This window comes from Flavobacterium sp. PLA-1-15 (assembly GCF_049060005.1).
In the GTDB taxonomy this organism is placed as follows: Bacteria; Bacteroidota; Bacteroidia; order Flavobacteriales; family Flavobacteriaceae; genus Flavobacterium.
The window spans coordinates 1-57,023 of record NZ_JBMGQS010000023.1 but is presented as its reverse complement, the minus strand read 5'-3'; the positions used below and the strand labels follow the sequence as shown (position 1 = coordinate 57,023).

The 57,023-nt window shown below is 38.2% G+C and carries 61 protein-coding genes; 24 read left to right on the top strand and 37 right to left on the bottom strand.

Annotation, left to right across the window (positions count from 1 at the left end; all coding sequences use genetic code 11):
- Positions 1-360 (bottom strand): group III truncated hemoglobin (locus ACI6PS_RS12860; RefSeq protein ID WP_421012978.1); only part of this gene is annotated, 360 nt, incomplete at its 3' end.
- A gap of 73 nt (positions 361-433) precedes the next feature.
- Positions 434-3,283: an aminomethyl-transferring glycine dehydrogenase gene (gene gcvP / locus ACI6PS_RS12855; protein WP_421012979.1), complete on the bottom strand. Its 2,850-nt coding sequence runs from the start codon at positions 3,281-3,283 to the stop codon at positions 434-436.
- Positions 3,284-3,418: 135 nt separating this feature from the next.
- Between gcvP and ACI6PS_RS12850 the strand changes: the two genes are divergently transcribed.
- The gene (locus tag ACI6PS_RS12850) at positions 3,419-4,231 is read left to right on the top strand and encodes a hypothetical protein (RefSeq protein WP_421012977.1); all 813 of its coding nucleotides are present in this window, start codon (positions 3,419-3,421) and stop codon (positions 4,229-4,231) included.
- On the opposite strand, the gene ACI6PS_RS12845 is transcribed toward ACI6PS_RS12850, so the two are convergent.
- From ACI6PS_RS12845 to ACI6PS_RS12820, 6 genes are all read right to left on the bottom strand, one after another.
- The gene (locus ACI6PS_RS12845) at positions 4,211-4,666 is read right to left on the bottom strand and encodes an SRPBCC family protein (protein ID WP_421012976.1); all 456 of its coding nucleotides are present in this window, start codon (positions 4,664-4,666) and stop codon (positions 4,211-4,213) included. The genes ACI6PS_RS12850 and ACI6PS_RS12845 overlap by 21 nt on opposite strands.
- Before the next feature lie 69 nt (positions 4,667-4,735).
- On the bottom strand, positions 4,736-5,128 hold the full coding sequence (locus ACI6PS_RS12840; RefSeq protein ID WP_421012975.1) for a hypothetical protein: 393 nt from the start codon (positions 5,126-5,128) through the stop codon (positions 4,736-4,738).
- Positions 5,129-5,146: 18 nt separating this feature from the next.
- On the bottom strand, positions 5,147-5,494 hold the full coding sequence (locus tag ACI6PS_RS12835; protein WP_421012974.1) for a hypothetical protein: 348 nt from the start codon (positions 5,492-5,494) through the stop codon (positions 5,147-5,149).
- Positions 5,491-5,838, bottom strand: a complete 348-nt coding sequence (locus tag ACI6PS_RS12830; protein WP_421012973.1) for a hypothetical protein — start codon at positions 5,836-5,838, stop codon at positions 5,491-5,493. Before ACI6PS_RS12830 ends, ACI6PS_RS12835 begins: the two co-directional genes overlap by 4 nt.
- Before the next feature lie 136 nt (positions 5,839-5,974).
- Entirely contained in the window at positions 5,975-6,478 is a 504-nt protein-coding gene (locus tag ACI6PS_RS12825) for a GbsR/MarR family transcriptional regulator (RefSeq protein ID WP_421012972.1), read from the bottom strand.
- Between the two features lie 153 nt (positions 6,479-6,631).
- A complete protein-coding gene (locus tag ACI6PS_RS12820) occupies positions 6,632-8,665 on the bottom strand; it encodes a M3 family metallopeptidase (protein WP_421012971.1) in 2,034 nt (677 codons plus the stop codon).
- 160 nt (positions 8,666-8,825) lie between these two features.
- Here ACI6PS_RS12820 and ACI6PS_RS12815 point away from each other — a divergent pair, with 160 nt between their 5' ends.
- Positions 8,826-9,488, top strand: coding sequence for a hypothetical protein (locus ACI6PS_RS12815; RefSeq protein WP_421012970.1), 663 nt, complete (start codon positions 8,826-8,828; stop codon positions 9,486-9,488).
- Positions 9,489-9,581: 93 nt separating this feature from the next.
- On the opposite strand, the gene purE is transcribed toward ACI6PS_RS12815, so the two are convergent.
- A complete protein-coding gene (purE, locus tag ACI6PS_RS12810; protein ID WP_421012969.1) occupies positions 9,582-10,064 on the bottom strand; it encodes a 5-(carboxyamino)imidazole ribonucleotide mutase in 483 nt (160 codons plus the stop codon).
- A gap of 64 nt (positions 10,065-10,128) precedes the next feature.
- Complete coding sequence (locus tag ACI6PS_RS12805; protein WP_421012968.1) at positions 10,129-11,292, bottom strand: 5-(carboxyamino)imidazole ribonucleotide synthase; 1,164 nt, start codon at positions 11,290-11,292, stop codon at positions 10,129-10,131.
- A 158-nt stretch (positions 11,293-11,450) separates the two neighbouring features.
- On the opposite strand from ACI6PS_RS12805, the gene ACI6PS_RS12800 reads away from it, so the two are divergent.
- The 3 genes from ACI6PS_RS12800 to hemN all read left to right on the top strand — a co-directional run bounded on the left by ACI6PS_RS12800 (position 11,451) and on the right by hemN (position 15,535).
- Entirely contained in the window at positions 11,451-12,128 is a 678-nt protein-coding gene (locus tag ACI6PS_RS12800; protein WP_421012967.1) for a hypothetical protein, read from the top strand.
- Positions 12,129-12,209: 81 nt separating this feature from the next.
- The gene (locus ACI6PS_RS12795) at positions 12,210-14,030 is read left to right on the top strand and encodes a hypothetical protein (protein ID WP_421012966.1); all 1,821 of its coding nucleotides are present in this window, start codon (positions 12,210-12,212) and stop codon (positions 14,028-14,030) included.
- A 140-nt stretch (positions 14,031-14,170) separates the two neighbouring features.
- Positions 14,171-15,535, top strand: a complete 1,365-nt coding sequence (gene hemN, locus ACI6PS_RS12790) for an oxygen-independent coproporphyrinogen III oxidase (protein WP_421012965.1) — start codon at positions 14,171-14,173, stop codon at positions 15,533-15,535.
- 590 nt (positions 15,536-16,125) lie between these two features.
- Here hemN and ACI6PS_RS12785 read toward each other — a convergent pair.
- The 13 genes from ACI6PS_RS12785 to ACI6PS_RS12725 all read right to left on the bottom strand — a co-directional run bounded on the left by ACI6PS_RS12785 (position 16,126) and on the right by ACI6PS_RS12725 (position 25,450).
- Entirely contained in the window at positions 16,126-16,479 is a 354-nt protein-coding gene (locus ACI6PS_RS12785) for a hypothetical protein (protein WP_421012964.1), read from the bottom strand.
- A 3-nt stretch (positions 16,480-16,482) separates the two neighbouring features.
- On the bottom strand, positions 16,483-16,776 hold the full coding sequence (locus tag ACI6PS_RS12780) for a hypothetical protein (protein ID WP_421012963.1): 294 nt from the start codon (positions 16,774-16,776) through the stop codon (positions 16,483-16,485).
- Between the two features lie 313 nt (positions 16,777-17,089).
- Positions 17,090-17,791: a sulfite exporter TauE/SafE family protein gene (locus ACI6PS_RS12775; RefSeq protein ID WP_421012962.1), complete on the bottom strand. Its 702-nt coding sequence runs from the start codon at positions 17,789-17,791 to the stop codon at positions 17,090-17,092.
- Between the two features lie 80 nt (positions 17,792-17,871).
- The gene (locus ACI6PS_RS12770; RefSeq protein ID WP_421012961.1) at positions 17,872-18,321 is read right to left on the bottom strand and encodes a FixH family protein; all 450 of its coding nucleotides are present in this window, start codon (positions 18,319-18,321) and stop codon (positions 17,872-17,874) included.
- A 61-nt stretch (positions 18,322-18,382) separates the two neighbouring features.
- Positions 18,383-19,804: a cytochrome c oxidase accessory protein CcoG gene (gene ccoG / locus ACI6PS_RS12765; RefSeq protein WP_421012960.1), complete on the bottom strand. Its 1,422-nt coding sequence runs from the start codon at positions 19,802-19,804 to the stop codon at positions 18,383-18,385.
- Positions 19,805-20,056: 252 nt separating this feature from the next.
- A complete protein-coding gene (locus tag ACI6PS_RS12760) occupies positions 20,057-20,947 on the bottom strand; it encodes a cbb3-type cytochrome c oxidase N-terminal domain-containing protein (protein ID WP_421012959.1) in 891 nt (296 codons plus the stop codon).
- 8 nt (positions 20,948-20,955) lie between these two features.
- Entirely contained in the window at positions 20,956-21,126 is a 171-nt protein-coding gene (locus ACI6PS_RS12755; RefSeq protein WP_026704373.1) for a CcoQ/FixQ family Cbb3-type cytochrome c oxidase assembly chaperone, read from the bottom strand.
- A 6-nt stretch (positions 21,127-21,132) separates the two neighbouring features.
- Complete coding sequence (gene ccoN, locus ACI6PS_RS12750; protein WP_421012958.1) at positions 21,133-23,322, bottom strand: cytochrome-c oxidase, cbb3-type subunit I; 2,190 nt, start codon at positions 23,320-23,322, stop codon at positions 21,133-21,135.
- A gap of 2 nt (positions 23,323-23,324) precedes the next feature.
- The gene (ccoS, locus tag ACI6PS_RS12745; RefSeq protein WP_421012957.1) at positions 23,325-23,513 is read right to left on the bottom strand and encodes a cbb3-type cytochrome oxidase assembly protein CcoS; all 189 of its coding nucleotides are present in this window, start codon (positions 23,511-23,513) and stop codon (positions 23,325-23,327) included.
- 172 nt (positions 23,514-23,685) lie between these two features.
- Positions 23,686-24,048, bottom strand: a complete 363-nt coding sequence (locus ACI6PS_RS12740) for a hypothetical protein (RefSeq protein ID WP_421012956.1) — start codon at positions 24,046-24,048, stop codon at positions 23,686-23,688.
- A 167-nt stretch (positions 24,049-24,215) separates the two neighbouring features.
- The gene (locus tag ACI6PS_RS12735) at positions 24,216-24,791 is read right to left on the bottom strand and encodes a hypothetical protein (RefSeq protein ID WP_421012955.1); all 576 of its coding nucleotides are present in this window, start codon (positions 24,789-24,791) and stop codon (positions 24,216-24,218) included.
- Positions 24,792-24,829: 38 nt separating this feature from the next.
- Positions 24,830-25,231 (bottom strand): VOC family protein, encoded by a 402-nt coding sequence (locus ACI6PS_RS12730; RefSeq protein WP_421012954.1) that lies wholly within the window; start codon positions 25,229-25,231, stop codon positions 24,830-24,832.
- Positions 25,232-25,252: 21 nt separating this feature from the next.
- A complete protein-coding gene (locus ACI6PS_RS12725; protein WP_421012953.1) occupies positions 25,253-25,450 on the bottom strand; it encodes a YqaE/Pmp3 family membrane protein in 198 nt (65 codons plus the stop codon).
- Positions 25,451-25,983: 533 nt separating this feature from the next.
- Between ACI6PS_RS12725 and ACI6PS_RS12720 the strand changes: the two genes are divergently transcribed.
- The gene (locus ACI6PS_RS12720) at positions 25,984-26,433 is read left to right on the top strand and encodes a response regulator (protein WP_421012952.1); all 450 of its coding nucleotides are present in this window, start codon (positions 25,984-25,986) and stop codon (positions 26,431-26,433) included.
- A 66-nt stretch (positions 26,434-26,499) separates the two neighbouring features.
- On the opposite strand, the gene ACI6PS_RS12715 is transcribed toward ACI6PS_RS12720, so the two are convergent.
- Positions 26,500-27,066, bottom strand: a complete 567-nt coding sequence (locus tag ACI6PS_RS12715; protein WP_421012951.1) for a hypothetical protein — start codon at positions 27,064-27,066, stop codon at positions 26,500-26,502.
- A gap of 173 nt (positions 27,067-27,239) precedes the next feature.
- On the opposite strand from ACI6PS_RS12715, the gene ACI6PS_RS12710 reads away from it, so the two are divergent.
- Complete coding sequence (locus ACI6PS_RS12710; protein ID WP_421012950.1) at positions 27,240-28,061, top strand: zinc-dependent peptidase; 822 nt, start codon at positions 27,240-27,242, stop codon at positions 28,059-28,061.
- A gap of 360 nt (positions 28,062-28,421) precedes the next feature.
- Positions 28,422-29,321: a DUF72 domain-containing protein gene (locus tag ACI6PS_RS12705; RefSeq protein WP_421012949.1), complete on the top strand. Its 900-nt coding sequence runs from the start codon at positions 28,422-28,424 to the stop codon at positions 29,319-29,321.
- On the opposite strand, the gene rpe is transcribed toward ACI6PS_RS12705, so the two are convergent.
- The 3 genes from rpe to ACI6PS_RS12690 all read right to left on the bottom strand — a co-directional run bounded on the left by rpe (position 29,318) and on the right by ACI6PS_RS12690 (position 32,527).
- A complete protein-coding gene (gene rpe / locus ACI6PS_RS12700; RefSeq protein ID WP_421012948.1) occupies positions 29,318-29,980 on the bottom strand; it encodes a ribulose-phosphate 3-epimerase in 663 nt (220 codons plus the stop codon). The two genes, ACI6PS_RS12705 and rpe, sit on opposite strands and share 4 nt — an antisense overlap.
- A 517-nt stretch (positions 29,981-30,497) precedes the next feature.
- The gene (locus ACI6PS_RS12695) at positions 30,498-31,361 is read right to left on the bottom strand and encodes a sigma-70 family RNA polymerase sigma factor (RefSeq protein WP_007804760.1); all 864 of its coding nucleotides are present in this window, start codon (positions 31,359-31,361) and stop codon (positions 30,498-30,500) included.
- Between the two features lie 203 nt (positions 31,362-31,564).
- Entirely contained in the window at positions 31,565-32,527 is a 963-nt protein-coding gene (locus tag ACI6PS_RS12690) for a helix-turn-helix domain-containing protein (RefSeq protein ID WP_421012947.1), read from the bottom strand.
- Positions 32,528-32,631: 104 nt separating this feature from the next.
- Here ACI6PS_RS12690 and ACI6PS_RS12685 point away from each other — a divergent pair, with 104 nt between their 5' ends.
- From ACI6PS_RS12685 to ACI6PS_RS12640, 10 genes are all read left to right on the top strand, one after another.
- Positions 32,632-33,159, top strand: a complete 528-nt coding sequence (locus ACI6PS_RS12685) for a hypothetical protein (protein WP_421012946.1) — start codon at positions 32,632-32,634, stop codon at positions 33,157-33,159.
- Between the two features lie 23 nt (positions 33,160-33,182).
- The gene (locus ACI6PS_RS12680) at positions 33,183-33,785 is read left to right on the top strand and encodes a hypothetical protein (protein ID WP_421012945.1); all 603 of its coding nucleotides are present in this window, start codon (positions 33,183-33,185) and stop codon (positions 33,783-33,785) included.
- 225 nt (positions 33,786-34,010) lie between these two features.
- Complete coding sequence (locus tag ACI6PS_RS12675; protein WP_421012944.1) at positions 34,011-34,511, top strand: hypothetical protein; 501 nt, start codon at positions 34,011-34,013, stop codon at positions 34,509-34,511.
- Between the two features lie 376 nt (positions 34,512-34,887).
- Positions 34,888-35,247, top strand: coding sequence for a transcriptional regulator (locus tag ACI6PS_RS12670; protein WP_421012943.1), 360 nt, complete (start codon positions 34,888-34,890; stop codon positions 35,245-35,247).
- A gap of 125 nt (positions 35,248-35,372) precedes the next feature.
- Positions 35,373-36,389 carry a type I restriction enzyme HsdR N-terminal domain-containing protein gene (locus ACI6PS_RS12665; RefSeq protein WP_421012942.1) on the top strand — a complete coding sequence of 339 codons (1,017 nt, stop codon included), beginning with the start codon at positions 35,373-35,375 and terminating at the stop codon, positions 36,387-36,389.
- A 139-nt stretch (positions 36,390-36,528) separates the two neighbouring features.
- Positions 36,529-37,044 carry a hypothetical protein gene (locus tag ACI6PS_RS12660; protein WP_421012941.1) on the top strand — a complete coding sequence of 172 codons (516 nt, stop codon included), beginning with the start codon at positions 36,529-36,531 and terminating at the stop codon, positions 37,042-37,044.
- 303 nt (positions 37,045-37,347) lie between these two features.
- Positions 37,348-38,019, top strand: a complete 672-nt coding sequence (locus tag ACI6PS_RS12655) for a hypothetical protein (protein WP_421012940.1) — start codon at positions 37,348-37,350, stop codon at positions 38,017-38,019.
- Positions 38,020-38,318: 299 nt separating this feature from the next.
- Positions 38,319-38,723: a hypothetical protein gene (locus ACI6PS_RS12650; RefSeq protein WP_421012939.1), complete on the top strand. Its 405-nt coding sequence runs from the start codon at positions 38,319-38,321 to the stop codon at positions 38,721-38,723.
- Positions 38,724-38,751: 28 nt separating this feature from the next.
- Positions 38,752-39,189: a VOC family protein gene (locus ACI6PS_RS12645; protein WP_421012938.1), complete on the top strand. Its 438-nt coding sequence runs from the start codon at positions 38,752-38,754 to the stop codon at positions 39,187-39,189.
- Positions 39,190-39,418: 229 nt separating this feature from the next.
- The gene (locus tag ACI6PS_RS12640; RefSeq protein WP_421012937.1) at positions 39,419-40,891 is read left to right on the top strand and encodes a T9SS type A sorting domain-containing protein; all 1,473 of its coding nucleotides are present in this window, start codon (positions 39,419-39,421) and stop codon (positions 40,889-40,891) included.
- A gap of 247 nt (positions 40,892-41,138) precedes the next feature.
- Here the strand turns inward: ACI6PS_RS12640 and ACI6PS_RS12635 are convergent, their stop codons facing one another.
- The 3 genes from ACI6PS_RS12635 to ACI6PS_RS12625 form a co-directional block, all read right to left on the bottom strand.
- Entirely contained in the window at positions 41,139-43,334 is a 2,196-nt protein-coding gene (locus ACI6PS_RS12635) for a polyribonucleotide nucleotidyltransferase (RefSeq protein WP_421012936.1), read from the bottom strand.
- Between the two features lie 153 nt (positions 43,335-43,487).
- On the bottom strand, positions 43,488-43,757 hold the full coding sequence (gene rpsO, locus ACI6PS_RS12630; protein ID WP_421012935.1) for a 30S ribosomal protein S15: 270 nt from the start codon (positions 43,755-43,757) through the stop codon (positions 43,488-43,490).
- A 146-nt stretch (positions 43,758-43,903) separates the two neighbouring features.
- Positions 43,904-44,359: a GAF domain-containing protein gene (locus ACI6PS_RS12625; RefSeq protein ID WP_421012934.1), complete on the bottom strand. Its 456-nt coding sequence runs from the start codon at positions 44,357-44,359 to the stop codon at positions 43,904-43,906.
- Positions 44,360-44,431: 72 nt separating this feature from the next.
- Between ACI6PS_RS12625 and xrtF the strand changes: the two genes are divergently transcribed.
- From xrtF to ACI6PS_RS12595, 6 genes are all read left to right on the top strand, one after another.
- Positions 44,432-44,983: an exosortase family protein XrtF gene (gene xrtF / locus ACI6PS_RS12620; RefSeq protein ID WP_421012933.1), complete on the top strand. Its 552-nt coding sequence runs from the start codon at positions 44,432-44,434 to the stop codon at positions 44,981-44,983.
- Entirely contained in the window at positions 44,964-45,413 is a 450-nt protein-coding gene (locus ACI6PS_RS12615) for an exosortase F system-associated membrane protein (RefSeq protein ID WP_421012932.1), read from the top strand. Before xrtF ends, ACI6PS_RS12615 begins: the two co-directional genes overlap by 20 nt.
- A gap of 37 nt (positions 45,414-45,450) precedes the next feature.
- Complete coding sequence (locus tag ACI6PS_RS12610) at positions 45,451-45,873, top strand: HYC_CC_PP family protein (RefSeq protein ID WP_421012931.1); 423 nt, start codon at positions 45,451-45,453, stop codon at positions 45,871-45,873.
- Positions 45,874-45,939: 66 nt separating this feature from the next.
- The gene (locus ACI6PS_RS12605; RefSeq protein ID WP_421012930.1) at positions 45,940-47,955 is read left to right on the top strand and encodes a TonB-dependent receptor plug domain-containing protein; all 2,016 of its coding nucleotides are present in this window, start codon (positions 45,940-45,942) and stop codon (positions 47,953-47,955) included.
- 24 nt (positions 47,956-47,979) lie between these two features.
- The gene (locus tag ACI6PS_RS12600; protein ID WP_421012929.1) at positions 47,980-48,321 is read left to right on the top strand and encodes a heavy-metal-associated domain-containing protein; all 342 of its coding nucleotides are present in this window, start codon (positions 47,980-47,982) and stop codon (positions 48,319-48,321) included.
- A 156-nt stretch (positions 48,322-48,477) separates the two neighbouring features.
- On the top strand, positions 48,478-49,170 hold the full coding sequence (locus tag ACI6PS_RS12595) for a DedA family protein (RefSeq protein ID WP_421012928.1): 693 nt from the start codon (positions 48,478-48,480) through the stop codon (positions 49,168-49,170).
- Between the two features lie 56 nt (positions 49,171-49,226).
- Here the strand turns inward: ACI6PS_RS12595 and ACI6PS_RS12590 are convergent, their stop codons facing one another.
- From ACI6PS_RS12590 to ACI6PS_RS12560, 7 genes are all read right to left on the bottom strand, one after another.
- Entirely contained in the window at positions 49,227-51,593 is a 2,367-nt protein-coding gene (locus ACI6PS_RS12590) for a hypothetical protein (protein ID WP_421012927.1), read from the bottom strand.
- Positions 51,594-51,678: 85 nt separating this feature from the next.
- Positions 51,679-53,310 carry a chaperonin GroEL gene (groL, locus tag ACI6PS_RS12585; protein ID WP_421012926.1) on the bottom strand — a complete coding sequence of 544 codons (1,632 nt, stop codon included), beginning with the start codon at positions 53,308-53,310 and terminating at the stop codon, positions 51,679-51,681.
- A 47-nt stretch (positions 53,311-53,357) separates the two neighbouring features.
- Positions 53,358-53,633: a co-chaperone GroES gene (locus ACI6PS_RS12580; RefSeq protein WP_421012925.1), complete on the bottom strand. Its 276-nt coding sequence runs from the start codon at positions 53,631-53,633 to the stop codon at positions 53,358-53,360.
- A gap of 141 nt (positions 53,634-53,774) precedes the next feature.
- Positions 53,775-54,146 carry a preprotein translocase subunit SecG gene (gene secG, locus ACI6PS_RS12575; protein ID WP_421012924.1) on the bottom strand — a complete coding sequence of 124 codons (372 nt, stop codon included), beginning with the start codon at positions 54,144-54,146 and terminating at the stop codon, positions 53,775-53,777.
- Positions 54,147-54,156: 10 nt separating this feature from the next.
- Positions 54,157-55,059, bottom strand: coding sequence for a tetratricopeptide repeat protein (locus ACI6PS_RS12570; protein ID WP_421012923.1), 903 nt, complete (start codon positions 55,057-55,059; stop codon positions 54,157-54,159).
- A gap of 14 nt (positions 55,060-55,073) precedes the next feature.
- Complete coding sequence (locus ACI6PS_RS12565; protein WP_421012922.1) at positions 55,074-55,580, bottom strand: LptE family protein; 507 nt, start codon at positions 55,578-55,580, stop codon at positions 55,074-55,076.
- 26 nt (positions 55,581-55,606) lie between these two features.
- Positions 55,607-56,869, bottom strand: a complete 1,263-nt coding sequence (locus ACI6PS_RS12560) for a sigma-54 interaction domain-containing protein (RefSeq protein WP_421012921.1) — start codon at positions 56,867-56,869, stop codon at positions 55,607-55,609.
- Between the last annotated feature and the right edge of the window lie 154 nt (positions 56,870-57,023).

Here is a 57,023-nt window from a genome sequence, read left to right as displayed (position 1 = left end):
TGTTTTTATTTCCATAACCGTAGCAATGCTCAAGGCTTGCGTGATAATTTTTTCGGCATTTGGGCCCTCAAACAGTTCATTTACAGTAGTGTTGAAATGGTTGAGCCAGATTTTATATAGCTCAGACGATAGATATTCCTTTTTGCTGATATCCAAATGAATTTGTGTAAGATTATTGAAATATCCACCCGTGTTGAACAAAGATTGCGACCAAAAAGTAACCAAAATAGGCAAATGTTCTTCCAGTTTTATCTTTACGACATCCGTAAAAACATAGCTAATTGATGCATCGGCGAGGAGTTTTTTATAGAATTCATCTACCAGAAGATAGAGATCGTCTTTATTTTCAATGTCTTTCATAAAATTTTTTTTAAGAAAAAACCCTTTCGGAGAAAATGCTCTGAAAGGGTTTTATTTATCTAAACATAAAATCTTAGTTTTCCATATAGGCTTCGATTGGAGCACAAGAACAGATTAAGTTTCTGTCCCCATAAGCATCGTCCACTCTTCTAACGGATGGCCAGAATTTGTTGTCTGAAATGTATTCCAAAGGAAATGCCGCAGCTTCTCTGGTATAAGGGAAATCCCAAGTATCAGCAGTCAACATTGCCAAAGTATGAGGAGCATTTTTCAAAACGTTATTTTTATCGCTTGAAGTAGCTGCTTCAATTTCTTTTCTGATAGAAATCATCGCGTCACAGAAACGATCCAACTCTTCCAAGTTTTCACTTTCCGTAGGCTCAATCATCAACGTTCCAGCAACCGGGAAAGATACCGTTGGCGCGTGGAAACCATAGTCCATCAAACGTTTTGCAATATCGGTTACTTCGATTCCTTTTTCCTTAAACGGACGGCATTCGATGATCATTTCGTGAGCGGCACGACCCATTTCTCCTGAATATAAAGTATCGTAGTGACCTGTTAATCTTGCTTTGATATAATTTGCATTTAAGATTGCATATCTTGTAGCATCGGTCAAACCTTCAGCTCCAAGCATTGTGATGTATCCGTAAGAAATCAAGCAAACCAAAGCAGAACCCCAAGGTGCAGCAGAAATAGCAGAAATAGCATTTTCACCACCAGTTGGAATGACTGGGTTTGTTGGCAAGAATGGAACCAAGTGTTCTGCAACACAGATTGGCCCAACACCAGGTCCGCCACCTCCGTGAGGAATTGCGAATGTTTTGTGTAAGTTCAAGTGGCAAACGTCCGCTCCAATTGTAGCAGGATTTGTCAATCCAACTTGAGCATTCATATTGGCACCATCCATATAAACTTGTCCACCGTTTTCGTGGATCAGTTTTGTAATTTCAATAATCGAAGCTTCGTAAACACCGTGGGTAGAAGGATAGGTTACCATCAAGCAAGACAAATTATCTTTGTGCTCGATTGCTTTTGCTCTTAAATCTTCCACATCAATATTACCGTTTTCCATTGTTTTGGTTACGATAATTTGCATTCCTGCCAAAGCTGCCGAAGCTGGGTTTGTTCCGTGAGCCGAAGCTGGAATCAAACATACATTTCTGTGGAAATCGCCACGAGAATGGTGGTAAGCACGTATCACCATCAAACCAGCATATTCTCCTTGAGCACCAGAATTAGGCTGTAAAGTTGTTCCTGCAAAACCAGTTACAACGTTCAATTGTTGTTCTAATTTTTTAAGCATCAATTGGTAACCTTGAGCTTGTTCTACTGGAGCAAATGGGTGAATGCTGTTCCAGTTTGGCATACTCAATGGCAACATTTCCGCAGCAGCATTCAATTTCATTGTACAAGAACCTAATGAAATCATAGAATGATTCAAGGCCAAATCTTTTCTTTCCAACATTTTGATGTAACGCATCAAAGCTGTTTCAGAATGGTGTTTGTTGAAAACATCGTGTGTCAAGAATGTGCTGGTTCTCGCTACTGCATCTGGATAATTGGTTTGATTGGTCAATTCAGAAACTTTTATAACTTCTTTTCCTACTGCTTCTGCGAAAATAGAAAGGATGGTATTGATGTCTGAAATGGAAGTCGTTTCGTTGAATGAAATCGAAATCGTATCGTTGTCAATGTAATAGAAGTTTACTTCGTTTTGTTCGGCAATCGCTTTTACTTTTTTAGCATCCGCTTTTACAACGATGGTATCGAAGAAAGCCGTGTTAGTTTGGTAAACGCCTAACTTATTTAAAGCCTCTGCAGTAGTTACAGCCGAAGCGTGAACTTTATCTGCAATATATTCCAATCCTTTTGGACCGTGATAAACCGCATACATTCCAGCCATAACTGCCAAAAGTACTTGAGCCGTACAAATATTTGAAGTCGCTTTTTCACGTTTAATATGCTGTTCGCGTGTTTGCAAAGCCATACGAAGTGCACGATTTCCATTGGTATCAACCGTTACTCCTATGATTCTTCCCGGCATACTTCTCTTGTATTCTTCTTTTGTAGCAAAAAAAGCGGCGTGAGGACCACCATAACCCATCGGAATTCCGAAACGTTGTGTAGTTCCAACTACCACATCAGCTCCCAATTCTCCAGGAGAAGTCAATCGAACCAAACTTAAAATATCAGCAGCAACCGCTACTTTGATGTCATTTGATTTTGCTTTTGAAATAAATCCGGCATAGTCGTAAACCTGACCGAATTTTCCAGGATATTGTAGAATCGCTCCGAAGAAATCATTTCCGAAATCAAACTCTTCGTGGTTTCCAATCACCAATTCAACCCCGATTGGAGTAGAACGTGTTTCTAAAACCGATAATGTCTGTGGTAAAATTTCTTCTGAAACGAAAAATTTATTTACGTTGTTTTTCTTTTGATCTCTCGTTCTAACATCAAAAAGTAATGCCATTGCTTCAGCGGCAGCGGTACCTTCATCCAAAAGAGAGGCATTTGCAATTTCCATTCCAGAAAGTTCAATAACCGTGGTTTGGTAATTCAACAATGCTTCGAGACGACCTTGTGCAATTTCAGCCTGATACGGAGTATAAGCCGTGTACCATCCCGGGTTTTCAAAAACATTTCGTTGAATTGCAGCAGGTACAATTGCAGGATGATATCCCAAACCGATATACGACTTGAATACCTTATTTTTATTTCCTAATTGTTGGATGTGGTTTAAAAACTCATATTCTGTCAAGGCAGGTTCAAGGTTCAAAGGCGCTTTCAAACGGATGTCATCTGGAAGCGTTTCATATATTAATTGCTCTATCGATTCAGCACCAATCGTATGCAACATGTGTTGTAAATCATTTTCTCTTGGACCGATATGTCTTAAAGCAAAAGCATCTGTTTTCATATAAAAATCGTAGGTTGTTTTTTGAGGCACAAATTTACTCATAAATAATAAATTTAAATATGTTTTTAAACTCGTTTTTTGTGATTTTTTAAAGTTTTAGTAGTGATTTTTGTTGGATTCGTTATTTTTGTAAGTATGAAGAGTATCAGGCAAGTATTCGATTTTTATCTTAATGGAAGCATACATGTTGCTTTGGCGGTACTATCATTGGTTTTGATGACCAACCACATGTTCCAGAATCCATTAGATTTGCCAATGGCAGGTTTTGCTTTTTTTGGAACCATTTTCGGATACAACTTTATCAAATACGAAGCTTTTTTCAGAAACAACAAACCATTGTGGGATGAATTGAAAGCCATTGCCGTTTTGAGTTTGCTTTCACTTTTAGCTTCAGCTTATTTCTTTTTTTGTTTGGAAAGCATAACCCAAATTACCGCTATTATTTTCTTCGGATTGACATTTTTATACACGGTTCCTGTCTTTTCACAGAAGAAAAATATCAGAAATTGGAGTGGTGTCAAGATTTATATTGTAGCGATTTGCTGGTCGGGAGTGACCACTTTATTGCCGTTGATGAATGCTGGAACAGCTGTTTTTTCGGACGTAATTCTAAAATGTTGCCAACGTTTTCTGTTGGTCATCATTCTGATATTAATCTTTGAAATAATCGATTTGAGAACGGATGACCCAGCTTTGGAAACCGTTCCGCAGAAAATCGGAGTAAGAAAGACCAAGACTCTAGGGATTCTATTATTGTTTCCCCTTTACTTCTTGGAATTTTTGAAGACGACCGTTGATGCAAATCAGCTTTTGATAAATGCAATTTTAGTAATCGTAACGGCTATGTTTATGATTTTTGCAAATGAAAAACGTTCCAAATATTACACTTCTTTTTGGGTGGAAACTATTCCGGTTTTCTGGCTGTTCTTACTGTGGATTTTCGGCTAGATTCTTTATAATTTCATTCCTTTTTTTGATAAACGAAGTCATGTATTTTTCAAGAATTATCGTATCGAAAAGCTTTCCGAAAATTCCAAAAGGCGCTTCATAGAAAATGTCATCGCTCATAATTGTTTTGCCATCTTCAAATTTAAAAGAATGTTCGTGGCGGAACGATTTGAAGCTTCCTTCGAGCATTTCATCCACAAAATAAATTGGAAAATCCATCTTTGGAATGATGCTTTTATGGTTTTGATAAAAACCAAAATGTTTGCCTCGCCATGTTACGGTTTCATTCAACTCAATCAATCCCGAAGTTCTGCCAGCAATTGCCTTTTCATTGGTTTGTTGTGTCGTGAGCAAATGAATATCGATGTTTCTAGAGAGATTAAAAACGGTTTCGATTGGAGCGCTTATGGTTGTGGTGATTTGGATTTTTGTCATAATTTTATCAAATATAAAATAGAATCCTACAAGGTTTAAAAACCTTGCAGGATTGAAATCAGTTTTAAGTTATGCTTTAAAAACGATTTTCTCAGTTGTTGTCATTTGTGCTTCTCGCGCTTTCCTTTTTCCTCTAAAGAAAAAATACAAGTTAAAGAATAACATCACGCCAAGATAGATAGAAAATCCCCCAATTTTATAACTCAACGCTTCAATTAAAACCTGATAATTATTTTCGTATAAATTCATTTCTAAAATCATCAAGGCAAAACCAATGTTCAAAAGGTAAAAACCCGTCTCGAAAAGTTTGTTTGTCGCTTCGGCAATTTCTTCTCGACCTCTAAAAATATCCAGCATAAATATCTTTCCGTTTTTAAAAAGTGTTTTAGAAACAAAGTAAGTCAGGAATAATGCAATTGGTAAATAAATACAATAACCGATTAAAATTTTTGAAGTTTCCATAATGTAGAATTTAAAGATTTATTTGATTAATTTTTGAATGTAATTCGTTAGGATGAAAATGTTTAAGTAATGTAAGACAGCCAGAATAGCAACTATGATTGCAGTTTTTGAAGCGATGATGGCTACTAATTCGGTACTGTTTGTAATGTTCGACCAACTTATCAAATTCATTGAACAATAACCAATATTGATGAGATAATAACTGATTAAAAGAATCTTATTGATTTGCTGGCACAGTTCTTTGTGATTCGGGATGAGTTCTAAGACAAATATGTTTCCATTCCGGTAGCATATTTTTCCAACAACTACAATGATGTAAATGGTGATAAGTAGGAAAATGATATAGCCAATGATGTTGAGGTTCATAATTTTTCTTTTTTATAAATTATGAGAGATAGATAAACAGCAAGAATTGGTGGTGCTGCGAATAAACAGTAGTTAAGTACGTCATAATCAATGAAATTGGTGTTCAAATACCAGAGTAAAAAAAACAATACTACCGCTGATAAATATATAGTTATTGGTTTGTTGTTTGTATTTGTGAAAAATAAAGTCAAGCCTAACATTACTTGTAAAAATCCGGTTAGCATTGTTGAAAATAAAGCATATCCAAAATAATTTCCAGTAGTATCATTGATAATTATTCCAATTAGTGCTAGAATGATTGGAAGTGATATTGCAAATGTGTTAATGTATTTTATCGTTTTCATATCTATAAATTTTTTAAACTTTCAGAAAAAATTGAAACATTCAATCAAATTTTTTTATTTAATTCGATGACTAATATTATTCTTTATCGGTCTCATTGAATAATTTTTTAAAGGTTTATTTTTCATCTGATAAAAACTATTTCATAATCTTCATCACCAAACGACCAATCCAATTGTCTTTGAATTCGGTCACCTTGTCAATCATATTATCGGCTTTCAAGACGAAACCGTATAATTTTGAAGTCTGTTCCACAAAATGTTTGGTTTCGGCAGATTTGGTTTTATCGATTGAAGAAACATCCTTCAAAACTTTCAAAGCAGGCTTGATTTCTCTTTTGCTTCTTTCCTGTGCAATTTTTACAGCCAATTCATCCAAGTCCTTTTCAGCTGTAAAAAACTCTTTTCGTTCTCCTGATTTGTATTCCTTGTACACAATTCCCCAATCCATCAAGGCACGTAAATTCATACTGGCGTTACCTCTGGAAATCAACAATTCTTCCATAATTTCTTCCATCGAAAGTGCCTCTGGCGAAACCATCAACAAGGCGTGAATTTGTGCCATCGTTTTATTGATTCCCCACTGAGAACCTAAAGCTCCCCAGGTTTGAATGAATTTATTTTTTGCTTCCTTGAATTCCATAGTTCAAATGTATAACTTTATTTTTAAAGTTTCAAAAATATTTGAAACTTATTTTAAAATAAAATGGATTGCCAGAACGTGGAGTCTAACAATCCATTTTTTTATAGTCTAAAAATCTAAGAAGTCTAAAAGTCAAGCAGTCTAAGGTGTCTGCTAATTCTTCAACAACCCTGCTCTTTTCAGCAAAGCATCCGGTTTCGGTTCGCTTCCGCGGAAGCGTTTGTACAAAACCATCGGATGTTCGGTGCCACCTTTTGAAAGTACATTTTCCTTGAATTTCTGTGCCACTTCCGAATTGAAAATGCCTTGCTCTTTAAAATATTCAAAAGCATCGGCATCCAAAACCTCAGCCCATTTATAGCTGTAATATCCCGAAGAATAACCACCCTGAAAAATGTGCGAAAACGACGTACTCATTGCATTTTCTGCCACATCAGGATATAATTTTGTAGAAGCGAATTGTTCGGTTTCAAAATCCTTGATGGAAGTGATACCAGTTGGGTCTTGTCCGTGCCAAGCCATATCGAGCAATCCGAAACTCAATTGTCGCATCGTAGCCAAACCTTCTTGGAAACTCGCACTTTCCTTGATCTTTTGGATGTATTCCGTCGGGATCACTTCTCCGGTTTCATAATGATGGGCAAACAAAGCCAAAGCTTCCGGTTCGTAACACCAATTTTCAAAAATCTGGCTAGGCAATTCCACAAAATCCCAATAAACGCTTGTTCCCGATAAACTTGGATAAACCGTATCGGCTAACATTCCGTGCAAAGCGTGACCAAATTCGTGGAATAATGTCGTTACTTCATTAAAAGTCAATAAAGATGGTTTTGTTTCCGTTGGTTTTGTAAAATTACAAACTATCGAAACGTGAGGCCTTTCGTTATTTCCGCCTAAAACATATTGCGATTTATAGGAAGTCATCCAGGCACCATTTCGTTTGCCTTTTCGAGGGAAGAAATCAGCATAAAAAATCGAAACCAAATCACCTTTGATGTCTTTTACTTCATACGTTTTTACATCTAGATTGTATTTTTCAACATCGTTTACTTCGACGAAAGTCAAACCAAATAATTTATTGGAAACCGTGAAAGCACCTTCCAAGACATTTTCTAGTTTGAAGTAAGGCTTCAGTTTTTCATCATCCAAATTAAACAATTGCTGTTTTAATTTTTCCGAATAATAGGCTCCGTCCCATTTTTCCAAAGTCTCAATTCCGTCCAAATTCTTTGCAAATTGTGATAATTGCTCAAATTCTTTCAAAGCAGACGGTTTCGCTTTTTCCAAAAGATTATTTAAAAAAGTATTCACCTTTTCAGGATTTTCCGCCATTCTTTCTTCCAAAACAAAATGAGCGTGCGAAGCATAACCTAGCAATTTAGCACGTTCAAAACGCAATCGTGCAATGTCCAATACAATTTGCTCGTTGTCGTGTTTGTTTTTCTGGAAGCCTTTTGCTCCAAAGGCAATCGCCATTTTCTTACGCAATTCACGATTATCAGCATACGTCAAAAACGGAACGTAACTTGGATAATCCAGCGTGAAAATCCAACCTTCTTTTTCTTGACTTTTTGCTATTTCCTTTGCAGCTTCAATCGTTCCTTCAGGTAAACCGGAAAGGTCTTTTTCATCTGTAATATGCAATTGAAAAGCATGCGTCTCGGCCAAGACATTTTCACCAAATTCCAGACTTATCTTGGATAATTCCTTGTCTATTTCACGCAATTGATTTTTCTTTTCTTCGGATAAATTGGCTCCGTTTCTAGAAAAACTCTTGTATTTTTTATCCAATAAAGTGATTTGTTCAGGCGTTAAATTCAAACCTGCTTTTGAATCATAAACCGTTTTAACTCTTTTAAACAAATTGGCATTCAAACGAACATCATTTCCAAATTCGGAAAGCAATGGCGATACTTCTTGAGCAATCTGTTGCAATTCGTCATTGGTTTCAGCCGAATGGAGGTTGAAAAAAATGCTTGAAATCCGGTCCAAAGTCGCACCCCTGAAAGCCATGGCTTCAATAGTATTTTCGAAAGTAGGAGTTTCTGGATTATTTACGATGGCATCAATTTCAGCCTTTGCACTCGCAATTCCTTCCTTAAAAGCGGGAAGATATTCTTCGGTTTTTATTTGAGAAAAAGGAGCTGTATCGTGTTTTGTAGTGAATTTATGAAGTAGAACTGACATATATTTTTAACGATTAAGTTTTTAATTAATGTTTTCAAAAGTATGAAATAGAGCAGTAATTTGAAAGGCTGTTGTGAAAAGGTTAAGGCAATAGTTATAGAAATGTTATTTAATAGCTTCTCCTTTTTATTTCCCCTAACTTGTCAAAAAAGAGAACATCATGAAATATAAGGTAGAGATCCAGAACATTGAAATTGTAGATGAAATTGCGAATTATTGGACAAACGAAGATTACGTAAACCTGTTGGGAAAGTTTGAGTTTCCAGATGCAGAAAGTATAAAACCTGAAAATCTTTTAGAATATCTAAAGATGGCAATTTCAGATTTTGAGCCAAAAGAGGCATCGAAAATTCTTTTAGAACACAAACTCTCAGAAGATTTAACAGAAGGCCAAATCGACCAGATTTCAAATGACATGCTCTTGGATAAAGTATGTGAGGAATATCCGGTAATTGCATTGCATGCAAAATTATTTCATGTGAACCAGTTACTTTTTAAGGCCTACAACGGTACGTTTCCAAATGCAAAAGCTTCAATAATTGATTGTTCTTTTGAAGCAATTGACGCCAAAGAAGAAACAAAAATCACAAAGGAAATGGCATTGGTTTTATTGAAAGACGGACTTTCTGGAAGTAATTTGATTAAGAGGATGTTTGAAACACAATTGAATCAGGAGGATGCTTTTCCAGATGCGGAAGGAATCGTTTGGTATTTAGAAAGTCAAGACCATGTGAATTATAAACTCACCACTTCAGAATATTGGATCAGCCGTGAAGATATTGTGGCTTCAGAATTTGAAGGCGTTTTTGTGGAAGCAGAATAGTTTTAACCGTAAAGTTCGCAAAGTTGTGAACGCAAAGGACACAAAGGTTTGTGAACTTAGCGTAAATCTTTGTGTTCTTTGCGGTTAAAAAAATTATTTCAAACCTTCCGAAGCTTTCATTACAGCCGCTTTCAAACCTTCTTTATAAGCAATCATTTTATCTTGAACCGTTTTATCTGAACTTCCGATAATCTGTGCCGCCAAGATTCCAGCATTTTTAGCTCCATTTAATGCTACAGTTGCCACGGGAACACCGCCCGGCATTTGTAAGATTGATAAGATACTGTCCCATCCATCAATAGAGTTACTTGATTTTACAGGAACCCCAATTACAGGAAGTGGCGACATAGAAGCTACCATTCCCGGTAAATGAGCAGCCCCACCAGCTCCAGCTATCACAACTGAAATGCCTCTTTTATGGGCATTCATGCTGAAATCAAAAAGCTTTTCTGGAGTCCTGTGAGCCGAAACGATATCTACTTCCGTTTCAATTCCGAATTCCTTTAATATATCGATGGCATCCTGCATGACGGGCATGTCTGAAATGGATCCCATTATTATGGCTACTTTGCTCATTTGTTTTTATTTAATGATTAAAGGATTTAAAGATTTAAAGATTCAGTTCTTCAATTTTAAACCATTAATCTTTTAATTTACTAATTACTCTTATCAACCCCTTCACTTCCTCTGCAATCTTCCTCGCTTTAACAATATCCTCATCTACAATCGTCACATGTCCCATCTTTCTAAAAGGCCTCGTTTCACGCTTGCCGTAGATATGAGGTGTTACGCCATCAATTGCTAATATTTTTTCAATATTTTCATAGACTACATCGCCAGAAAAACCTTCGGCTCCCACCAAGTTGACCATGATTCCGGCCACTTTGCTATCGGTATTTCCTAAAGGTAAATCTAGAATAGCCCTCAAATGATTTTCAAATTGCGAAGTATAACTGGCTTCAATCGAATAATGTCCCGAATTGTGTGGTCTTGGAGCGACTTCATTTACCAAGATTTCATCATCTTCGGTTTGAAACATCTCTACCGCCAAAAGTCCGACGTGGTTGAATTTTTCCGAAACTTCAAGCGCAATGGCTCGTGCTTTTTGTGCTACAGCATCATCAATCCTGGCCGGACAAATCACATATTCTACTTGATTCGCTTCAGGATGGAATTCCATTTCTACCACAGGATACGTCTTGATATCGCCTTTTGGATTTCTTACCACAATTACCGCCAATTCATTCTTGAACGGAACCATATCTTCGGCAATACATTCCACATCGGGAAGATTTTCCAGATCGACTACGGAACGAACCACTTTTACGCCATTACCGTCGTACCCAAATTCAGTGCTTTTCCATACAAAAGGCAATGGGATTTTTCCTTCCAAACAATGGAGGACCAATGTTTTAAGGTTTTCAAATAATCTGAAATTCGAAGTTGGGATGTTGTTGTCCTTGTAAAAAGCTTTCTGTCTGCCTTTGTTTTGAATGCCACGAAGCGTAGCCGGAGAAGGGTATACTTTAACTCCTTCTGCTTCCAATTTCTCCAAAGCGTCCAGGTTTACAAGCTCAATTTCAAAAGTCAGAACATCTACTTGTTTGCCAAAATTATACACCGTATCAAAATCCATCAGGCTTCCCTGAAAGAATTTGTTGCACGCCATTCGGCTTGGCGCTTCAGCACTCGGATCGAGAACATACGTTTGGATATCGAACTTTCGGGTATCTGACAAGAGCATTTTCCCTAGCTGGCCTCCGCCTAAGATACCGAGTTTGAAATCGGAAGAAAAATAATTCATTGTTGTTGTGTTGTTGTGTCTGCAAATATAGGTATTTAGGAGGCAATTTAAAAGTAAGGATTTGCAAGAATAAGCACTACATTCTATAAATATTTGCTAAATCCCAACCCGCCTTTTACAAATTTTGTAAATTTATAAAGTAACCCAACTATCCCGCTATGAATTCATCAGTTATTCCGCCTGACGGAGGATTCCCATATACCGAAACCAATATGGACTATCTTTTTCCAGAACCTTTAAATGCCATAACCTCTATTTTCTTCTTGCTTTTGGCAGGTTATTGGACCTATAAATTAAGAGGACAAGTAAAACAGCATCCGTTTCTATTTGCTTGCGTTTTGCTTTTATATGTTGGTGGAATCGGCGGAACCATCTACCACGGTCTGCGTCAATGGAGTTTCTTTATCATGATGGATTGGTTGCCGATCGCGCTGATTTGTATTTCTGCAGGCGTTTATTTTCTGGTTAAGGTTACGCGATGGTATTTTGCGATAGGAGTGGTGTTCGTCTACATCGGGCTGTCGTTTTATCTGCGGAATAAAATCGATGCGCATCTTTTTATTAACATCAATTATGCTATTCTGGCAGGTTTGGTATTGCTTCCTGTTTCCGCTTTTTTAGTGGCTACAAGATTCAGAAATGGGATCTGGGTTGCAATTGGATTGCTGTCTTTTATCGTGGCTTTGTTTTTCAGAATTGCCGACCGCTGGGATTTGCTACACTTCGGAACACATTTCCTATGGCACGTTTTCGGAGCGGTGGCCGCCTGGAGCATGTTCCATTATATTTATCTGATCAACGAGAATAAGGTAATGGAAACCCGAAGCATCTCCTAGGACCTGATTTTTGCAATATGATTTTTATCATATTTTATCACAATCCCAATTCTAATATTTGCAGTTATTCAATTTTAAAAAATGACTGCAACTACCAATTTACATACGTTTCACATTCCTGTAATGGGCTTGTCCTATACGATTGACAGCCCAATTCGTGTGGCGCAATACGGAATTTCATCGGTTATCTCGATTGTAGATGACGAGCTGATCGAAAAGATGAACGCCTTTTACAGCAAGAAATTCAACCTGCCGTATCAGGAAATCACACAGAAAATCCAAGACTACAGGGCTGAAAGAATTACGTCCTATCTGAATCTTGTGGATAAGATCGTAAAGGAAAAATTCGATCATTTCAAAACCGAACTCTCCGAAAGCAAACAAGCTGTAAGCGATTTTCTGGCAATGCTTCCGAATCAATCTTCTGTAAAAAAAGGATTGAAAAATCTTATCGAGGAAGGTACTTTGGTAAAGGAACACTTGATGGATTTTGTTGAAAAGCATTTGACGCCAGGCGAAATAGATGTCAATATTATGACGAAGGTCGACAAGGAAAATTTCATCAAGAACGATGCCTTGCCGGGCGAATTCAATGATGCACATGCTGCGCTTCGCGGATTTGCCAAAAGCAACCTTAATTCTTCTGTAGTACTTTCTGCCGGAATGAATCCGAGACTGTACAGCTATTTTGAAAACTTTCCAGATTTCTTCCCAGATGAAAATAATACCCTTAAAAAGAAAATCATCCTGAAGGTAAGCGACTTCCGTTCGGCGATGATTCAAGGAAATTTCTTGGCGAAAAAAGGACTTTGGGTTTCTGAATACCGAATAGAATCCGGACTCAATTGCGGTGGTCACGCCTTTGCTACCGATGGTTTTCTGCTCGGGCCAATTATGGAAGAGTTTAAGAATAAAAAACAAGAGCTTATTGAAAGCGCCTATCAATTGATGGTAAAAGCTTTGGAACAGAAAGGGCTCGCAGTGCCGTCAAAGCCATTGGAGTTGAAAATTACGGTGCAAGGTGGAGTAGGTACGGCCGAGGAACACGATTTCCTATTGGCAAATTATAACGTTGATTCGGTAGGCTGGGGTTCGCCTTTCCTGCTTGTTCCAGAAGCCACCTGTGTCGACAAGGAAACACGAAATTTATTAGCGAAAGCCCAAGAAAAAGATTTGTACCTGAGTCATATTTCGCCTTTGGGAGTGCCCTTCAATACAATAAAAGGAACGACAAACGAAGCCCTCAAAACAAACCGTATCGCCGAAAACAAGGCAGGAAGTTCGTGTCCTAAAAAGTTTCTTGCCCTCAGTCGGGAGTTTGACGACAAAGGAATTTGTACGGCTTCAAGAAAATACCAGCAAAGGAAACTCGAACTTTTAGAAGAGCAAAAAGACGAATTGACAACAGCTGTCTATGAGAAAGAGAAGTTTGCCATTACCGAAAAAGCCTGCCTTTGTGTAGGTTTGGCGAATTCTTCCTATCTCGAATTGGGTGTGCAGATAAAAGGAGAAGCGCAAGGTGTTGTCATCTGTCCGGGACCCAATATGGCGTATTTCGACAGGGAAATTTCACTCAAGGAAATGAGTCAGCATATTTATGGAAACGCAAATGTGATGCAGAATGAAAACCGACCAAATATGTTTGTGAAGGAACTGCAATTGTATGTCGATTATCTTCAAAAGGAACTGCAAAATACGGTGGAAGCCACAACGGCTCAACTGAAAAAGTGGAACTCTTTTAGAACGAATTTGCTAAACGGAATTGCTTATTACGAGGAGTTATTCCTAAACAGTCTGCATTTCAGAAAAGAAAAGGATAAAATGTTTGAAGCCTTTTATGAAATCAAAAATGAATTGCAAGCTATTGAATTTGAAGAAAAACAAGCTGAGTTTCAAATTTAGATAAAACCCTTTGCGTCTTAGCGCCTTTGCGAGATAAATTTCACGCAAAGGCGCCAAGACGCAAAGTTCGCTTAGTATGATAATTGTCATTTTAAATCCTCGGAGCCCGCTTTACCTTTGATCATTGAAATTTCCCAATCATGAAAAATTCGCTTATCCAAAAATACAATGTCCCAGGTCCACGATATACCAGCTACCCGACGGTTCCGTATTGGGATGAATCTAATTTTTACTACGATAAATGGGTGGATTCACTCCAAAAATCTTTTGCCGAAAGCAATGCTTCCGAGGGCATAAGTCTTTATATCCATTTGCCTTTCTGTGAGAGTATGTGCACGTTTTGCGGTTGCCATAAGCGTATTACCAAGAACCATTCTTTGGAGGATCCTTACATCACGGCGGTACTTAAGGAATGGCGTTTGTATTGCCAGATTTTAGGTGAAAAGCCAATTGTCAAGGAAGTGCATCTGGGAGGTGGAACACCTACTTTTTTCTCCGTCAAAAACCTGGAAGACCTCATCAACGGGATCTTTAAAAATGCGACCAAACATGCAGATTGCGATATGAGTTTTGAAGGTCACCCCAACAATACTACCCGCGAACACCTGCAGAGATTATACAATTTAGGTTTCAGAAGGGTGAGTTTTGGTGTGCAGGATTATTCGCAAAAGGTGCAGAAAGCGATTCATAGGATTCAGCCTTTTCAAAATGTGGCGAAGGTGACTTTTCAGGCTAGGGAAATTGGCTATACTTCTATCAGCCACGACATTATTTTCGGACTGCCTTTTCAGGAGGTTTTGGATGTGGTGGATACCATCGAGAAGACAAAATCATTGCTTCCGGACCGATTGGCTTTCTACAGTTATGCGCATGTGCCGTGGATAAAAGGCAACGGACAACGCGGTTTCAAGGATGAAGATTTGCCTCAAGACGATCAAAAAAGAATGCTGTATGAAATAGGGAAATCACTGCTTCATAAAAACGGCTACCACGAGATTGGGATGGATCATTTTGCGTTGAAAAAGGACAGTATGTATACCGCTTTCCAGGACGGAAACCTGCACCGCAATTTTATGGGCTACAGTGCTTCCAAAACCCAGCTGATGATAGGTTTAGGCGTGTCCTCTATTGGCGACAGCTGGTATGGTTTTGCCCAAAACATCAAAGATTTGGAAGATTATTACCAATTATTGGAATGGGACAAATTGCCTGTTTTTAAAGGGCATATCCTTACTGAGGAAGACCTCATCATCCGAAAACATATCCTCAACCTGATGTGCAAATTTGAAACTTCGTGGAAAGACCGAAGCGTTTATTTTGACGAATTGCCCGAAGTCCTGATACAACTCACCGAAATGGAACAGGACGGTCTAATAAGCATCAACAAAGATTCCATACAGGTTACCGAAGTAGGAAAACCTTTTGTACGGAACATTTGTATGGCGTTTGATTTACGCTTAAAGCGGAAGGCTCCGGACAGACAGTTGTTTTCTTTGACGGTGTAGGAGAAGAAGCAAGAGAAAAGAGACAAGAAAAAAGACTTTTCAAGCGCTGAGCAAAATGCTCGTGCTAGCTGAGGGAAGAAGCAAGAGAAAAGAGACAAGAAAAAAGACTTTTCAAGCGCTGAGCAAAATGCTCGTGCTAGCTGAGAGAGATAAAGAAAAGCAACCGGAAGCTCTTAAAGAATAAGACCTTAAAATAGCCTTAAACGATAATAAAGTTAGCCTTTAAGGCATAGTAAATTGTCTTAAACGAGAACAAAGTTAGCCTTTAGGGTAAAGTAGATTGTCTTAAATGAGAACAAAGTTAGCCTTTAAGGTATGGTAAATTGTCTTAAACAAGAACAAAGTTAGCCTTTAGGGTAAAGTAAATTGTCTTAAACAGTAATAAAGTTAGTTTTTAAGGCTACTATTTTCAATAAAAACTATGAAAAGAAGAGAGAGCAAACACGAAAATATCTAAAAGATTCTTATATCCTGAAATAGGTTTATACTTTTACGTAAACCTATTTCAGGGCAAGACAGTTTTATAAATTGATTTGAATTAGATGGGGGCACGAGCAAGATGCTTGAGCTGGCGGTGGTTATGCGACGTGTTACAATAAAGGATTATTAACCGAAGTGTTTAACTCAATGTCTTTTGAATTTTTATTCATTTTTATACGTCTATTGATTGCAACTCCTGACGTAAAAGCAAATAAGATTGTTAGAATTAGTGATATCCACCAAAGGACTTTGTCTGTTTCTCTTACAGTATTTTGAACATAAGAAACCCAAAAGCCGGTTACTGCATTAAGTAATATCCCTGAAAAATACATCCAAACTTCAAATTCATTTAAAAGAGAAGCATCGACAAGTTTAACTTTTACGGTATGTGGTACAGTTACAACAACATTTAAGTTATTCCCAAGCGGATTTCCAACGGAATTTGAAGATACGCTATTTTCCATATCTTATCCAGTTATTTGATTAATTAAGGTCCACTCGTCATTTTGAAGTAATCCATTATATCTCCCTCCATTCATTATTGGTGATACAACGAAACGAAAACCAGGCTGTGTACGGCCAAGCGTTGATAAAGCTGATATGATATTATTATATTCTATCTGACTTGGTACTTCAATGATGTAAAATGTTGTTAGAGGTTTTACAAATCTAAACTGACGAAAGCACTCTCTAAGTTGATTTTCAAATGTTTCTCGATTTGGTATTGTTGCAGGGATGTCCCAAGAAACTATAAAATGCATATAATATATATTTAATATGTAAATGTAATTAAATTAGATAAACGTCTTGACATGTTGCATAACTTATTTATAAGTCTGACTCTATCACACATATCCCTCAAATCTGCTGTATAAGTCTAACAAGTCAATTGTTTCTCAAAAATACCAAAAAACACTACAAAACTTCATCTAAAACATTCAATACCAAGAATATTTTTATCAACCAGCACCCTCAGAACATCAAAAATCAGGCTCCAAACGATAAGAAACACGTCCGGAGCCCAACTACCTAAATAAACCAAAATCTTTTCTCTTGTTTCTTGCTTCTTTCCTCTCAATGACAATTCGCTTCTGCCTGCACAAACAAACTCATTGAAGAGGGCGAAACATACGGGATCCCAAGTCCCAAGCCTCTCAATACAAACAAAACCCCAATACAAACCGCCACATACGGAATGGCCTTCTGGATTTTATTTCTAACGGAAACCGTAATAAACGATTGGATATAGACCACGGCACTCATCATTGGGATGGTTCCCAAACCGAAAAGCACCATATACAAGACACCAAGACCGGCATTCTGCATCGCAATAGCACCGAATAGTGCTACATAGACCATTCCACAAGGCAACAATCCGTTGAGCAATCCGATGGTGAATAAAGATTTGTAGCTTTTGTTTTTGAATTGGCTTCCCAAGGTCGTTTTTATTTTAGAAATCAGCCTGAAGACGGGTTTTGAAAAGTTATATTGGGCAAAAATCCTTTCGGGTATAATGACCACGAGGATCATCATCAGCCCAATAAAAATAGAAAGTTGTTGCTGTATTCCCGCCAGGAAAAAACCTTTCCCAATCAGCCCGAAGACCAATCCGATGCTTCCGTAAGCCGTCAATCGCCCCAAATGATAGGTAATAATCTGCGTGACTTTCTTCGCCGGATTGTTCCGATCCACAGGCAACATCATCGCAATAGGACCACACATCCCGATGCAATGGAAGCTGCTGATAAGACCGAAGAGGAGGGCAGTGGTGAGCATTTTTTTTTAGATAAAAGAAGAAAGAGGCAAGAAACAAGACAAAGTTGAGGATCTTTTGTCTTGCCTCTTGGTTCTTTTCTCTATTGAAGATAAAGCACTTCCTTAAACTGATAAGGCTTCTTTTCATATTCCCAGTTCAAAGTAATATCCCATCGACCGCCTACCAGCTTGTTTTTAGGTATGAGCAAAGTGGAATCGGAAAGCGAAATCGGAATTTCGAAATCCAACTTTTTGTTAGACGGCCGGTAGAGGGATACTGTTCCTTTGATATTCTTAGGGTTGAATTCTGCCGGAAAGGTTACTTTAATGTTTCCTTCAGAACTGCTTATTTTTGGTTTTTCAGCTAAATCTTCGGCACTTTGAATCTTGGCCATTTCATCCTGATAATGCGCATCGTGCTTGTAGTATTCGTCCACCACAAGCTCGTTGTCGTATTTCGGATTGGATTGTACCTTGAACACAAAGAACAGGATAAACGTCATAAACAATCCAAATGCAATTACGATTGAGGTTCCCCAGTTGATTTTCATCTTACTTGTTGTTTATTATTATTTTTTATTGCTATTGCCATTGATTTTTGCCATTGCCATTTTAATTGAAACTCCGCGGACTTAAAAAATTAGTCGTCGTTGTTTCGAGTAAATCATCTCCATTGTAAATGCCGATTTCGAGCTGTGTCTTATCGGTTTCCAGCAGGTACTGATTGATTTCGATAAACAAAGTGCCCTGCGTCATTTTTTGGTTCAGCACTTTAAAATGCGGAGCACCCACTTTCTTGATTTCGCCCTTATGCGAAATAAGCTTGAAGTGCACATTCTCATAATCCTTTACCGTCTTGTTGACAATCTTATACGTATAGACGTTGCTGATTTTCTCGCCTTTATGTTCAAATAATTGTCCCGGAAGACGCAAAACGCTTGCTTCGATATCGTTTCTTAAGAACAGCATTCCAGTGAAAATTCCCAAAAGAATCACCAGTACCGCTGTATATCCTTTCATCCTTGCGGTAAACTTGAACGGCTCTTTCTTCTCGATTTCATCTTCGGAGGCATAGCGGATCAACCCTTTCGGGAAACCAACGCTTTCCATGATCGTGTCGCATTCATCAATACAGGCTGTACAGTTTGTACATTCCAATTGTGTTCCGTTGCGGATGTCGATTCCCATCGGGCAGACATTTACACATTGCTTGCAATCGATGCAATCGCCTTTTCCGGTCAGGCTTCGTTCTTCTTTCTTGTTGAATTTCGCCCGGCCGACTTCCTTTTCGCCACGTACAAAATCATACGCCACATTGATGGATTTGTTGTCGAGCAAAACCCCCTGCAACCTTCCATACGGACAGGCAATGATGCACACCTGCTCGCGGAACCACACAAAGACAAAATAGAATACGGCTGTAAAAATCAGCAAGGCGATAAAGTTGCTCATCTGTGTTACCGGACCTTCCTTTATCATCAGGTACAGTTGCTTGCTTCCTACAACATACGCAAGAAAAACATTCGCAATCAGGAACGAAACGATAAAAAAGATCGTCCATTTTATCCCTTTCTTGCGGATCTTTTCTGCATCCCATTTTTGCTTGTTCAAACGCATCTGCGAACCACGGTCGCCTTCAATCCAGTATTCAATCCTGCGGAACACCATCTCCAGAAATATCGTCTGTGGGCAAATCCATCCGCAGAAAATCCGCCCGAAGATCACCGTAAACAGCAGGACAAATACAATTGCGATGATCAGAATAATCACAATAAGATAGAAGTCCTGTGGCCAGAATGGAAACCCGAAAATATTGAACCGGCGTTCCACCACATTGAACAGCATAAATTGGTTCCCGTTGATCGTGATAAACGGATTGGCAACCAATATCGCCAATAGTACGTAACTTACATATTTACGGTAGTCATAGAACTTTCCGCTTGGTTTTTTCGGGAAGATAAACCTGCGCTTTCCGTGCTCGTCTATCGTCCCGATGGTGTCTCTGAACGCCTCATCATCCGATACATCAGACATAATTTCTTGTTTTTTTATTTGCCACAGATTCACAGATTATTTTTTAAAATCTGTATGTGAAAAATCTGTAAATCAGTGGCTAACTTTTATGTGTTTACTCTGCTAGAGGTTTTTCTTTTGCCACAGATTCACTGATTATTTTAAAAAATATAATAATTCAGCTGACTGTGGCGAAAATTTTTATGAATTCCACATTTTAAAATCTCTTTTAATCTGTGAATCAGTGGCTATTTTTTCTTTGGCAAATATTGTTTATTTCGCAGGTGCTTCCTCTACCCAAACTTCACCTTCAGGCGCTTTCGCATCTTTAGGGTTGGTTCCTTTTAGGGAGATGATGTAACTCGCAACATGTTGGATTTCGGCAGGTTTCAGCATTGCATTCCACGCTACCATTCCTTTTCCATCACGGCCACCTTTACTGATGGTGTGGAAGATATTTTTAATCCCTCCACCTAAAATCCATTGATCATCCGTTAGGTTCGGACCAATCTGTCCACCACCATCGGCTCGGTGACAGGCCACACAGTTGGTCTCGAAAATGGTTTTCCCTTTTGCCAATTCAGATGCCTCGGTCAATAGGACAACGGTCTTCTCATCCATTAAATCCGGAGCTGTTTTTTTGTATTCTTCAATATCAATCTTGGCCTGGGCCAACTCTTTCTGAAGCTCCATTTCCTGGTCATCGGCACCCATCAATTCATAGCGAACCAAATAAATGGCAGCAAAAGCAATACAACCGTAGAAAAGATACACCCACCAAGGTGGCAAGTTGTTGTCGAGTTCCTTGATGCCGTCGTAATCATGCTCCAAAAGCAGGCTGGCTTCGCTTTCCATCGGTTCCGATTTCGTAAGCTTCTTCATCAGATTCTTGTACCACTCTGTTTCAGTAAGGCTCAAGTTGGTCGCTTCGTCCAATTTCTTTCGCTGTTCATCCGTCAAAAGACTGTAGGTAACGTTGTCAATGGCTTTTATCGTGATTTCTATTGCAATGAGAATAAAAAGAAAGACGAATAAAAATAGCGTCAACATTGGATATTTGATAAAGGCAGGCTTGCTACCGGAGTCAATAAAAAACTCCATTGCTCCAAAAACGGCAAAGAAGATGATCGGAACTCTTAAATAGGCTGGAATAAAATTTTTCATGGCTGTACTTATTTATGGTTCAGTGGAATCTGGCTCAACTCTTCGATTTTTTCCTTTTTATAAGAGAAAACCCAGATACCTAGTGCCAAAAAGAATAGAAAGAAGATCAGCAGGGAGAGGATCGGATAGATTTCTACTCCCGCAATGGTTTCCATATTGTGTTTGATTGCTTCGAACATGATTGCTTATTTTTTAAGGTTGTCTTTCACTTTAATATCGGTTCCTAATCGTTGCAAGTAGGCAATCATCGCCACGATTTCACGCTGGTTCATCGGAACAAATTCCTCTCCTTTGGCCACCGCCGCCTTCTTGCTGTTTTCATAACTCTTCACAAAATCGGGGTCAGAGTGCAGGTTCATTTCGATGGCTGTAGCTTGCTTTTTGATGGCATCCTGCGCATTTGCTATTTCTTCATCGCTATACGGAACACCCAGCTGCTGCATCGTCTTCATCTTCGCTTCGGTCTGTGAGAAATCCATCGCTTCATTGTCAAACAGCCATTTGTAACCCGGCATGATCGAACCGGCTGAGGTACTCTGTGGATCCCACATGTGGTTGAAGTGCCAGTTATCGTTGTATTTCTGTCCAACCCTTAGCAAATCAGGACCCGTACGTTTGGATCCCCATAGGAACGGACGGTCGTAAACAAATTCCCCTGCCTTAGATTGTGGGCCGTAACGTTCCACCTCACTCCTGAAAGGTCGAACCATCTGAGAGTGGCAACCAACACATCCCTCCCGGATGTACAAATCACGGCCCTCCAATTCCAAAGGAGTATAAGGTTTCACGCTTGCAATGGTTGGGATATTGGAGTCCACCATCAGCGTTGGGATAATCTGTATCGCACCACCAATAAGGATGGCTATTGTAGCAAGGATCGTCAATTGGATTGGCTTTCTTTCCAACCATGGGTGGAATTTTTCCCCTTTCACTCTGCTGCTGCTGATTTTTTGCAATTCAGGCGCTTCCGCCAATTCGTCTTCAACAGTTTTGTTGGCTCTGATGGTTCTGTAGATATTATACACCAGGATAAACATACCGAAGATGTACATACAGCCCCCAATCATTCTCATCCAATACATCGGGATAATCTGCGTAACGGTTTCCAAGAAGTTACCATACATCAGCGTTCCGTCTGAGTTGAATTGTTTCCACATAGAAGCTTGAACAAAAGCAGCTACATACAACGGAAGTGTATAAATTATGATACCAAGCGTACCAATCCAAAAGTGGAAGTTGGCCAATTTAGTAGAGAACAAAGGTCCTTTTGTCATTCGGGGAATCAACCAATAGATCATACCAAAGGCAAGGAAACCATTCCAAGCTAGGGCACCAACGTGTACGTGGGCTACGATCCAATCGGTAAAGTGGGCGATGGCATTTACATTTTTAAGCGAAAGCATCGGACCTTCAAAAGTCGCCATACCATAACCGGTAATCGCCACCACGAAGAATTTCAATACAGGCTCGACACGTACTTTATCCCAAACCCCTCTCAAGGTCAGAAGACCGTTGATCATACCTCCCCAAGAAGGAGCAATCAGCATGATGGAGAACACAACACCCAAGTTCTGCGCCCAGTTTGGCAAGGCCGAATACAAAAGATGGTGCGGTCCGGCCCAGATGTAGATAAAGATCAGCGACCAGAAGTGGATGATAGAAAGTCGATAAGAATACACCGGACGGTTGGCCGCCTTCGGTACAAAATAATACATCAATCCAAGGAAAGGTGTCGTAAGGAAAAACGCAACCGCATTATGTCCGTACCACCATTGCACCAACGCATCCTGAACCCCTGCATATACGGAGTAGCTTTTCATAGCCGATACCGGTAACGACAAACTGTTGAAGATGTGCAACACCGCCACCGTCACAAACGTAGCGAGGTAGAACCAGATGGCCACATACATGTGCCGTTCCCTTCTTTTGATAATAGTTCCAATCATATTGATCCCAAAAACCACCCAGATCAGTGCAATGGCGATATCAATCGGCCATTCCATTTCGGCATACTCTTTCGATGAGGTATAACCCAGCGGCAGTGTGATGGCCGTAGCCACAATAATCAATTGCCATCCCCAAAAGTGCAGGTTGCTGAGCAGGTCGCTGAACATTCTCGCTTTTAGCAAGCGCTGCATCGAGTAGTAGATACCCGCAAACATCGCATTCCCAACGAAGGCGAAAATAATGGCATTGGTGTGTAAAGGTCTTAATCGCCCAAAACTCAGCCACGAAACACCGTCGGTGAGGTTAGGGAATAAAAATAAGGTGGCCAATAACAGACCCACCGCCATTCCGACTACCCCAAAAAGGATCGTAGCATAGATGAACTTCTTTACAATTTTGTTGTCGTAATAAAATTGTTGCATTTCCATGGTTAAACTTGTTTTTCTTCTGTTTGTATTTGCTTTGGTTGTTCTTTTTTCAATTCATCGTCAAAAAGCATCCTCACCGATGGTGTGTAGTCATCATCATACTGGCCTGTCTTTACCGCCGTGATAAAAGCAATAAAAAAGCATATTGCAACGAAGATGCTGATGGAGATTAAAACATAAATGACACTCATACCTCTAATTTGTGTACAGCAAAGTTAGGGTTGAGGTTTCGGGTAAAATATGATATTTGTCATACTTCTAAAAAAGGTAAAGAGAAGCAGAAAGAAGTAGTAAGACGAAAGTTTAGCGCATAAAAAAACCGCAAGTAAATTGCGGTTCAAAAGTCAAATTATAGGCTATTTATTATTTTGTATCCATTCGCTCAAACGTCTGAGGGTCTTTATTGTCGGTAATGTTCTTAATCGTCATCACATCCTTTTTAAGAGTAAGAATGTTGAATGTTTTCGGTCTTCCGAATACTTCCATTGTGAGCTTATTGTCTTTTTTATTGATGCTGAATCTTCCAGTTATACTTCCAATCACTTCTTCGGTTTCGCCCTTAAACATTTGCAGGGTCAAGATACTGTCCTTGCTAAAGCTAAAGATAGCCGTATCGGGCGTGTCCTTATAATTCTTATGCATCCAGGAGCCTATCAGCAGGTTATAATCAGGTTTAGCATCGCCATACAGCGCAAGCACTACAAAAAGGAGTAAAAAATGTTTCATAAGTTTGAGGTTTAAAATTTAAAATTCGTTTGGGGAACTGAAACCTAATATGCACAAGCACATTATTTTAGGGGAAAGCTTCAGTCAAGCTAAAGTAATAAATTTCATATAAACATTTGCTCTTTTTCTTTAAATCTGCCAAATCTCAGATATAATGTCAGCCGAAACTATTGCTTTAAGTTCCGGTCCGTATTTCGACCTACAGCTGCCCAATAAGCTTTAAAGAAAGGACTGTCTTTTTTCGCACTCTTTATTCCCTCAGCAAAAAAAGATATAATTTCCTCTTTCTTGGCATGGTTCATCGTTAAGCAATCTTTGTTTTGAGCATCAAAGACAATCACCGAAGCATACATTTCCTCCATACTTTCCACACCATTAGCAGAAACAGAATACAGCTCGGTTTCATCGTCAAACAGTTTTACATTTTCCCAAAGTAGTATTGGACTATAAGCACCCTCAAACCAAATCTCCTTCGTCCAGTTTCCAAATTTATCAAACATCACTTGTTTAGTATACATTGCTGTATACACTTCATTAAAGCGTAACTCATTCAACCTAATTGTATCTCCATCTCTAAGAAATGGCAACTCAACGGTTTCATAATTCAAATAACCATTTACATAGATATAAGGATTATTAGCATTATATGTTTTAAACGGAGTTCCAACCGCGTTCTTATTAGGCCCAGTAACCGCACAGCTAATTAGCAAGGCAAAAACGGACAGAAGAAGTAATTTTCTCATAGATATCATGTCTATAATAAGATGTATGGCTACTTTAGTCAAAAAAAGCTACAACTTTTCTGCAAAGCAATAACATGACCGTCGGAATCTGCAAAGTAGCAAGCCCTGTCGCCCCAATCTCGGTCCAAAATCGGACTGATGACTTTAGCGCCAATTGCCACAGCATTTTCAAATACAGCCTCAAGATCCTCAATCAGAAAATAAAGTTCACATCTCGGTATTCCGTCGCCGGTGTCAGGATGAGGAGACGCATCTCCCAGCAGTTTCGCAATCCCTTTGTTCGGCATCAAGCCGAGCTTTACGTTTGGAGCCAATACAAATTCCGTCATTCCGGGAACATTCAAGTCGGGAGCCTTCCTAAAGAGGCGCTCATAAAAAGCCGCACTCGCTTGCTGGTCGTTTACATATAAAATCGTCTGGATATGATGCAAATGTTTCATTCTAATAGTTTAAAAAAGTAATCATTTCCCCTTCATCGCCCTAATAAGCTTCCTGTTCCGTCTATCCGCCCGCGAATTCTGCAACGAAATAACCGCCCACACCGCCGCCGGAATCCATCCAATCAGCGTAATCTGCAAAATCAAACAAATAATCCCGGTAAGAATCCTTCCTCGAAACATAAACGAAAGAAACGGAAAGAAAATCGCAATTAACGTCATAAACTGTAATATATCAGGCGCAATCTAATCAATTTAAGGAATAACTAAAAGTATATATTTCTAAAATAATTTCCCAAGCCATTCCATCCCAATTCTCCACAAACCATCGTCACCCAGAGCGCAGTCGAGGAAATTAGAAAAATTCGTATATAAAATTACTAAAAGCTAACATAACAGCATCAACAAAGGCGAAAGCACTGTCGTAAGCCTCATTATGGAAGAACTCTAAAACAAAAAACCGGCACACAAGCCGGTTTTTTTTATATACAGCAAACTAAGCCGTCCAAGAAAATCTAAAAATCCCTGCACAATTTCTTTGAAACATTGTAACGCAAACCAATTTTAAGGTAAACAATCAATATTAATTATGTTAAAAAACAAAAGAAATCGGCTAATCGGCTAATATTGCCTATCTTTACGCCAGTATTAACTCCTTCAGGGATTCAATTCGTTCCTTTACGGATTTTCAAAGACTTGTCTTTGCAGATTTTTAAACTTTCGTGTTCTGTTTCTGCAAATAAAATGCACAAGTTATGGATAACCCCTCAAATCAACCCCTTATTTATCTGGTAGACGATGATCAGGACGATCGCGAAATGTTTACCACCGCTCTGGCCTTGATCAACCCAGAAGCCGATGTAATAGAATTCTCCGATGGTCAGCAATTGCTCGATGCATTAGCCGAAAACCCGCATACCATTCCCAATTACATCTTTCTCGACCTCAACATGCCCAAGTGCACCGGAATGGAATGCATCGAACAAATGGCGCATAATATAAACATCCAGAATACCACCATTGCGATTCTCAGCACAAGCTCAAACCCGGATAGTATCGAGAAAGCATTCCAACTTGGAGCTGGTTTCTACATCATAAAGCCTACAAGCTTTACCAATCTAAAATCCTTTATAGGCAAAGTACTCAGCCCGGAATACCAAAACACAAAAGCACAAACCATCAAGGATTTTCTGCTAACTGTTTAGCCTTTCAGCGCAGGAAACAAAACAATTGGGTTCTAAAAAAACCTGCTTCGTTACCCTAATGCACAATTACGGAAGAGGAAAATAAATTCCCGCCGCAAAAGCACCCGAAAACTGCTCCACATCAGGATGATGATAGTAGGTAAACTTTATATCCACACTATGATTTTTGCCTACCGCAAACCCAAAAGCATACGGCACATGCAGCAAAACCCCGCTTTTTGATACATCCGTCAAAGGCGTATAGGTTTCAAACGATCCTAACGAGCCACCAATGCCAAGCTCAACAAAAGGAGCAACATAGGGAATAGGGGCCACAACCCGCAACTTTACACCCGCCAAAAATGCATTCGATTTCACGTTAAATTCCTTCAGCTCCTGCTTTTCAGACGAACCAGAAGCAATCACAAACCCGGCATAGGGCCTAATGCCAAACCATTTGTTCAAATTCAGGATATACTCCGCTTGCGCGTAAAAACCAACGCCCGCAATATCCGTTTCGTCCAACGGCGCAGCAAGTCCAAGACCCGCCGAAGCGCCAATAAACTTCCCTTCCTTTATTTGAGCCTTCATCGAAGGTATAAAAGCAACAAAAAACAGTAAACCGATAAAAGATCTAAAGCGTGTAAGCATCATTTTTAATTTTAAGAGCGCAAACTTACCATTTTATAAAGAATTACCTACGCATTATGCCGTTTTTTTGTGCCCTTCGTGCCTTCCTTGTGCCTTTGTGTTTATAAAACATACGAGAACATAAAACCCCATCCACAAACTTTTTTCGTACATTTAAAAATTCTAAAAACCACACCATGAACCCCAGTGTTGCCCTATTGATCATCGCCCTGCTGATATGTTTCATCGGCTTTTCCCGCCTCCTCTTCAATAAAATCCTCGATCCGCTCTATTTCTTCATCTTCAAAAAAACCATGCTCGTCCATTGGTACCCTTTCGGGATGAAAAAACTTCCGGAAACCAACCGTCAGTTCCTCGTCGACAACTTCAATTTCTATAAAAGGCTGCCGGAGAACAAAAAGGCCCAGTTCGACCACCGTGTCCACAATTTTCTCAACAAATACCAGTTCATAGGAACCCAAATCGACGTCCAGCCCCAGATGAAAACCTTCCTCGCCGGCTATTATGTCATGCTCACCTTCGGAATGCGCAAGTACTTGGTCGATACCTTCAAGAAAATCATCATCCATCCCCAGGCCTATTATTCGTCCCACTCGCAAGCCTACCATAAAGGCGAGTACAACAGGCCGCTCAGGGCCGTAATCTTCTCATGGGAAGACCTCCTCAACACACATCACAACCAGCAGGACAATCTCAACCTTGCCCTCCACGAGTTTACCCACGTCCTCCACTGGAACGCCCTCCGAAGCAACGAGATGAGCGCCATAGTCTTCTATGACGAGTTCCGGGAGATGTTCGAAATCTTCAAGAACCACGAAAAGATGCAGGCAATAAGGGAAAAAAGCTACTTCAGGGAGTATGCCTACGAAAATCAATTCGAATTTCTTTCCGTAATATTGGAGCATTTCTTCGAAACCCCCCAATCCTTCAAGACACAGCTCCCAGACCTCTTCGAAAGAACCCGAAAAATGATCAACTTCGACGAAAAGCTCCTCTAAAACAATCGATTAACAATACCCCTTTCGGGAAAAACCATAGCGGCATCTACCATCTGCCTAATTAATACGAGTATTGTCCGTACTACTCTCGTGCCACTGTTGTCACCCCCGTTTCCTTCCGTTGTCACCCCGAGCGCAGTCGAGGGGCTACAATCTGAGCCCTCTAATGTTGTCACTACTCTCTTGTCACCCCGAGCGCAGTCGAGGGGCCGCAATCCACATCCCCAATCTTGTCATCCCGACGAAGGAGGGAACCCCGCAAGCAGCTCCACCCCAAGGAGCACTCAAAAACACCAAAATTTCTCCATCAAAACATTTTATTTATAGACATAAATTTCCTTACCTTTAAAATAAAAAGCCATGATATTCGGACAAGTAGAAAACCCCGCCAAAATAGATTTCACCCTACCACCAGACGCACCCCAAACCAAGGAAATACTATCAAAATCGAAAGCCAAAGGCTTCGAGGCCTACGTTGGCTGTGCAAAATGGAACCGAGGCGACCTCAAAGGTTTCTACCCACGTGGCACAAAGGATGAACTCGTTTACTATTCCACCCAGTTCAATTCCATCGAGCTCAACGCAACATTCTACAAGATGCCCACATGGCAGCAAGTGGAAACATGGAAAAACAAAACCCCCGATAATTTCAAGTTTTTCCCAAAATTGACCAACAACATCAGCCATTATCAGCGGTTAAATCAGGTAAAACAAGAAGTCGATGATTTCTGCAACGCCATCAGCAACTTCGATGAGAAGCTCGGCATGGCATTCCTCCAGCTCCGCGACGATTTCAAGCCGAAAGATTTCGATAGGATAAAGACTTTCGTCGAAGAATTTCCAAAAGGAGTACCATTGGGAATAGAAGTCCGCAACAGCGAGTGGTTTGATAGCAAAGAAAACCAAGAGGCATGCTGCAACCTCCTTGAAAAGCACAATGTTGCCAACATAATCGTCGATACAGCCGGCCGCCGAGACATGCTCCACATGCGTCTCACAAGTCCCGTTGCTTTCATCCGATACGTTGGCGCAAACCATCCATCAGATATCCAAAGACTCGACGATTGGATTCCAAGAATTCAAAAATGGAAAGAAGAAGGCCTGCAGAAACTCTATTTCTTCGTACACCAGAACGTAGAAGTCGAGTCGCCCTTGCTTGCCGAGCATTTTATCAAGAAACTCAACAAGGCCCTAAAAACAAATGTCCCGGTTCCTAACAAGAAACCGGGACAAAGCAATAATTTATTTGATATGGATTAAGAAGCCAGCAGCTTCTTCAAGTCGGCAATTGTCTGCGTAGGATTTTCAGCCTTGAAAACAAAGTTTCCGGCTACTAGAACATCTGCCCCGGCTTCTGCCAATTGAACTGCGTTCTTGCTTGTAACGCCTCCGTCAATTTCAATAAGCGTCGAAGCGCCGTTTCGGGTGATAATCTCTTTCAATTGCTTTACTTTCTTATACGTATTCTCAATAAACGACTGACCGCCAAAGCCTGGATTCACACTCATGATGCAAACCAAGTCGATATCATTGATAACGTCTTCCAACAAGCTCACATTCGTATGCGGATTGATGGCAACGCCTGCCTTCATTCCCTCCGCCTTGATGGCTTGAAGCGTTCTGTGTAAATGAGTTGTCGCTTCGTAGTGAACTGTAAGGATATTGGTACCCAGATCAGCAAAAGTCTTGATGTAACGATCCGGATCGATAATCATTAAATGCACATCGATGGTTTTCTTCGCATGCCTGTTGATGGCTTCCAAGACCGGCATCCCAAAAGAAATGTTGGGTACAAATACCCCATCCATAATGTCAATGTGAAACCAATCGGCTTCACTGTTGTTGACCATTTCGATGTCGCGTTGAAGGTTTGCAAAATCTGCAGCAAGCACTGAGGGTGCTATTAAGGTGTTTTTCATTGTAGTTGTTGTGTGTAGTTTCGGCAAAGATAAATTTTAACCGCAAAGAACGCAAGGAATTACGCAAAGTTCGCCAAGAATGTTGACGATGTTGGTGAAAAAGATTAAAAGGAGCCTTTTGATTTTAATCTAGCCCCGACTGGAGGGAAAATCCTTTTTATTTTTGTCCTTTAAAAAAATAAAAAGATTTGGAAGGAAGGCGGGAACATGGCTTTTGAAAATGCCAAAAGTTTTGCTTCTAATTATTTTGATTTAAAAACAAAAAAAACTCCGGACCCTAGGCTGAAAGCCGAACTGAGCGAAGCTAAACCCGAGCGCGAGCGAACAGACCGAGAGTTTTTTTAAAAACAAAAAAAAACTCCGGTAATCAGCCGGAGTTTCAATCATCAATCAAAAAACGAACAGTTAATCAGACTGTTGTTACTTTAAATATTTTTGGGTAATAGTTTACTAAATTGGATGTGCAAAATACAAATTAATTTGATAACACAAAAATTAGTTTCAATTAGTATGCCAATTATCCTAGGTATGTTTTTAAAATCTTGCTTCTAGAAGTATGTTTCAATCTTCTAATCGCTTTTTCCTTGATCTGACGAACACGTTCTCTTGTCAAATCAAACGTCTCACCAATCTCTTCCAACGTCATCGGATGTTGGTCGCCCAATCCGAAATAAAGACGAACTACGTCCGCTTCACGAGGTGTCAAAGTCTCCAATGAACGCTCAATTTCTGTACGCAACGATTCGTGGATCAATTCCCTGTCTGGGTTTGGAGACTCTCCAGAACGCAATACGTCATAAAGGTTGGAATCTTCTCCCTCAACAAGCGGTGCATCCATCGAAAGGTGACGACCAGAGTTTTTCATAGACTCTTTTACGTCGTTTACCGTCATGTCCAATTCCTTTGCAATTTCCTCAGCAGATGGCGGTCTTTCGTTAGATTGCTCCAACAAAGCATACATCTTGTTGATTTTATTGATCGAACCAATCTTGTTCAAAGGCAAACGAACGATACGAGATTGTTCTGCCAAAGCTTGAAGGATCGACTGACGGATCCACCAAACGGCATAGGATATAAATTTAAAACCACGTGTTTCGTCGAAACGTTGTGCGGCTTTGATAAGACCTAAATTTCCTTCGTTAATTAAATCGGGAAGTGTAAGTCCTTGGTTTTGATATTGTTTTGCTACAGAAACCACGAAACGTAGGTTGGCCTTGGTCAATTTCTCTAATGCTCTCTGGTCTCCGGCTTTAATACGTTGTGCTAATTCTACCTCTTCATCGGCTGTGATAAGGTCAACTTTTCCGATCTCCTGAAGGTATTTGTCTAAGGAAGCAGTTTCACGATTGGTTACCTGCTTGGTAATTTTAAGTTGTCTCATTGTAGATTTGTACGGATTTATAAGTGTACAAGTGGTTATACGTTTTGAGTTGCAAAAAAGTTACAAAGACAATTCAATTAAAAATTAAAAATTAAAAAAGAAGCTTGAAATCAGTTAGTTATATGTTTAAAAAATAAAATATTTTTTTTGTTTAACACAGATTTCCACAGAGATAATTTGTGTAAATCTGTGGAATCTGTGTTTTAAAACATCAAATCAACCTGATTGTTCAGTCGTTCGGTGTAATACTCTATTTTCCGGATGGCCCTGTTAAAGAACAAATTCTGCTCTTTAATGCCCGACTGGTTCAATGCTTTCGAGTTATTGATCTGCTGTTTGAAGAACTGATGTACATTTTTACACGCACTTTCATTATCGGTAATAAAATAGCCCAACAAGGTGTAAGGCACAAACATGGTCAGTTTTTCTTCGGTTTCGATGAGCATGTTGTTGTTGAGCAAGATCAACTCATTATAGTAGATGGAAAAATTGCCGTCGGGCTGGTTGCATTTGTCCTGGATCAGATTGATGATCCTCTTCAAGTCCTTGCAGAGCGCATTGGCACTTTTCAGGTCGAGCATTCCCGCTTCGTAGAAATACAAAATCTGTTGCAGGCTGCTGTTGATGGTCGTATCGTTCCATACTTCCTTTACGCTCACGGTTTCATAGATGTGCTTGAGCTTGAGCATGTGTTCCAGAAAAGATTCATCGACTACAAAATGTTCAAAGCTGATTTTCTTCTGGTTCGGATTCAAAAGATTCAACCAGACGAATGCCTTGAATTTCGATAGAATCGTACTGTCCATGAAATAAAACAGCGGAATGTCTTTGGCAGAATAAAAAAGGACCGTCTTCGGATGCTGCGTCAGCAGGTCAATCTGCTCGGCCGATTTCTTGAAATACTGCAGCATGTCCTTCAGGTTGGCAATCTCAATCGTCTTTTCTACAATTATCTTTTCGTCCTTTAGAAACAGATGATCCAGCGAAATATTGAAGTGATTCGCCAACTGCACGGTTTCGTCAATCGAAAACTTGCTTTTTCCAGACACCCTTCTGTGTGCCGCATCATAGCTGATGCTTAAGACGGTGGCAATGGCGTCGTTGAGTGATGTTGTGGGTGCGAGTTGCTTCCTGATTTCCTTTAAGAGTACATCTTGTGATTCCATGATATTTGCGATAATCACAAATGTATAAAATTTAATAATTGTTTCTCGCAATTCTATATGTGATAATCGCAATAGGTTTGTCGTGTAATTATAAATGAAACAACATGAAAACAAATCATTCTACAAGCATCCTACTTCAAAAGGTGTTGCTGTTGCCGTTTGCGTTTCTTTTTTTTTCTTGTTCCTCTTCCCTTTACGATCCTATGAAACGAAAAGGATTGGTGCCACTCCATAAGGAAATTTCGGGGAGTTATGAAAATACCATCATTACGCGTAATGACAGGGAAATGAAGCTCTCGGGTTTTTTCGCCTTAGCCAAAAATGACTCGGTGGTCGAGATCAAAACGGTAAAGAACAGGCTCGTGGTTACGTTTATTGATTCGCTCCAAGCCAAGCGCCACAAGGTTTTTGAAGGAAAATTCAAGAAAAGATATTTTCAGTTCCATCTTGAGTATGAAACGGTCTTGGTGCCGCCATTGATGGCCACCATACATGAAAACAGGGTGCGCCTTTCGCAGGACGAAAACGGAAATCTGGTGGTGAATGATTATTATGACAACTCCGGGATGATCCTTTTTCTAGGAGCCGGGGGCAGCGGAAATTCGAGATATGTATTTACAAAAAACAATTAGTCATGAAAAAATTTGCCTTACTATTGCTTCTTACGTTTGCAAAAATGCAGGCGCAGGACACGATTTATTATCCTAAAGTAGACGATTTTAAGCGAATGTACCTTGAGGTGGGCATCATGAAACCACAGGGCGACCTTGCCGACAAGTTTGAAAAATCGACCAATATTGGGGTGTGGTTCCGGAACAAAATCAAGCGCAATCAATTTATAGACCTTGGTATCGAAGTCGATTTGCTGGTAAAGCCACGAATGGTAAAGTATAATTTTAATGATTCCCTTGTTGGGTTGGAGTCCAGCAAATCGGGACTCAAGATTGGTTTTCGCTATTCCCGCATCTTTCCGCTGAGCAAAAAGGACCCCAACTTCAACCTCGAAACCAACACGGGCATGGGCTGGTCGGCGCTTTACTATTCCCTGCCCGACGATTATCCCGAGCACCTTGTTGACAAGCTCGACAGGAAAACCAACCTCCATACCATTTTCCTTTCGCACACCCTCAAGTTCAACATCTATGATTTTGGCCTCTTCGGTACCTATTCCTATACACCCCACACTTTGTTTACGCGCCATTATGAAGCCGATTTTGGTTCGCAGTCGGTGGCGGTAGGGCTTGTGTATCGGTTTTAGCATCCAAAAAAGGATAGTTGCCTGAAAATGAGGAAATCCGTAAAAGGTATTTTTCATTGGTGAAAAGAAACCAAAATCACATAATCGTTAAAAATATGTTTTTAAAACAATTTATTTAGGTTTAAAAATTAAATAATTCACAAAAATGATTTTAAAATTGATATAAATGTTTTTTGAATAGTTGGTTTTGTTAAATTAGCATTATTAATATTAACAAAAAGAACTATGGGAAACACTATTATTAACAAAATCAATGGCACTATCACGCCAGCACAAGTAATCAATGTAAAAAAAGCCTTAAGGGATATTAACGACAACCTGACGATTTTGGTTGGCCTTACCAAAGAGGAGCGCGAGACCCTGCTGGGTATGGATGTGGACAACAAGGTTTTTACCGAAGACGCCATCCAGGCGGCGCTCAACAATGCGGAGATGCTTCCGGGTTATGTGAAAATGGATTATATTACGAATGATCTGGAGCTGTTCAAGCAGGTAGATGAGGTCCTGCCGCTGTTTGTTCAAGTGACAGAGAAATTGATGGACACGCGCCTTTTGGCCGGAAGTGAGGCCTTTATGTCGGGCCTCATGTTGTACCGCCTTTTTGTATCGGCCGCCCAGGCAGGAGTTCCGGGAGCCGACTCGATTGTGGCGCAGTTGAAGCCACGTTTTGCGGGGCAGGGGGGTAAGGGTGCTAACGGTGGCGAACCAAATCCACCAAAGGCGTAAGTAATTTAGTAACAAGAAATGGCGCTTCCTAAAAGAAGCGTCTTTTTTTTGTCCTGAAAAAACAACAGAAAACTTCAAAAAGTAGTAGTTACTACTATGTTGTCTATTAGTAACTACAAACAAAGTTAATAGTAAGTACCAACTAATTTGATAGTAACTACTAACTAATTTAGTAGTAACCATCAACTAAGATAGTAGTAACTACCAACTAAGTTAATAGTAAGTACCAATCAAGTTAATAGTGAATGCTATGCAAGTTAATAGTAACTACAAACCAAGTTAATAGTAACTACAAACTAAGTTAATAGTAACTACAAATAGAGTTAGTAGTAAGTATTAAATTTCGATATAAATTATCATTTTAAAAGAGTATAAGATGAAAGATACCTCCCAAAAATACCTCAAAGAAGAGGCAAACGACTGCCAGCATGTGGGCAATTTTGTACACTGGTTTATAAAGCTAGGCCATCATAAGAAGAAAGATGTAGCCGGCCATTTGAAGGTGGTGCCCACGACCTTGAATAGTTATTTTAAACAGCAATCCTTGCAGTTTGCCATAGTGTGGCGCATCAGTCAGGCCATCAACTATAACCTGGTGATGGATTTGGGGCAACGCCTGAAGATCCCGTTTGAAACCGAAATTGAAAAAGAACTCCGCAAGCAACTGGCGGAGAAGGAGGAAATTATTAAAAGGATGGAGATTCAGCTGGAGGTTTTGAGGGAAAGAAGGGGGTAGGTGGCTCAAAATAAGTTGGTTTGAATTGTTTATAAATACTTTTTTATATATTTAACAAAAAAAAACCGCCATTTATCATATCATACTTGTCACTATTAAGACCTTGTTAAACCAAAAACATAAAAATGAATACTGTAATCCCTAAACAAGCTATTTCGCAACTAAGAAAATCACTTGATAATTTTAAACTTGATGATGCAATTGAACTTTGCACAAATGAAGCACAGACAAGGAAATTTTTAATTGAACCATTTTTTCATTTTCTTAATTACGAATCAAATAACTTAATCCCCGAATATAACGCCGATTTTGGAGACAGAATAAGTCAAAAAATAGATTATGCTGTGCTCCTTAATAAGAAAGAAACCATTTTGGTTGAGGCGAAAAAATACAATAGCAAGTTAACAGATCGAGAAGCTGGTCAGCTCAATGGATATTTCGGAAACACGAAAAACTCCAAAATTGCGATATTAACAAACGGCATAGAATACAGGTTCTATTCGGATATATTGGAGCCGAATATTATTGACAGCAAGCCGTTTTTTGTTTTTAGTATTCTCAGCTATTGTGATTCTGATATTGAAACTCTTATAAAATTTGATAGAAGGTACATTAAAATTATCGAGATTGTAAAATCAGCTCAAGAAGTCGTATTTGCAGAAAGTTTTGAGGGTGCATTTTTTAAAGAGATGGCAGCACCTTCCAAAGAACTTTTGAAGATAATTCATAAGAATATGACCTTTGGATCTAAGTTTAATGAAGATACGCAAGGTAAAATGATCAACCTAATTAATTCTGCTTTCCTAAAAAGTATTTATGAAAAAAAGATGTTAGAAGAATCAAATTCGAACTCTTTAGGAGTTATTACTACAGAACTTGAAATTCAGGCATATCATACGATTCGTACACTTTTGATTCAAAATAAAAAAGTAGCAAAAGAGCGTATTAGTTATAAAGATTTCAAAGGCTTTTTCAATATTTTAGTCGATGACTCTTCAAAGAAAGTAATCTGCAAATTAATCTTCAATGATAAATTTATGAAGATTGTGATAGATACGAATGAATACTTGCTTGAGCATATTGATGATTTGATGAAACATAAGAACGAATTAACTAACCGAGCGATAATGATGATGGAGTAAATAATTACCCCGATCGCACGGATATACCCAACAGTTAGAACGGATTGCAAACCCGATCGCGCGGATATCCGCAACAGTTAGTGCGGATTTGCAAATATGTAATCGAGTAAAGGTTTATTGACATTTAGACAACAACATAATGAATGAATTTAAAGATTTAATTTTTTTAGGTGAAATTGTTCTTCAATCAAAAATTGCATTTAGAGCGAATGAACGCTTAGAAGCAACCAAAGACAATTTTGACAATTTGGAAGTATGGTGTTCAATACAGTCTATTCTTGTGTCGGTTGCAAACGTTTCAAAAATTCTTTGGCCTACTTTCAAAAAATATCAAGAACGTGGAGAGAGATTACGGAAAACACTCAACGTGGAAGAAAGTAATCCTCTATCAAATCGTATATTTCGAAATCATTTCGAACACTATGATAGTCGAATTGAAGATTGGTTTAGCAATCGCTCAGGTGGAGTTTACGTCGATTTAGTGATGAATCCATCACTTAATGGTAGGGATTTTGAAAATTTCCATCATCGAGGATATAATTCATTTAATGACACTTTAATATTTCGTGGCGAATTATTGGATTTGAATGAAATTTTAAATGCACTAGAAGAGATACGTAATAATTGTAAGGGATTAGTTTTAGATTATCCCTGATATCGAAAATAAACCCGATCGCTCGGATATCTCCGCTCTCCGAAGTCTTGATAGAGTCTCGGTGCTGTGCGAAGTCTCCCGACTTCGCATCCAATACAAGTAAAAAGAGTGAATAGGAAAATCCCAGCTTGCCGAAAAGGAGGAGGTGATCAAAAGCATGGAGATTCAGTTGGAGGTTTTTAAGGGGCTGGGAGAGAGGAAATAGGATGGTGGTTTGTAAGAATTAATGGTTACATTTGGAAGGAGTAAAAAATGATTTTATCAGACATATAAACAAGTTGTACATAACATAAACCTACTGCTATGAAGAAAAATTTAATTTACATTTTGACCTTTTTTTCGCTTCTAATTACAAGTTGTGAAGAAGAGCCAATTCCAGCTGATATTGAAACTTTAGTATTTGGAAAAATTTATGATTCAACTAATGATATTCCAATAGTGAATGAAAAAGTAAAATTGGCGGAATTTAGTACACAGCCAACTTTTGCTGGAACAAATTATATATTCAAAGGATTTGTAGATTCAACTACGACAAATATAAACGGGGAATACAGTTTACCATTTAGAACTACTGGAAATGGGAATAAATATCAAATTCAACTTGATTTTAATGAACAAGTACACATACCAAATTTGGTCGAATTTATTCAAGACCAAAACATAGGAAACCAAGAAGAAATCAATTTTGAAGGTTTAAGACTTTATCCTGTTGATTTAAGAATTATAGTTACGGATGAAATAACTCAAGAAATAAATGTGTACAAGCAATTTCCTGAAAGACGAATAGAACCCATTCCTGCTTCAAATCAAAATTCCGTAAGAAGAATTTGGATTGATAAAAATGTGGTTAACTTAATTACTTTTAGAATTGGAACTTCAAGTCCTTTTTTAAGCCACACTATTGAAATCCCAATTAATAATACAACCGAACTTTACGAATATGAAACTGAAATAAGTTCAACTGATTTTCAATAAATATTATGCACAACATCGACTATAGTTTACTGCTTGGTAGTTTTTGTTTCGGAAAAATCTGCTCTCCGAAGTCTTGATAAAGTCTCGGTGCTGTGCGAAGTCTCCCGCTCTACGAAGTCTTGATAAAGTCTCGGTGCTGTGCGAAGTCTCCCGACTTCGCACCTGATAGAAACATTAGCACCCATCGTAAAAACTTTAAAACTATGAAATTTACTTCGTTGCAAAATAAAATCTTAACTTTAGGGGCGGCAGTCTTTGTTTTAAGCTGCACGACTCCCAACCCCAAAAAAGCAACTACTATGGATAAGATTTCTTCGACCAAGCACCTTAGCACTGCTGTAGATAAATCCAGTGATGACGTTTACAGTTATGTTTCAAATCCCGAAAATTTCCCTAAATGGCTGGCGTTCGCAACATCGATTTCTAAAAAATCAGAACTTGTTTGGGTTGCGAAAACAAATTTGGGAACGATCGAAATGGAAATGACACCACCAAACGAATTTGGAATTGTGGATCATAAAGTTAAACTTCCGGATGGCACGGTGCTCTACAATCCGTTAAGGGTCATAAAAAATGGTGCAAGCAGTGAGGTTGTTTTCACACTCTTTAAAGCTCCCAACAAAACGACTGAAGAATTTGAAAACGATGCAGCCTTGGTGGAAGCTGATTTGAAAACATTAAAAAGCATTTTGGAAGCGCAATAATATTCTAACAAGCAATCAATAAAAAATCATGGCATTAATCAATCCACACATCAACTTCAACGGCAATGCCGAGGAAGCTTTTACTTTTTATAAATCTGTTTTTGGTGGCGAATTCGCAAAGGTGATGCGGTTTAAAGACCTCGCCAACGATGCATTTCCGATGGAGGCACACGAAGCCGAAAAGATCATGCACATCGCGTTGCCTATTGGTCCGAATGTTTTGATGGGCAATGATGTTCCCGAATTTATGGGAAAGACCAATGAAAACGAAAACAGATCGAAAATTTCCATCAGTGCGGCAAGCAAGGAAGAAGCCGAGCATCTATTCAACGGTCTTTCTGCTGGCGGACAAGTTGAAATGCCTATTTCGGAGAGTCCTTGGGGTTCCTATTTTGGAATGTTTCGGGACAAATACGGAATTGAATGGATGGTGGATTTTGATCCTAATCATAAAGGTAAAGTTTAAAAACTTAAAACGAAGGACATGGTAAACATCAAACACCGCGTAGGCATTAAAGCCTCCCTGCTCGTGAAGTTTAAAGATGCTTTTATGAGCACGAGCAAGATGCTCGCTAGCGAGGGCTATTTTGGGAAATGACACGAATTAAATTTGAAACTATTAAATATTTATTTAAAAACTATATTGAAATAACATGAGGACAATTACAATTGCATTATTACTTTTCTGTAGTATCATGAAAGCACAATCTCCTTCTTTGATTTGGAGTGAAACTTTTGGTGGTCATGAAGCGAGAAGTGTTCAAAAAACTAATGATGGCGGATTAATTATTGGAGGTATTGCCTTAGCACCTCATGTACATGCTGTTGATTATCATGGTGTTTCCGATGGTTTTGTAGTTAAGGTTAATTCATTATTTGAAATTGTCTGGTCTAAATGTTACGGATCTTCCTCTGCAGAAAGAATTAATGAGATAAAACCAACTAGTGATGGCGGATATATCTTTGTAGGAGATAAGGTTGTTCCAACTTTGGGAAGAGAATTTTGGATTGTCAAAATAGATTCAGAAGGAACTGTAATTTGGGAAAAAACTTATGGTGTAGCTAGTTTTGATGAAGCTCATAGTGTTGCTGAAACGGATGATGGTCATTATATTGTAACGGGTCTTAGCGGTAACGTGAACAATAATAGTTCTGTAAATAATTTTGGTTATGATGATTTTCTTACCCTGAAGATTGATTCGCAAGGAGAGTTGGTTTACATGGTAAATCATGGAGGCCCAAGTAATGATAGATCTTATTCTGTAGTAGTTAATTCAGATGGAACTGCAGTAGTAGCTGGTGAATCTCAGTCAGAGAGTGGTGAAGTTGTTTCACAAAATGGTACAATCTGTGCATCTTCATTTTGGATTACAAAATTGAGTACTAAAGGATCAATAATTTGGGCAAAAGCATTTGGTTCTGATGTTTCAGGGGCTAATTTTTTTAATACAGCTCGTGAAATTATAAAAACCACTGATGGAGGCTATGCAATTGTAGGATCTTGTAATGGTATATTTGGGCAAAATTATTTGAAGGATTTTTATTTAATTAAAATTGACTCTGAAGGAAACTTACAATGGAGAAATACTTGGGGTGGATCAGGGCATGATACTCCTTACTCAATTGAGCAAACTACGGATGGTGGCTATATATTAGCTGGCGAAACATTTTCTGATGATTATGATGTGTCTCATAATTTAGGATCAAGCTTTAATAATGGATGGGTTGTAAAAGTCAATTCTACAGGAGAGTTAGAGTGGCAAAAAACAATAGGAGGTACAGGAATTGATCGCTTTTATGATATTATACAGCTAAACGATAATGATTATTTAGCAATAGGTGATTCAAATAGTCACGATTTTGATTGTATTCAAAATACTGGTTTAAGTTTTTGGTTGGCTAAAATTTCAGCATCTACTTTAGATTCTGATGATTTTGTTGAAAGAGATTTTAATATATACCAAAGCAATAATGGTGAAACTTTAAACTTAAAATCTACAGATGAAATCATTTTTCTAACAATTTACGATTCTACTGGAAAGAGTATTATGCAAAAAAAGGATCAAAATATACAAGAAGTTGATATTTCGCTTTTGCCTTCGGGAGTATATATAGTCCGTGTTAGTACTAATTCAGACTCAATGAATAGGAAGTTTATAAAATTATAATATCAAAAAATCTAGGTTACAAAAAGTTCTCTACAGGCAGTTTTCTATATTCTATTTAAAAGATCATGACGTTCTTTTTTGGTATGTTCAGGGATATTATGGCATTGAATGGAGGGTAGATTTTGAGGATTATTTTTATGGAGAGGATTAGAAATAATTTAAATTGGTAAATGACATCAACTTAAAAACCCCATCTCAAATAAATGAAATGGGGTTTTAGTTGAATTAACCTTTTTAAAAAGAATAATTATTTTTTTCTATCGTCTCTACGATCATCGCGTCTTTCCGGACGTGGTGCTCTTTCTTCTCTTGGAGCGTTTTCATCTCTTGGAGGTCTTGGCAATAAAGCCTTTCTAGAAACTTTTTCTTTTCTTGTTTTAGGGTCTAAACCTAAGTATTTCACTTGGAATATATCACCCATGTTTACCACATCGGTTACGTTTTCAGTTCTTTCCCAAGCCAACTCCGATACGTGCAATAAAACTTCGTTTCCTGGCGCTTCTGTATATTCCACAACCGCACCAAAATCCAACATCTTGATTACTTTTACTTCGTAAGCTTCTCCAACCTGTGGTTTGAAGATGATAGAATCGATTTTAGCCAATACCGCTGCGATTCCGTCTGGATCAGTTCCAAGGATTTCAACAACACCTTGTTCGTCAACCTCGTTGATAACGATAGTTGTTCCGGTAGCTTTTTGCAATTCTTGAATCACTTTTCCACCAGGACCAATCAAGGCACCAATGAAAGCACCAGGAATAGTACGCATGATGATTTTTGGAGCGTGAACTTTCACGTCTGCTCTTGGTTGTTCCAAAGTTTCGATCAATTTACCTAGGATGTGCAAACGTCCATCACGAGCCTGAGCCAAAGCCTGCTCCATGATTTCATATTTCAATCCGTCGATTTTGATGTCCATTTGACAAGCCGTGATACCTTCTGAAGTTCCAGTTACTTTGAAATCCATATCTCCCAAGTGATCTTCATCACCTAAGATATCCGATAGAACTGCAAAACGATCTCCGTCGGTAATCAATCCCATCGCGATTCCAGAAACCGGACGGATCATTTGAATACCAGCATCCATCAAAGATAATGTTCCAGCACAAACCGTTGCCATTGAAGAAGAACCGTTTGATTCCAATACTTCAGAAACCACACGGATGGTATAAGGACAATCAGCAGGAATCATGTTTTTCAAGGCTCTTTGTGCCAAGTTTCCGTGACCAACTTCTCTTCTCGAAGTTCCTCTTAACGGACGAGCTTCTCCTGTTGAAAATGGTGGGAAATTATAGTGCAAGTAGAATTTTTCTTCTCCTTGTTCAGATGGCGAATCAATTTGGTTCGCTTCTCTAGAAGTTCCTAAAGTGGCTGTTGCCAAAGCTTGCGTTTCTCCACGTGTAAACAATGCAGAACCGTGAACTGATGGCAAATAATCTACTTCCGACCAAATTGGACGAATTTCTGTAGTTTTTCTTCCGTCAAGACGTGTTCCTAAATCTAAGGTTACGTTACGAACCGCTTCCTTGTTGACTTTGTAGAAGTATTTAGAAACCAAATCTCCGTTTTCCAGCAATTCTTCGTCAGTAAACAACGCTTTTACTTCTTCTTTTACAGCATCAAATGCAGCAGAACGTTCGTGTTTTGCAGAACCTTTGCTTGCAATTGCGTAGATTTTATCATAAGCCGCTTCTTTAACTTTCGCTAAAATAGCTTCGTCTGATTTTTCTTTTTCGTACTCACGGATTTCTTTCTTTCCAAATGCTTTTGCCAATCTTTCTTGAGCGTCGATTTGTACTTTGATGTGTTCGTGGGCAAATTTAATGGCTTCCACCATTTCTTTTTCTGAAATCTCCTTCATTTCACCTTCCACCATGGCGATAGAATCTCTTGAAGCTCCAATCATCATGTCGATATCAGACAATTCTAACTGTGCACGAGAAGGGTTGATGATGAATTTTCCATCAATACGTCCAACTCTTGCCTCAGAAATTAAAGTTTCAAAAGGAATGTCAGACAAGGCAAGTGCTGCCGAAGCCGCCAAACCTGCCAATGCATCCGGCATAACGTCTTCGTCATGAGACATCAACTGAATCATAACTTGAACTTCTGCGTGATAATCACTTGGGAAAAGTGGACGCAATACACGGTCAACTAATCTCATGGTTAATACTTCGCTATCGCTTGGGCGAGCTTCTCTTTTGAAGAAACCTCCTGGAAAACGACCTGCTGCTGCAAATTTTTCTCTGTAATCTACCGTCAACGGTAAAAAGTCGATACCTGGACTTGCTTTTCTTGCGGAAACAACGGTACCTAAGATAACCGTTTTTCCAATTCTTACTACTACAGAACCATCGGCTTGTTTGGCCAAACGCCCTGTCTCGATTGTGATGCTTCTGCCATCACCTAAATCGATGCTTTCTACAAATAATTGTGGAATCATAAATTAATTCTCTAATTGATTAAACAATGGGTTTTAGTTGTGTTGTAGTTGTTGTTGTGTAGTTGTTGTCCTAAAACCCAATGAAAAACCAAACTTTTTCTGCAATAATGTAAAAACAAAAAGAGGCGCGTGAGCACCTCTTTTCTGTATGGATTATTTTCTAATACCCAATTCCTTGATAATCTCACGGTATCTGTTGATTTCCGTTTTCTTAAGGTAATCTAGTAAGCTTCTTCTTTTACCTACCAATTTCACTAGAGAACGCTCAGTATTGTAATCGTGACGATTGTTTTTCAAGTGCCCAGTTAGGTGGTTGATTCTGAATGTGAATAAAGCGATTTGCCCTTCAGCTGATCCAGTGTTTTCAGCTTTTCCTCCGTGTTTAGCGAAGATTTCTTCTTTAACTTCTTTAGTTAAGTACATGCTAATATTATTTAATGATTATTATGTAGTGAATAAGTTTTTCCTATTCGGGTGCAAAAGTAACTTTTATTTTTGGATGAAAAAATTTAAAGATTGAAAAATTTAAAGATTATTTAAAATTCAACAAATCGTTTAGAATTGTTACATTAAAATAATTTGGCTATTTCTTCATTTACAAATTCAAGGAAACGCTCATCGGCTTCTGTGAAAGGATCTAAAACATTCGAATCAATATCAATCTGCCCAATGTTTTTTCCATCCACAAAAAGAGGTACAACAATTTCAGATTTTACTGTGAAACTGCAGGCAATATAATTGTCCTGTGCCTTAACATCTGGAACTACAAAGTTTTCGTTTGAAACGGCTACTTGCCCGCAAATTCCTTTTCCAAAAGGAATAACCGTGTGGTCAGTAGGCTCTCCTGCATAAGGACCTAAATGAAGCGTTTTTTCTTCATGATTGGCAAAGTAAAACCCAACCCAATCGTAGTAATCAATGTTGTCGCGAAGCAAATGGCAAACTTGTAAGAGCTTATCTTCTCTTAAAATGTTCGTATGATGTAAAATATCTTGTACTTTTGGTTTTAATTCTTGAAAAGTCATTGTGCTTAATTTTTATACAAAAGTAATATTTGCACACGGCTTTAAATTATATAAATTTGTTAAAACTATATTTTGAAAGACTATTTAATAAATTACCGCCCCTTCCTTATTTTTCTAGGGAAATTCTTTTTAACCTATTTGCTGCTGATTTTGATCTATCAAGCTTTTTTGAGTCAGTATGATTCAAAAAAAAATGAAGTGGACGGGATGACACAATTGGTTGCCAATCAGAGTGAAGATATTTTGAATATGTTTAATCAGGATGTAGCGCAAAGAAAGATGAAAACAGAGCCTTCGGTTGTGATTTTTATAGATTCTTCTCCTGTTGTTCGTATTGTTGAGGGCTGTAATGCTGTGAGCATCATGATTTTGTTTACTGCGTTTATCGTTGCCTTTAGTGGAAAATTCCTTAGGACTTTCGGATACATAATATTCGGAATTGTTGCAATACATATATTGAACATCTTCAGAATTGCATTGCTTGTTGTTGGAATGGTTAATTATCCTCAATATGGAGATTTTCTTCACGGGGTGCTTTTTCCGCTCGTTATTTATGGTTTTATTTTCTTACTTTGGGTACTTTGGATAAACAAATTTCAACGTTATGCTAAAAAAAATACTTAGCCATAAAAAAGAAACGGCGATAGTAATTTTTTTAGTGTTGCTGTTAGCCTTGGTCAGAAGCTACGAAAGCCAATTGTTCTATGATCCCTTCTTGAATTTTTTCAAAGGAGAATTTTTAAATTCAGGAATCCCAGCATTTGATGGTTTCAGATTGTTTGTTGGTTTGAGTTTGCGTTATTTGATCAACACAGTCATTTCGTTGGGAATATTATATGTAATTTTCAAGGAAAAGAATTTGATAAAATTTGCGGGTTTTCTTTATGCTCTCTTTTTTATACTGTTGGTGATTGCCTTTTTTGCAGTCGTTTATTTCTATTCCACTGATAAAAGTATGATGCTTTTTTACATCAGAAGATTCATCATCCAGCCCGTTTTTTTATTGTTGTTCTTGCCAGCGTTTTATTATCAGAATCAATTTTTAAAGAAATAAGGCATTGAGTTCTAACTTTTTTGAATACTTTTGTGGTATGAGAATCAAAAAATGTACAAGTTTATTTTTGGCCTTCCTGCTATTGGTTTCCAATTTCGGACTGGCTTTCAATGTACATTATTGCGAAGGTAAGATTGCCTCGATTTCTTCGGTTTTCAATGTTGAAGAAAGTTGTGATGCTCCAAAAAAGGTTGCTGATAAAAAGTGCTGTGCCGAAAAAGCAAAGGATCACAAACAATGTTGCAAGGACAAAGTGGTGGATCTGGAAGACAAATCATCAGACACGATCATCAAGACCTTCTCTTTTCAGATAGATGTACCATTTATCGCAGAAAACTGGAAACCTCTTGCTTTCAATGAAATTGTTGCTTTAAAGCAAGCACAAAACATAGTTTATTATTGTGATGCGAATGCGCCACCACTCTTTAAACTCTACAATCAATACATTTTCTACGCCTAATTTTAATGTTTAAAGAAATCGCAAAACTTCGCGATTGGACTCTTTATTAAACATTAAAATTAAATCATGCAAAAATACATTTCAATAGTCTTGTTGCTGTTTTTGTCTTTCAATGCCTTTGCACAGGATACTTTGCAAGCGGTGAAAGTGCAAGCAAATTCAAAAAGCACAAGAAAATCATATAAATCAGTTACCAACACGGCAGTAATGACCAGCAAGGAATTGCTAAAGGCCGCTTGTTGTAATTTGGCGGAAAGTTTTGAAACCAATCCGTCCATCGACGTTAATTTCTCGGATGCACTGACAGGAACAAAGCAGATCAAAATGCTTGGGCTTACAAGTCCATATCTAATGATCACCGAAGAAAATCTTCCATCCGTGCGAGGAGCCTCACAGGCTTATGGTCTATCGTTTACGCCTGGAACTTGGATCGAAAGCATCCAGATTACCAAAGGGGCTGGTTCCGTTGTAAACGGTTACGAAAGTATTTCGGGCCAAATCAATACCGAATTGATAAAGCCCGTTAGCGATATTCCATTCTTCCTGAATGCGTACGGATCCACTGATTCCCGTTTTGAATTGAATACCCATTTCAATAAAAAAGTTTCCGATAAATGGAGTACAAGCTTGTTTCTTCACGGAAATGCAAGGGTTTCTAAAAACGACATGAACCACGATCATTTTCTGGATAATCCGTTAGGGAAACAGATCAATGTTCTCAACCGTTGGCAATATACCAATGCCGAAACAGGCTGGGTAAGTTTCATCAATTTCAGATATATGAAAGATGAAAAGCAAACCGGAGAGCTGGAGTTTGACAAGGACAGGGACAGAGGAACAACCAATTTTTGGGGCTCGGAAATCAATACCGAAAAATTAGATATTTCGAATAAAGTAGGATATGTTTTTCCGGATATGCCGTATCAAAGTATAGGATTCCAAAACTCTTTGAATCTCCACAAACAGGAATCTTATTTTGGTTTAAACCTTTATAATATTACTCAGAAAAGCTATTATTCTAATCTTATTTTCAATTCTATTATTGATAATACGATGAATAAATTCGCAACCGGATTGAACTTTACCTATGATGATTACAATGAATTCGTGAGCGTTCCGAATATTGCCGGAAACTACGACAGGATTGATACATCGGTTGGTGCTTTCTTTGAATATACTTACGATAATACCACAAATTTCAGTCTTGTTGCGGGAGGTAGAGTGGACAAACACAATCGTTTGGGGCTTTTCGCAACGCCAAGAATCCATATCCGATACAATCCTTGGGACAAAGCAGTTTTAAGAGCTTCGGCAGGAAGAGGAAAACGCTACGCTAACATCTTTGCCGAAAACCAGCAGCTTTTTGCAAGTTCAAGAGCTTTTGATATCTTGAACAGAAATGGAAACAATTACGGACTTGATGCTGAAATTGCGTGGAATTATGGTGTAAGTTTTATGCAGGGCTTCTTCCTTTTTGATCGTTCGGCAGATATCGGTTTTGACTTCTACAGAACCGATTTCCAAAACCAAGCCGTTGTTGATTTATACGCAGGACCACAACAGGCTTTGTTCTATAACGGGAAATCGTTTGCAAACAGCTTGCAGGTCGAATTCAATTACGAATTGGCAAAGCATTTCAATTTGAGAACGGCTTATAAATACTACGACATTCAAACCGAATATTTAAGTGGAGATATTGAAAGGCCTTTACAAGCAAAGCATCGTTTCTTTACCAATTTGGCTTATGAAACACATATTGTAGAAGGAGGAAAGCAATGGAAATTTGATTTCACCTATAATTGGATGGGAAAACAAAGATTGCCTAACACATCAACCAATCCGGCGATGGAACAATTAGGTGATTATTCGCCTGCGTTTTCTTTGATGAATGCCCAAATCACAAGAACTTTTTCTTCGGTTTTCGAAATGTATGCAGGAGTAGAAAATCTTGGTAATTACAAGCAAGAAAAGGCAATCTTGGGTAGTCACGATCCGTTTGGTCCGCATTTTGATACGTCTATCATCTATGCACCAGTTTTTGGACAGATGTTTTATGCTGGATTACGCTTTAAAATAAAATAATCAATAACGATAAAATTTATAAAAATGAAAAAATTAATGTTCGTGCTTTTCGTTTCCTTAATCGGATTTACATCTCAAGCACAAGAGAAAAAAAACAAGAATGCAAAAGTAGATGTTGAAGTTCGAGGGAACTGTGAGATGTGTAAAAAGCGAATTGAAAAAGCAGCTTATGCAGTTGCAGGAGTAAAGTCGGCAGAATGGCACCAGGATGATCAAACTTTGCATCTTATTATAAATGAACAAAAAACGAGCGATCTTGAAGTGCAGAAAGCCGTAGCAAAAGTGGGGCACGATACGGAAAAAGTTCGCGCTACGGATGATGCTTATGAAAAGCTTCATACTTGCTGTTCTTACGAAAGGAAATAATTAACAACCGAGGTTCTTCCTCGGTTTTTTTATGATAAGAAATAATATCGAGTTTTAATGTTTATAAAGTGTTATAAAAAACTAAAAGTATCTGAATAAAATTGTGGTTAAAATAAATAATTCTTACTTTCACGCTCGAATTTTAAGCACCAAAAGATGAACAATTTTGAATGGAAAAACCTCATAGATCCACTTTTTTATATACAGTTTGATATCAACGGAATCAAGCTGGGATTGTATTTAGTATTGTTTATTGTATTTGCCGAAACTGGGCTTTTTGCTGGTTTCTTTCTTCCAGGAGACAGCTTGCTTTTCTTAGCTGGAATTTACAATAGAGAATTGATACAGAATGTTCTTCTTATTGATAGTGCTTTCCTGAATGTGACATTGCTTGCTACATTTGTAGCTCTTGCTGGTATTTTAGGAAACGCAGTGGGTTATTGGTTTGGTTCTAAAAGCGGGTATTATTTATACAATAAGCAAGATAGTTTTTGGTTTAAGAAAAAATATCTGATCCAATCTAAAGATTTCTTCGAAAAACATGGAGGTAGAGCCATCATCTTTGCTCGTTTTTTACCAATCTTCAGAACATTCGCACCAATCGTGGCAGGAATTGTGATGATGGAGAAAAAGAAATTTATGTTCTATAATATTCTAAGTTCTTTTGTGTGGTCGTTCAGTTTGATTTTTGCAGGGCATTACCTTTATGGATTCCTTTTGAAAAATTATGAGATAGATTTGAAACAACACATTGAATTGATTGTTATCATCTTGGTTGTTATTACGATTTTACCGGTGATATTAAAGTTCAGCAAAAAGTCTAAACCAGAAGAAGAAACTGAAGAATAGATTTGTAATACTATAAAAAGAAAAACCCGTTTGATGATTCAAACGGGTTTCTTTTTTTATTTAATTTCCAGTATCAATTCTTGTTGGATTAATTCTCCGTTATTATTTATACCTTCTATATCGATTATAAATTTTCCTTTTTGGGTGTTTAATAATTCAAAATCAAAACTTCCTTTTTCATTTGAAATTATATTTGGACTCCATGAAATGGCTCCATAATTTTCGAATCCTTTGACAGACAAGTTTGCATACTTTTCAGTACTGTATTTTGTTGGTTTAGAGAATCCTTTTTCTATGAAGAATTTAAATGAATTATAATCTTTTCCTTTGCTCAAATTCTTTTTAGTATAAATCTTTATTAAACCTTCTTTGTTTTGCATTCCTGGAAGAAGCATGTGACGGTTTAAGAAAATTTCATCTATCTCACTCATTTGCATATAATCCAATTCATCAAATGTAAAAAGTCTTCTCTCGTTTATAGTTATCTCAACCGTTGACTGGGCCGCATTAAAAGAAGTAAGGTTGTTTCTTTGGCTTGTAATGGAAATCTGACCACGATTTCTTGTTACTATGAATCCTTGTGAAGAAATGAAATGTATCAGTGGCATGGTATAGGTACTGTCAATTTTAAAACCACGAAGGTTGATGTTGCCAAATTCATTAGCAAACTTGAGTTTTGGTCTTCTGGATTTATTTTCGACAATAACATCTTCTAATCTTATTGTTTCAGAGGATAGTTTTGGATAGTCATCAGATGTGTTTTCATATTCAGAAGTTGCACATTCTGCTTCCATTTTCATTTTAAAGGGTTTCTTGAAAGGCTTGCTTCTGTTGAAGATTTGCGGAAATAGTTTGGTGTCAACCTTCTTAAAATCGGGCAGCTTTAAAAGTGAAAGATCCAAGTAAGAACTATCGGCAACTGCAAATTTATCTATGAAATATTCTCCGGTTTCATTTACATCCGAGACAAGGCTAATAAAAGCGGTGTGAGAGAGCAATTTTACCTTGTGTTCTGTTTTATTTTTTATTTTTTCATCGATTTTTCCTTTGATACTTAGGCCTATATCAAAACTGTAATTCGGCTTTGGGATGTTCGTTTTGATAGTGTTCCAGTTGTATTTCAATTCAGGTTGATTGACAAGGAATAAGTCCAGTTCTAGCTTTTTTATTCGGTCTGCATCCTTAAAATAGTAGGAAGCATTTTCCAGCGGATGTATAAGATAGGGATTGATGTTCAAACCGACATTTATACCGGTTTTGTTGTTTGCCTTGGTCTTCTCCGGAAGCGCCGAGATGCTGATACTCGACTCCTGCAGGCTGTTTAATCCAACGAGGTTTATTTGATTTTCATCAGCAGATTTCCTGCTAAGCGAGATTGCCCTGTTTGTCCCTAGTTTGATTGAATCAGAATAAAGGAGCCTTTCACAGAGGAGATTGAGCTCGGCGTCTACAACCCTAAGCGTGTTGATTCCGTTGAAGAGATTTTTTTTCTCTATGATGAAATTCTTTTTTGCATCATCAAATTGGAATTCCTGGATGATGGATTTTCCATCCTTACTGATGACAAGGTAGAGCTTCTTTTTGTTGAATGTTTTTAATGTCGATGCATTTGTATTAAGATTGACAAAGGTTTTGTTCTCATCCCTGAAATTGTTTACAGTCAATCCTATTCCTGTTTCAGCAGGAATTGGAAGTTCCTTCTCGAAAATATTTCCCAGATGTTCAAATACGACCTTCAGTTTCTTTTCGGTGGCGGGCACATTGATCGTTGCATATCCAAATTTATTGAGCTTGAAGGTCCTCATGACTTCGCCTTCGGGTGTCTGCAGTCTGCCTTCTATGCCGTCGACAGAGTTCTTCCTGCAGTCCAAAAGTGAAATTCCAATTGTGTTCTCAATTCCCCTTATATAATTCCCGCCTTCGGGATTGATGCCAATTTTCAGCGAACTGATATTGGTTTTTTTATAGTTTTTTGCACCTTCGGCAGGATTGATGATGGTGATTTTTGAAATGGTGGATTCGTCTTCGCTGAAGTTGTTCATCCAGTTCGTATAAGTCTGGATATAGTAGTCGCCCGATGGCATATTTGATTTCAGGTCTACCTTTCCAGAGAAAATGCCATTGCTGGCATAAACAAGCTGTTCTGAAATCTGTTTTCCATTCTCATCGAGCAATAATACAAAGACATTTGCGGTAAAGAACGGTTTGGAATCCTTTCTGTTGATTACATATCCCTTGAACCAGATTGTTTCCTTTGTTAGGAACGTGGTCTTGTTAAGGTGCAGGTGTATGGCTTCTCTTTCGAGGGTGAAATAATTTTCCAAGACGGATGCTATCTTGTTTTTTGGATCGGTACTATTGGTTTGGGATTGGCCAATTGAAAAAGTCAGCAATAAAAGCAGTGTGGCTAGTTTGATTTTCATAGCTTTATTTTTTTTAAAAGTATAAAAAAAAACTTATAAAAAAAAGCCTCAAGATTATTGAGGCTTTTAAGTATAGTGGAAAATCTTACATCATTCCTGGCATTCCGCCACCCATTGGCATTCCGCCTCCGGCACTTTCTTCTTTAATTTCTACTAAAGCACATTCGGTAGTCAAGATCATTCCAGCAACAGAAGCCGCATTTTCAAGTGCTACACGTGTTACTTTTTTAGGATCGATGATTCCTGCTTTTAGCATATCAACATATTCATCCGTTTTAGCATTATAACCAAAATCTCCTGAACCTTCGGCTACTTTTGAAACGACTACAGAACCTTCCAGACCTGCGTTTTCAACAATAGTTCTCAAAGGAGCTTCAACAGCACGAGATACAATTTGGATTCCTGTTGCTTCGTCTGCATTGTCTGCAGTGATGTCTTTCAAGGCATTTTTAGCTCTCAATAGAGCAACACCTCCACCAGCAACAATTCCTTCTTCAACAGCTGCACGAGTAGCGTGAAGAGCATCGTCAACTCTATCTTTCTTTTCCTTCATTTCTACTTCAGAAGCTGCACCTACGTAAAGAACAGCAACACCGCCAGCTAATTTAGCCAAACGCTCTTGCAATTTTTCTTTATCATAATCAGAAGTAGTTGATTTTATTTGAGACTTTATTTGATTCATACGATTTTTAATCATATCATCACTTCCAGCTCCATTTACAATTGTAGTATTGTCTTTGTCGATAACTACTTTTTCTGCAGTTCCTAACATTTCCAAAGTTGCATTTTCCAATGTGTATCCCAATTCTTCAGAAATTACAGTTCCACCCGTTAGGATGGCGATATCTTCCAACATTGCTTTTCTTCTGTCGCCAAAACCAGGTGCTTTTACAGCTGCGATTTTTAAGGCTCCACGAAGTTTGTTTACCACTAAAGTTGACAGAGCTTCTCCATCAACGTCTTCTGCAATAATCAACAATGGTTTTCCAGATTGAGCAACCGGCTCTAATATGGGTAGTAATTCTTTTAAAGAAGATACTTTTTTGTCGTATAATAAAATGTATGGTCTTTCTAATTCTACTTCCATCTTTTCTGGATTGGTCACAAAATAAGGAGAAAGATAACCTCTGTCAAATTGCATTCCTTCTACAACGTCAACGTAAGTATCCGTTCCTTTTGCCTCTTCAACAGTGATCACACCTTCTTTTCCTACTTTGGCGAAAGCCGTAGCAATCAAATCACCAATGATCTCGTCGTTGTTTGCAGAGATGGATGCAATTTGTTTTATTTTTTCAGAATCGCTGCCTACAACTTTAGCTTGCTTCGATAAATCGGTAACTATAGCTTCAACCGCCTTGTCAATTCCTCTTTTCAAGTCCATTGGGTTTGCTCCAGCTGCCACGTTTTTCAAACCTTCTTTAACAATAGCTTGTGCCAAAACGGTAGCAGTTGTTGTTCCGTCTCCGGCTAAATCATTGGTTTTAGAAGCAACTTCTTTTACCATTTGAGCACCCATGTTCTCCAATGGATCTTTTAATTCGATTTCTTTAGCAACAGTAACACCGTCTTTAGTTACGTTCGGTCCGCCAAATGATTTTCCGATGATCACATTACGACCTTTTGGTCCAAGGGTTACTTTTACTGCATTTGCCAATGCGTCAACGCCACGTTTTAATCCGTCACGTGCTTCAATATCAAATTTTATATCTTTTGCCATTTTTTATTTATTGTTTATATGTTAATTCGTTATTTGTGTATTCGATTTTAGATAATTGCTAAAATGTCATCCTCACGCATAATCAAATAATCTTTTCCTTCAAATTTCAAGTCGGTTCCAGCATATTTTCCGTATAAAACGGTGTCACCAACTTTAACGGTCATAATGTCGTCTTTTTTTCCATTTCCAACTGCAACTACGGTACCTTTTTGCGGTTTTTCTTTTGCATTGTCAGATATTATAATTCCTGATGTTGTTTTAGCTTCTGCTTCTGCTGGCTCAATTAGAACGCGATCTGAAAGAGGTTTAATGTTTAATGCCATGATATTTGTTTATTATTATAAATATTAATTTGTTGAAATCTATTTTTCAGAAATTATGCCATTCAGGGGCGTGCTGACAAATTTTCAGCTAAAAAAAATGCCAGCATTATAAGCTGGCATTTGATGTTTATAAGTCAGAAATTATTGTGCAGGTTGAGCTGCTGGAGTTTCTGTAGGAGTAGTTGCCGGAGCAGGAGTTTCTGTAGCTGGAGCAGCAGTTTCATTTGCTGCAGGAGTAGCCGGTTTTGGTGCGGCTACTTCAGTATCATCAATAATTTTAGTATCAGTACCAGAAGTAAAGCTTAAGCTAGAAAAAAGGATCAAAAGGATCAATATCGTAGCTAAAGTCCAAGTACTTTTATCCAAGAAGTCAGTAGTTTTTTGAACGCCACCTAATTGTTGAGATCCACCTAATGTAGAAGACAAACCACCACCTTTAGGGTTTTGAACCATTATTACTACTACTAAAAGGAAACATACTATTGTAATTAGTACTAAAAAAATTGAAAACATAATGCTATAATTAATTGTTATTTTGTTGTAAAGACTTTATATCCGAAATTCGGTCTGCAAATAAACTACTTTTTTCTGGATATTTCAAAATTAATATTTCATAAGCTTGAATTGCCTTTTGATATTTTTTTTGTTCGAGGTAAACCTTCGCCAAAGTTTCGGTCATCAGATAGGAGGTATCGCCTTCGGGTTGCTGTAAAACTATAGGAGTTGGCTCGTTTTGTTTAATAGGTGGAATTTTTGGATTGGCTTCAATAAATTTATCAATGATGTCTAATTTTTTCTTTTTCTCAAGATCAATTTCTTCAGACTTCTCTTCAATTGGATGATTTTCACGGTTTATCGGATTTAAACTAGCCAATTGCAACCATTCTTGGAAGGAGTGTTTTTCTTCCTTTGAAAAATCTAATGGTTTTCCAATTTCAAGTTTCTCCTCGATAGATTCCGTATCTTGTTCTTCAATTTCGTTTACTTCTTTTGTCTCATTTATCTCTTCAACTTCTGGAGAAGCTTCTTTTATGGAAATTAAAATAGATTGTTCTAATTTACTTATTGGTTCGTGTGTTTTTTCTAAAACAGTCTCTTGTAATTCCTCACGGACAATAACACTTTCGTTTACAATAATATTATTAATTATGGCTTCTTTTTCATCCAAAAAAGTTTTTTGAAGTGTTGCAAAGTTGCCTGATGTGATAAAATCAAAGAGAATGCTCCTATCTGTTGTGTAAGAAGCAGTAACTCTTAAAGCTTGGTTGTATTTAAAACTGTCCTGATTGTAAAGACCTTTCAAGTATAAAGCACGAGCACTTTGAAAATAAGGAAACTCCTCTGCAATTCGCTCCAAAGCAAAAGTATGCTTATCGTTGATAGCATTCGGTTTGTTGAGTAAATTGATTAATTCAGAAGTGTTCACGGCTTAGATTTAAATTACCATTTTGCTAATGATTCATTGAAAATATCTTGCGTGATTCTTTCGAAAATAGTATCCAGCGCTTCGGTAAGTCTTGCACCTACAAGTTGCTGATCGCCACCATAATCATAGAAAAAGCTAAATGATTTCTCAAAATCGTCGGCCTCTTTATTTTTGTTTGTAAAACGAACATTGATTCGAATAGTCAAACGGTTTTGTGCGGCTCTTTGATCAGCTGTTGCTGTCATCGGACTGATTCTGTAGTCTGTAATCTCACCTTCGTAAACCAAGTCCCCTCCAGAATTTGTCAGGCTTAAATTGGTTTGATTCTGAATCAAATCTTGTAAAGCACGTGTAAATTTCAATTCAATTCCAGGTTCTACCAATTCCGAAGCGTTTTGAAAATAGTTTACTTGAAATGTCTTGGCATCAATCTTTCCGGTTCCTGTAAAATTATAAACAGAACAACCATTGAATGTTAGTACAATCAGGGTTAGAAAAGCAATATATTTTAATTTATTCATTTTAATTTTTAAAAGATTCAAATATACTATAAATCAAATTGTTTTATTTTTCGGTACAACGTTCTTTCGGAAATTCCGAGTTCATCCGCGGCAGCTTTTCGTTTTCCTTTGTTTTTTTCTAATGATTTTTTAATCATTTCGATTTCTTTCTGTTCCAATTTTAGAATTTCTTCTTCTTCAACCGTTTCGGCAAAAAGATAATTGTCATCCTGTTCTTCGAAATCATTTTTAGGGACGGCATTTTGAACTGGAATCACTGAAAGTTCGTTCTGGTCTTCATAATCAATTTCAGAATCTTCCTGGTGTGAACCATAAATTTTCTGAATCAGATTTTTATTGTTTTCCTGAACTTTTGAACTTCCGTTTTGCATTAATTCCAATGTCAGCTTTTTCAAATCGTTTAGGTCGCTTTTCATATCAAAAAGCACTTTGTACAGAATTTCTCTTTCGGTACTGAAGTCGTTTTCGCTTTTCTTATCCTTAATTACCGAAGGCAAGCTACTTCCTTCCACTGGCAAATACGATTGCAAAGTTAAAGCCGAAATATCTCTATTTGTTTCCAAAACGGATATCTGTTCAGCTACATTTCGCAACTGACGGATGTTTCCGCTCCAGCGAAATTTCAATAAAAATTGTACCGCAGTATCGTCCAGTTTAATTGGAGGCATTTTATATTTATGAGCAAAATCAGAAGCAAATTTTCTGAAAAGCAAATGAATGTCGTCTTTTCTATCTCGCAATGGAGGCAAAGTGATGTCAACCGTGCTCAAGCGATAGTATAAATCTTCACGGAATTTTCCTTTTTCGATCGCATCAAACATATTTACGTTTGTCGCGGCTACAATTCGGACATCCGTTTTTTGAACTTGGGAAGAACCCACTTTGATAAATTCTCCATTTTCCAAAACACGAAGCAAACGAACTTGAGTTGTCAAAGGCAATTCTCCAACTTCATCCAAGAAGATTGTTCCGCCATCGGCTACTTCAAAATAACCTTCACGTGTAGAAGTGGCTCCTGTAAAAGCACCTTTTTCGTGTCCGAAAAGTTCACTATCAATAGTTCCTTCTGGAATGGCACCACAGTTTACGGCAATATACTTTCCGTGCTTTCTGTGTGAAAGAGAATGGATGATTTTCGGAATGCTTTCTTTCCCGACACCACTTTCTCCCACCACCAAAACCGAAATATCCGTTGGTGCAACCTGGATTGCTTTTTCAATCGCACGATTCAATTTCGGGTCGTTCCCGATGATTTCAAATCGCTGTTTTATGGCCTGAACTGATTCCATAATTTATTTTTTTAAACACAGATTTCATGAATTTCCACAGATTTAATTTGTGCTAATGTGTTAAATCTGTGTTGAAATTTATTTTTAATTCATTTCGCTATAACCCACAACTTCCCCAATCAAGGTTCCGCTGGTGCAAGTATTGATTTTTACA

Excerpts from the sequence above, each read along its gene's own strand:
- gcvP (WP_421012979.1), bottom strand. The coding sequence starts at position 3,283 with ATGAAAACAGATGCTTTTGCTTTAAGACATATCGGTCCAAGAGAAAAT.
- ACI6PS_RS12850 (WP_421012977.1), top strand. The coding sequence starts at position 3,419 with ATGAAGAGTATCAGGCAAGTATTCGATTTTTATCTTAATGGAAGCATA.
- ACI6PS_RS12845 (WP_421012976.1), bottom strand. The coding sequence starts at position 4,666 with ATGACAAAAATCCAAATCACCACAACCATAAGCGCTCCAATCGAAACC.
- ACI6PS_RS12840 (WP_421012975.1), bottom strand. The coding sequence starts at position 5,128 with ATGGAAACTTCAAAAATTTTAATCGGTTATTGTATTTATTTACCAATT.
- ACI6PS_RS12835 (WP_421012974.1), bottom strand. The coding sequence starts at position 5,494 with ATGAACCTCAACATCATTGGCTATATCATTTTCCTACTTATCACCATT.
- ACI6PS_RS12830 (WP_421012973.1), bottom strand. The coding sequence starts at position 5,838 with ATGAAAACGATAAAATACATTAACACATTTGCAATATCACTTCCAATC.
- ACI6PS_RS12825 (WP_421012972.1), bottom strand. The coding sequence starts at position 6,478 with ATGGAATTCAAGGAAGCAAAAAATAAATTCATTCAAACCTGGGGAGCT.
- ACI6PS_RS12820 (WP_421012971.1), bottom strand. The coding sequence starts at position 8,665 with ATGTCAGTTCTACTTCATAAATTCACTACAAAACACGATACAGCTCCT.
- ACI6PS_RS12815 (WP_421012970.1), top strand. The coding sequence starts at position 8,826 with ATGAAATATAAGGTAGAGATCCAGAACATTGAAATTGTAGATGAAATT.
- purE (WP_421012969.1), bottom strand. The coding sequence starts at position 10,064 with ATGAGCAAAGTAGCCATAATAATGGGATCCATTTCAGACATGCCCGTC.
- ACI6PS_RS12805 (WP_421012968.1), bottom strand. The coding sequence starts at position 11,292 with ATGAATTATTTTTCTTCCGATTTCAAACTCGGTATCTTAGGCGGAGGC.
- ACI6PS_RS12800 (WP_421012967.1), top strand. The coding sequence starts at position 11,451 with ATGAATTCATCAGTTATTCCGCCTGACGGAGGATTCCCATATACCGAA.
- ACI6PS_RS12795 (WP_421012966.1), top strand. The coding sequence starts at position 12,210 with ATGACTGCAACTACCAATTTACATACGTTTCACATTCCTGTAATGGGC.
- hemN (WP_421012965.1), top strand. The coding sequence starts at position 14,171 with ATGAAAAATTCGCTTATCCAAAAATACAATGTCCCAGGTCCACGATAT.
- ACI6PS_RS12785 (WP_421012964.1), bottom strand. The coding sequence starts at position 16,479 with ATGGAAAATAGCGTATCTTCAAATTCCGTTGGAAATCCGCTTGGGAAT.
- ACI6PS_RS12780 (WP_421012963.1), bottom strand. The coding sequence starts at position 16,776 with ATGCATTTTATAGTTTCTTGGGACATCCCTGCAACAATACCAAATCGA.
- ACI6PS_RS12775 (WP_421012962.1), bottom strand. The coding sequence starts at position 17,791 with ATGCTCACCACTGCCCTCCTCTTCGGTCTTATCAGCAGCTTCCATTGC.
- ACI6PS_RS12770 (WP_421012961.1), bottom strand. The coding sequence starts at position 18,321 with ATGAAAATCAACTGGGGAACCTCAATCGTAATTGCATTTGGATTGTTT.
- ccoG (WP_421012960.1), bottom strand. The coding sequence starts at position 19,804 with ATGTCTGATGTATCGGATGATGAGGCGTTCAGAGACACCATCGGGACG.
- ACI6PS_RS12760 (WP_421012959.1), bottom strand. The coding sequence starts at position 20,947 with ATGAAAAATTTTATTCCAGCCTATTTAAGAGTTCCGATCATCTTCTTT.
- ACI6PS_RS12755 (WP_026704373.1), bottom strand. The coding sequence starts at position 21,126 with ATGTTCGAAGCAATCAAACACAATATGGAAACCATTGCGGGAGTAGAA.
- ccoN (WP_421012958.1), bottom strand. The coding sequence starts at position 23,322 with ATGGAAATGCAACAATTTTATTACGACAACAAAATTGTAAAGAAGTTC.
- ccoS (WP_421012957.1), bottom strand. The coding sequence starts at position 23,513 with ATGAGTGTCATTTATGTTTTAATCTCCATCAGCATCTTCGTTGCAATA.
- ACI6PS_RS12740 (WP_421012956.1), bottom strand. The coding sequence starts at position 24,048 with ATGAAACATTTTTTACTCCTTTTTGTAGTGCTTGCGCTGTATGGCGAT.
- ACI6PS_RS12735 (WP_421012955.1), bottom strand. The coding sequence starts at position 24,791 with ATGAGAAAATTACTTCTTCTGTCCGTTTTTGCCTTGCTAATTAGCTGT.
- ACI6PS_RS12730 (WP_421012954.1), bottom strand. The coding sequence starts at position 25,231 with ATGAAACATTTGCATCATATCCAGACGATTTTATATGTAAACGACCAG.
- ACI6PS_RS12725 (WP_421012953.1), bottom strand. The coding sequence starts at position 25,450 with ATGACGTTAATTGCGATTTTCTTTCCGTTTCTTTCGTTTATGTTTCGA.
- ACI6PS_RS12720 (WP_421012952.1), top strand. The coding sequence starts at position 25,984 with ATGGATAACCCCTCAAATCAACCCCTTATTTATCTGGTAGACGATGAT.
- ACI6PS_RS12715 (WP_421012951.1), bottom strand. The coding sequence starts at position 27,066 with ATGATGCTTACACGCTTTAGATCTTTTATCGGTTTACTGTTTTTTGTT.
- ACI6PS_RS12710 (WP_421012950.1), top strand. The coding sequence starts at position 27,240 with ATGAACCCCAGTGTTGCCCTATTGATCATCGCCCTGCTGATATGTTTC.
- ACI6PS_RS12705 (WP_421012949.1), top strand. The coding sequence starts at position 28,422 with ATGATATTCGGACAAGTAGAAAACCCCGCCAAAATAGATTTCACCCTA.
- rpe (WP_421012948.1), bottom strand. The coding sequence starts at position 29,980 with ATGAAAAACACCTTAATAGCACCCTCAGTGCTTGCTGCAGATTTTGCA.
- ACI6PS_RS12695 (WP_007804760.1), bottom strand. The coding sequence starts at position 31,361 with ATGAGACAACTTAAAATTACCAAGCAGGTAACCAATCGTGAAACTGCT.
- ACI6PS_RS12690 (WP_421012947.1), bottom strand. The coding sequence starts at position 32,527 with ATGGAATCACAAGATGTACTCTTAAAGGAAATCAGGAAGCAACTCGCA.
- ACI6PS_RS12685 (WP_421012946.1), top strand. The coding sequence starts at position 32,632 with ATGAAAACAAATCATTCTACAAGCATCCTACTTCAAAAGGTGTTGCTG.
- ACI6PS_RS12675 (WP_421012944.1), top strand. The coding sequence starts at position 34,011 with ATGGGAAACACTATTATTAACAAAATCAATGGCACTATCACGCCAGCA.
- ACI6PS_RS12670 (WP_421012943.1), top strand. The coding sequence starts at position 34,888 with ATGAAAGATACCTCCCAAAAATACCTCAAAGAAGAGGCAAACGACTGC.
- ACI6PS_RS12665 (WP_421012942.1), top strand. The coding sequence starts at position 35,373 with ATGAATACTGTAATCCCTAAACAAGCTATTTCGCAACTAAGAAAATCA.
- ACI6PS_RS12660 (WP_421012941.1), top strand. The coding sequence starts at position 36,529 with ATGAATGAATTTAAAGATTTAATTTTTTTAGGTGAAATTGTTCTTCAA.
- ACI6PS_RS12655 (WP_421012940.1), top strand. The coding sequence starts at position 37,348 with ATGAAGAAAAATTTAATTTACATTTTGACCTTTTTTTCGCTTCTAATT.
- ACI6PS_RS12650 (WP_421012939.1), top strand. The coding sequence starts at position 38,319 with ATGGATAAGATTTCTTCGACCAAGCACCTTAGCACTGCTGTAGATAAA.
- ACI6PS_RS12645 (WP_421012938.1), top strand. The coding sequence starts at position 38,752 with ATGGCATTAATCAATCCACACATCAACTTCAACGGCAATGCCGAGGAA.
- ACI6PS_RS12640 (WP_421012937.1), top strand. The coding sequence starts at position 39,419 with ATGAAAGCACAATCTCCTTCTTTGATTTGGAGTGAAACTTTTGGTGGT.
- ACI6PS_RS12635 (WP_421012936.1), bottom strand. The coding sequence starts at position 43,334 with ATGATTCCACAATTATTTGTAGAAAGCATCGATTTAGGTGATGGCAGA.
- rpsO (WP_421012935.1), bottom strand. The coding sequence starts at position 43,757 with ATGTACTTAACTAAAGAAGTTAAAGAAGAAATCTTCGCTAAACACGGA.
- ACI6PS_RS12625 (WP_421012934.1), bottom strand. The coding sequence starts at position 44,359 with ATGACTTTTCAAGAATTAAAACCAAAAGTACAAGATATTTTACATCAT.
- ACI6PS_RS12615 (WP_421012932.1), top strand. The coding sequence starts at position 44,964 with ATGCTAAAAAAAATACTTAGCCATAAAAAAGAAACGGCGATAGTAATT.
- ACI6PS_RS12610 (WP_421012931.1), top strand. The coding sequence starts at position 45,451 with ATGAGAATCAAAAAATGTACAAGTTTATTTTTGGCCTTCCTGCTATTG.
- ACI6PS_RS12605 (WP_421012930.1), top strand. The coding sequence starts at position 45,940 with ATGCAAAAATACATTTCAATAGTCTTGTTGCTGTTTTTGTCTTTCAAT.
- ACI6PS_RS12600 (WP_421012929.1), top strand. The coding sequence starts at position 47,980 with ATGAAAAAATTAATGTTCGTGCTTTTCGTTTCCTTAATCGGATTTACA.
- ACI6PS_RS12595 (WP_421012928.1), top strand. The coding sequence starts at position 48,478 with ATGAACAATTTTGAATGGAAAAACCTCATAGATCCACTTTTTTATATA.
- ACI6PS_RS12590 (WP_421012927.1), bottom strand. The coding sequence starts at position 51,593 with ATGAAAATCAAACTAGCCACACTGCTTTTATTGCTGACTTTTTCAATT.
- groL (WP_421012926.1), bottom strand. The coding sequence starts at position 53,310 with ATGGCAAAAGATATAAAATTTGATATTGAAGCACGTGACGGATTAAAA.
- ACI6PS_RS12580 (WP_421012925.1), bottom strand. The coding sequence starts at position 53,633 with ATGGCATTAAACATTAAACCTCTTTCAGATCGCGTTCTAATTGAGCCA.
- secG (WP_421012924.1), bottom strand. The coding sequence starts at position 54,146 with ATGTTTTCAATTTTTTTAGTACTAATTACAATAGTATGTTTCCTTTTA.
- ACI6PS_RS12565 (WP_421012922.1), bottom strand. The coding sequence starts at position 55,580 with ATGAATAAATTAAAATATATTGCTTTTCTAACCCTGATTGTACTAACA.
- ACI6PS_RS12560 (WP_421012921.1), bottom strand. The coding sequence starts at position 56,869 with ATGGAATCAGTTCAGGCCATAAAACAGCGATTTGAAATCATCGGGAAC.